General features: G+C 71.7%; 53 protein-coding genes (1 of these 53 only partly in view). 34 read left to right on the top strand and 19 right to left on the bottom strand.

Annotated features, from left to right (window positions below):
• Positions 1-1346, bottom strand: the start of a protein-coding gene (locus AB0L37_RS04105; RefSeq protein WP_365499746.1) for an AAA family ATPase. Its footprint begins 1450 nt before the window's first position; only the first 1346 of its 2796 coding nucleotides appear in the window; the start codon lies at positions 1344-1346; its stop codon lies beyond the left edge, outside the window.
• 317 nt (positions 1347-1663) lie between these two features.
• On the opposite strand from AB0L37_RS04105, the gene AB0L37_RS04100 reads away from it, so the two are divergent.
• Positions 1664-2557 (top strand): Bax inhibitor-1/YccA family protein, encoded by an 894-nt coding sequence (locus AB0L37_RS04100; RefSeq protein ID WP_365499743.1) that lies wholly within the window; start codon positions 1664-1666, stop codon positions 2555-2557.
• Positions 2558-2647: 90 nt separating this feature from the next.
• Here AB0L37_RS04100 and AB0L37_RS04095 read toward each other — a convergent pair whose 3' ends face one another.
• From AB0L37_RS04095 to AB0L37_RS04085, 3 genes are all read right to left on the bottom strand, one after another.
• Positions 2648-3493, bottom strand: a complete 846-nt coding sequence (locus tag AB0L37_RS04095; RefSeq protein WP_365500554.1) for an alpha/beta hydrolase — start codon at positions 3491-3493, stop codon at positions 2648-2650.
• 137 nt (positions 3494-3630) lie between these two features.
• The gene (locus AB0L37_RS04090) at positions 3631-4389 is read right to left on the bottom strand and encodes a creatininase family protein (protein WP_365499740.1); all 759 of its coding nucleotides are present in this window, start codon (positions 4387-4389) and stop codon (positions 3631-3633) included.
• Between the two features lie 28 nt (positions 4390-4417).
• Positions 4418-5485 (bottom strand): alpha/beta hydrolase, encoded by a 1068-nt coding sequence (locus tag AB0L37_RS04085; protein ID WP_365499737.1) that lies wholly within the window; start codon positions 5483-5485, stop codon positions 4418-4420.
• A gap of 221 nt (positions 5486-5706) precedes the next feature.
• On the opposite strand from AB0L37_RS04085, the gene AB0L37_RS04080 reads away from it, so the two are divergent.
• The gene (locus AB0L37_RS04080) at positions 5707-7149 is read left to right on the top strand and encodes an aldehyde dehydrogenase (protein ID WP_365499735.1); all 1443 of its coding nucleotides are present in this window, start codon (positions 5707-5709) and stop codon (positions 7147-7149) included.
• On the opposite strand, the gene AB0L37_RS04075 is transcribed toward AB0L37_RS04080, so the two are convergent.
• The 3 genes from AB0L37_RS04075 to AB0L37_RS04065 all read right to left on the bottom strand — a co-directional run bounded on the left by AB0L37_RS04075 (position 7139) and on the right by AB0L37_RS04065 (position 9829).
• Positions 7139-7981 (bottom strand): SDR family NAD(P)-dependent oxidoreductase, encoded by an 843-nt coding sequence (locus tag AB0L37_RS04075; RefSeq protein WP_365499732.1) that lies wholly within the window; start codon positions 7979-7981, stop codon positions 7139-7141. The genes AB0L37_RS04080 and AB0L37_RS04075 overlap by 11 nt on opposite strands.
• A gap of 82 nt (positions 7982-8063) precedes the next feature.
• The gene (locus tag AB0L37_RS04070; protein WP_365499728.1) at positions 8064-8921 is read right to left on the bottom strand and encodes an oxidoreductase; all 858 of its coding nucleotides are present in this window, start codon (positions 8919-8921) and stop codon (positions 8064-8066) included.
• Positions 8922-8995: 74 nt separating this feature from the next.
• Entirely contained in the window at positions 8996-9829 is an 834-nt protein-coding gene (locus AB0L37_RS04065) for an oxidoreductase (protein WP_365499725.1), read from the bottom strand.
• Positions 9830-10046: 217 nt separating this feature from the next.
• On the opposite strand from AB0L37_RS04065, the gene AB0L37_RS04060 reads away from it, so the two are divergent.
• The 5 genes from AB0L37_RS04060 to AB0L37_RS04040 all read left to right on the top strand — a co-directional run bounded on the left by AB0L37_RS04060 (position 10047) and on the right by AB0L37_RS04040 (position 14324).
• Positions 10047-10760, top strand: coding sequence for an alpha/beta hydrolase (locus tag AB0L37_RS04060; protein WP_365499722.1), 714 nt, complete (start codon positions 10047-10049; stop codon positions 10758-10760).
• Positions 10757-11698 (top strand): alpha/beta hydrolase, encoded by a 942-nt coding sequence (locus AB0L37_RS04055; protein ID WP_365499719.1) that lies wholly within the window; start codon positions 10757-10759, stop codon positions 11696-11698. The genes AB0L37_RS04060 and AB0L37_RS04055 overlap by 4 nt, the downstream gene beginning before the upstream one ends.
• Positions 11699-11762: 64 nt before the next feature.
• Positions 11763-11954, top strand: coding sequence for a hypothetical protein (locus tag AB0L37_RS04050; protein ID WP_365499716.1), 192 nt, complete (start codon positions 11763-11765; stop codon positions 11952-11954).
• 371 nt (positions 11955-12325) lie between these two features.
• Positions 12326-12859, top strand: a complete 534-nt coding sequence (locus tag AB0L37_RS04045; protein ID WP_365499713.1) for a hypothetical protein — start codon at positions 12326-12328, stop codon at positions 12857-12859.
• Between the two features lie 214 nt (positions 12860-13073).
• Positions 13074-14324, top strand: coding sequence for a cytochrome P450 (locus tag AB0L37_RS04040; RefSeq protein WP_365499710.1), 1251 nt, complete (start codon positions 13074-13076; stop codon positions 14322-14324).
• A gap of 342 nt (positions 14325-14666) precedes the next feature.
• Here the strand turns inward: AB0L37_RS04040 and AB0L37_RS04035 are convergent, their stop codons facing one another.
• Positions 14667-15143, bottom strand: a complete 477-nt coding sequence (locus AB0L37_RS04035) for a MarR family winged helix-turn-helix transcriptional regulator (protein ID WP_365499707.1) — start codon at positions 15141-15143, stop codon at positions 14667-14669.
• Positions 15144-15210: 67 nt separating this feature from the next.
• Here AB0L37_RS04035 and AB0L37_RS04030 point away from each other — a divergent pair, with 67 nt between their 5' ends.
• The 3 genes from AB0L37_RS04030 to AB0L37_RS04020 all read left to right on the top strand — a co-directional run bounded on the left by AB0L37_RS04030 (position 15211) and on the right by AB0L37_RS04020 (position 18728).
• A complete protein-coding gene (locus tag AB0L37_RS04030) occupies positions 15211-16134 on the top strand; it encodes an alpha/beta hydrolase (RefSeq protein WP_365499704.1) in 924 nt (307 codons plus the stop codon).
• A 1699-nt stretch (positions 16135-17833) separates the two neighbouring features.
• On the top strand, positions 17834-18064 hold the full coding sequence (locus AB0L37_RS04025) for a hypothetical protein (protein WP_365499701.1): 231 nt from the start codon (positions 17834-17836) through the stop codon (positions 18062-18064).
• Between the two features lie 295 nt (positions 18065-18359).
• Positions 18360-18728: a VOC family protein gene (locus AB0L37_RS04020; protein WP_365499699.1), complete on the top strand. Its 369-nt coding sequence runs from the start codon at positions 18360-18362 to the stop codon at positions 18726-18728.
• A gap of 643 nt (positions 18729-19371) precedes the next feature.
• Here the strand turns inward: AB0L37_RS04020 and AB0L37_RS04015 are convergent.
• A complete protein-coding gene (locus tag AB0L37_RS04015; protein ID WP_365499697.1) occupies positions 19372-20754 on the bottom strand; it encodes a protein kinase in 1383 nt (460 codons plus the stop codon).
• Between the two features lie 1064 nt (positions 20755-21818).
• Between AB0L37_RS04015 and AB0L37_RS04010 the strand changes: the two genes are divergently transcribed.
• The 5 genes from AB0L37_RS04010 to msrA all read left to right on the top strand — a co-directional run bounded on the left by AB0L37_RS04010 (position 21819) and on the right by msrA (position 26615).
• Positions 21819-22997, top strand: coding sequence for a S1 family peptidase (locus AB0L37_RS04010; RefSeq protein ID WP_365499694.1), 1179 nt, complete (start codon positions 21819-21821; stop codon positions 22995-22997).
• A 101-nt stretch (positions 22998-23098) separates the two neighbouring features.
• Positions 23099-23899: an NPP1 family protein gene (locus tag AB0L37_RS04005; protein WP_365499691.1), complete on the top strand. Its 801-nt coding sequence runs from the start codon at positions 23099-23101 to the stop codon at positions 23897-23899.
• Between the two features lie 139 nt (positions 23900-24038).
• Positions 24039-25049: an SPFH domain-containing protein gene (locus tag AB0L37_RS04000; protein ID WP_365499688.1), complete on the top strand. Its 1011-nt coding sequence runs from the start codon at positions 24039-24041 to the stop codon at positions 25047-25049.
• Positions 25046-25945, top strand: a complete 900-nt coding sequence (locus AB0L37_RS03995) for a hypothetical protein (protein WP_365499685.1) — start codon at positions 25046-25048, stop codon at positions 25943-25945. The genes AB0L37_RS04000 and AB0L37_RS03995 overlap by 4 nt, the downstream gene beginning before the upstream one ends.
• 151 nt (positions 25946-26096) lie before the next feature.
• Positions 26097-26615: a peptide-methionine (S)-S-oxide reductase MsrA gene (msrA, locus tag AB0L37_RS03990; protein WP_365499682.1), complete on the top strand. Its 519-nt coding sequence runs from the start codon at positions 26097-26099 to the stop codon at positions 26613-26615.
• 66 nt (positions 26616-26681) lie between these two features.
• On the opposite strand, the gene AB0L37_RS03985 is transcribed toward msrA, so the two are convergent.
• The gene (locus AB0L37_RS03985; RefSeq protein ID WP_365499679.1) at positions 26682-27245 is read right to left on the bottom strand and encodes an NAD(P)H-dependent oxidoreductase; all 564 of its coding nucleotides are present in this window, start codon (positions 27243-27245) and stop codon (positions 26682-26684) included.
• A 121-nt stretch (positions 27246-27366) separates the two neighbouring features.
• Here AB0L37_RS03985 and AB0L37_RS03980 point away from each other — a divergent pair, with 121 nt between their 5' ends.
• A complete protein-coding gene (locus AB0L37_RS03980; protein WP_365500551.1) occupies positions 27367-28053 on the top strand; it encodes a helix-turn-helix domain-containing protein in 687 nt (228 codons plus the stop codon).
• Positions 28054-28063: 10 nt separating this feature from the next.
• Here the strand turns inward: AB0L37_RS03980 and AB0L37_RS03975 are convergent, their stop codons facing one another.
• Positions 28064-29842 carry a serine/threonine-protein kinase gene (locus AB0L37_RS03975; RefSeq protein ID WP_365499676.1) on the bottom strand — a complete coding sequence of 593 codons (1779 nt, stop codon included), beginning with the start codon at positions 29840-29842 and terminating at the stop codon, positions 28064-28066.
• A 364-nt stretch (positions 29843-30206) separates the two neighbouring features.
• Here AB0L37_RS03975 and abc-f point away from each other — a divergent pair, with 364 nt between their 5' ends.
• The 6 genes from abc-f (at position 30207) to AB0L37_RS03945 (ending at position 37311) form a co-directional block, all read left to right on the top strand.
• On the top strand, positions 30207-31841 hold the full coding sequence (gene abc-f / locus AB0L37_RS03970) for a ribosomal protection-like ABC-F family protein (protein ID WP_365499673.1): 1635 nt from the start codon (positions 30207-30209) through the stop codon (positions 31839-31841).
• A gap of 79 nt (positions 31842-31920) precedes the next feature.
• Positions 31921-33552 carry an ABC-F family ATP-binding cassette domain-containing protein gene (locus tag AB0L37_RS03965; protein WP_365499670.1) on the top strand — a complete coding sequence of 544 codons (1632 nt, stop codon included), beginning with the start codon at positions 31921-31923 and terminating at the stop codon, positions 33550-33552.
• A 45-nt stretch (positions 33553-33597) separates the two neighbouring features.
• A complete protein-coding gene (locus AB0L37_RS03960; protein WP_365499667.1) occupies positions 33598-34227 on the top strand; it encodes a GNAT family N-acetyltransferase in 630 nt (209 codons plus the stop codon).
• A 68-nt stretch (positions 34228-34295) separates the two neighbouring features.
• Positions 34296-35780 carry an MFS transporter gene (locus AB0L37_RS03955; protein ID WP_365499664.1) on the top strand — a complete coding sequence of 495 codons (1485 nt, stop codon included), beginning with the start codon at positions 34296-34298 and terminating at the stop codon, positions 35778-35780.
• Positions 35777-36334: a TetR family transcriptional regulator gene (locus AB0L37_RS03950; RefSeq protein WP_365499661.1), complete on the top strand. Its 558-nt coding sequence runs from the start codon at positions 35777-35779 to the stop codon at positions 36332-36334. Before AB0L37_RS03955 ends, AB0L37_RS03950 begins: the two co-directional genes overlap by 4 nt.
• 47 nt (positions 36335-36381) lie before the next feature.
• Complete coding sequence (locus AB0L37_RS03945) at positions 36382-37311, top strand: aldo/keto reductase (RefSeq protein WP_365499659.1); 930 nt, start codon at positions 36382-36384, stop codon at positions 37309-37311.
• Between the two features lie 5 nt (positions 37312-37316).
• On the opposite strand, the gene AB0L37_RS03940 is transcribed toward AB0L37_RS03945, so the two are convergent.
• A complete protein-coding gene (locus AB0L37_RS03940; protein WP_365500548.1) occupies positions 37317-37691 on the bottom strand; it encodes a PPOX class F420-dependent oxidoreductase in 375 nt (124 codons plus the stop codon).
• A 108-nt stretch (positions 37692-37799) separates the two neighbouring features.
• On the opposite strand from AB0L37_RS03940, the gene AB0L37_RS03935 reads away from it, so the two are divergent.
• The 3 genes from AB0L37_RS03935 to AB0L37_RS03925 are packed head-to-tail and all read left to right on the top strand — an operon-like array spanning position 37800 to position 40244.
• The gene (locus AB0L37_RS03935; protein ID WP_365499656.1) at positions 37800-39020 is read left to right on the top strand and encodes a cysteine desulfurase-like protein; all 1221 of its coding nucleotides are present in this window, start codon (positions 37800-37802) and stop codon (positions 39018-39020) included.
• A gap of 28 nt (positions 39021-39048) precedes the next feature.
• Complete coding sequence (locus tag AB0L37_RS03930; RefSeq protein ID WP_365499653.1) at positions 39049-39306, top strand: hypothetical protein; 258 nt, start codon at positions 39049-39051, stop codon at positions 39304-39306.
• 41 nt (positions 39307-39347) lie between these two features.
• Positions 39348-40244 (top strand): NAD-dependent protein deacetylase, encoded by an 897-nt coding sequence (locus AB0L37_RS03925; RefSeq protein WP_365499650.1) that lies wholly within the window; start codon positions 39348-39350, stop codon positions 40242-40244.
• Positions 40245-40250: 6 nt separating this feature from the next.
• Here the strand turns inward: AB0L37_RS03925 and AB0L37_RS03920 are convergent, their stop codons facing one another.
• From AB0L37_RS03920 to AB0L37_RS03910, 3 genes are all read right to left on the bottom strand, one after another.
• Entirely contained in the window at positions 40251-40622 is a 372-nt protein-coding gene (locus AB0L37_RS03920) for a hypothetical protein (RefSeq protein ID WP_365499647.1), read from the bottom strand.
• 132 nt (positions 40623-40754) lie between these two features.
• On the bottom strand, positions 40755-41900 hold the full coding sequence (locus AB0L37_RS03915; RefSeq protein WP_365500545.1) for a DUF6596 domain-containing protein: 1146 nt from the start codon (positions 41898-41900) through the stop codon (positions 40755-40757).
• Positions 41901-41908: 8 nt separating this feature from the next.
• Entirely contained in the window at positions 41909-42316 is a 408-nt protein-coding gene (locus AB0L37_RS03910; RefSeq protein ID WP_365499644.1) for a YciI family protein, read from the bottom strand.
• Between the two features lie 188 nt (positions 42317-42504).
• On the opposite strand from AB0L37_RS03910, the gene AB0L37_RS03905 reads away from it, so the two are divergent.
• The 6 genes from AB0L37_RS03905 (at position 42505) to AB0L37_RS03880 (ending at position 48205) form a co-directional block, all read left to right on the top strand.
• The gene (locus tag AB0L37_RS03905) at positions 42505-44550 is read left to right on the top strand and encodes a SpoIIE family protein phosphatase (protein ID WP_365499641.1); all 2046 of its coding nucleotides are present in this window, start codon (positions 42505-42507) and stop codon (positions 44548-44550) included.
• Between the two features lie 303 nt (positions 44551-44853).
• Positions 44854-45249 carry a response regulator gene (locus AB0L37_RS03900; RefSeq protein WP_365499638.1) on the top strand — a complete coding sequence of 132 codons (396 nt, stop codon included), beginning with the start codon at positions 44854-44856 and terminating at the stop codon, positions 45247-45249.
• A gap of 19 nt (positions 45250-45268) precedes the next feature.
• Positions 45269-45871: a YdeI/OmpD-associated family protein gene (locus AB0L37_RS03895; protein ID WP_365499635.1), complete on the top strand. Its 603-nt coding sequence runs from the start codon at positions 45269-45271 to the stop codon at positions 45869-45871.
• A 50-nt stretch (positions 45872-45921) separates the two neighbouring features.
• Positions 45922-46473: a SigE family RNA polymerase sigma factor gene (locus AB0L37_RS03890; protein ID WP_365499632.1), complete on the top strand. Its 552-nt coding sequence runs from the start codon at positions 45922-45924 to the stop codon at positions 46471-46473.
• Complete coding sequence (locus tag AB0L37_RS03885; protein WP_365499629.1) at positions 46470-47825, top strand: PQQ-binding-like beta-propeller repeat protein; 1356 nt, start codon at positions 46470-46472, stop codon at positions 47823-47825. Before AB0L37_RS03890 ends, AB0L37_RS03885 begins: the two co-directional genes overlap by 4 nt.
• Positions 47826-47980: 155 nt before the next feature.
• Entirely contained in the window at positions 47981-48205 is a 225-nt protein-coding gene (locus AB0L37_RS03880; protein ID WP_365499626.1) for a hypothetical protein, read from the top strand.
• 28 nt (positions 48206-48233) lie between these two features.
• Here the strand turns inward: AB0L37_RS03880 and AB0L37_RS03875 are convergent, their stop codons facing one another.
• Positions 48234-48935 (bottom strand): ANTAR domain-containing protein, encoded by a 702-nt coding sequence (locus AB0L37_RS03875; RefSeq protein WP_365499623.1) that lies wholly within the window; start codon positions 48933-48935, stop codon positions 48234-48236.
• A gap of 136 nt (positions 48936-49071) precedes the next feature.
• Here AB0L37_RS03875 and AB0L37_RS03870 point away from each other — a divergent pair, with 136 nt between their 5' ends.
• Positions 49072-49410 (top strand): helix-turn-helix domain-containing protein, encoded by a 339-nt coding sequence (locus AB0L37_RS03870; protein WP_365499620.1) that lies wholly within the window; start codon positions 49072-49074, stop codon positions 49408-49410.
• A 41-nt stretch (positions 49411-49451) separates the two neighbouring features.
• Here the strand turns inward: AB0L37_RS03870 and AB0L37_RS03865 are convergent, their stop codons facing one another.
• Positions 49452-49700, bottom strand: coding sequence for an SCO4226 family nickel-binding protein (locus tag AB0L37_RS03865; RefSeq protein WP_365499617.1), 249 nt, complete (start codon positions 49698-49700; stop codon positions 49452-49454).
• A 241-nt stretch (positions 49701-49941) separates the two neighbouring features.
• Entirely contained in the window at positions 49942-51201 is a 1260-nt protein-coding gene (locus tag AB0L37_RS03860; RefSeq protein WP_365499614.1) for an amidohydrolase, read from the bottom strand.
• Between the two features lie 95 nt (positions 51202-51296).
• Here AB0L37_RS03860 and AB0L37_RS03855 point away from each other — a divergent pair, with 95 nt between their 5' ends.
• On the top strand, positions 51297-51440 hold the full coding sequence (locus tag AB0L37_RS03855; RefSeq protein ID WP_365499611.1) for a hypothetical protein: 144 nt from the start codon (positions 51297-51299) through the stop codon (positions 51438-51440).
• A 161-nt stretch (positions 51441-51601) separates the two neighbouring features.
• On the top strand, positions 51602-54187 hold the full coding sequence (locus AB0L37_RS03850) for a hypothetical protein (RefSeq protein ID WP_365499608.1): 2586 nt from the start codon (positions 51602-51604) through the stop codon (positions 54185-54187).
• Here the strand turns inward: AB0L37_RS03850 and AB0L37_RS03845 are convergent.
• Positions 54164-55617 (bottom strand): hypothetical protein (locus AB0L37_RS03845; protein WP_365499605.1); only part of this gene is annotated, 1454 nt, incomplete at its 5' end. The genes AB0L37_RS03850 and AB0L37_RS03845 overlap by 24 nt on opposite strands.

Raw genomic sequence — 55617 nt, 5'->3', positions numbered from 1 at the left:
TCCGGATGCACGAGCCTGGCCCCCGCCAACAGGCGGGTGGCGTCCGCCAGTTCACCGCTGGAGTCCACCCCGACGTACGCCGCCTCGGCGAGCCGTCGGCTCTCGTCCGCCGCGCTGGGGCTGAGCCCGGCGGCCCGGGTCAGCGCCGTGACCGCGCCGAGCGCGTCGCCGCGCCGCAGCCGGCGCCGCGCCGTCTCCTCCAGCAGGGACGCCACCTGCTCGTCCGGTCCGGTGGCCGCCTCGCCCAGGTGCCAGGCGCGGCGCTCCAACTGGTCGTCGAGCGCGTCGGCGAGCGCTCGGTGGGCCCGGCGGCGCTCGGCCGCGGTCGCGAGCTCCACCACCGCGGAACCGATCAGCGGATGCCGGAACGCGAGGCGCCGGTTTCCCGCGGAGACGGTGACCAGGCGGCCGCGCTCGGCGGGCGCGAGGTCGTCGACGACGGCCCTCCCGGCGGCGGCCGCCTCGATCGCGGCCAGGTCGCCCGTGCCGTCGAGCGCCGCGATCAGCAGCAACTCCCTGCTGCTGTCCGGCAGTTCGGCCACGCGGGAAGCGAACAGGGACTGGAGGCGCTCGGTGAGGGGCAGCACCGTGGGCAGCGCGGCCAGCGTCGCGCGCTGTTCGGCGGAGAGCGCCACCGGCAGCTCCATCAGCGCCAGCGGATTGCCGCGCGCCTCGGCCGCGATCCGCCGCCGCACGGCGGGGGAGACGTCCGGATGGGCCCGCGCCAGCAGCTCGGCGGACGCCGCGCCGTCCAGCGGCCCGAGCCGGTGCTCGGTCAGTCCTCCGGCCTCGAAGAAGCTGTCGGAGCCCGTCCGGGAGGCGGCGAGGAACCCGATCCGGCTGCCGACGAGACGCCGCGCCACGAACCCGAGCACGGAATTGGTCGCCCGGTCCAGCCACGGCAGATCGTCCACGACGACCAGCAACGGCGCCTCGGCGGACAGCAGCCGCAACAGCAGCAGCACCGCCGTGGAGGTCAGCAGCCGGTCGGGGGCCGGACCGCTCCCGATGCCGACGGCGACCCGCAGCGCGTCACGGTGCGGGTTGTCCAGGCGGTCGAAGTCGTCGAAGAGGGGCACGAGCAGCTGGTTGAGCCCCGCGTAACTGATGTCCGCCTCGAACTGCACACCGCCCGCGCGCAGCACCCGTACACCGTGCTCCGCGGCGTCGGCGGCCACCGCGTCGAGCACCGCGCTCTTGCCGACCCCGGCCTCCCCGGACAGCAGGAGCGCCGCGCCCTGGACGTCGGCGTTGCCGAGGAAGGCCTGGATGTACGCGAGGTCGTCGCCCCGGCCGAGCAGCCGCGCCGACGACTGAGGGATCTCAGGGCCCTGACCTTGCGTCACCCTGCCACGCCCCTCGCCCCGTCACCCTGCCGCCCCCGCATCCACCGGAGTGTAAGGCAAGCCCTGGTCCGGCCATCGCCGTCCCGACCACGGCGGGAAGCGGGCGCGTGTGCCGGAGCGGAAGGGTACGACCGGCTCGCCGCGGTGAAGCGGCGCTTCGACCCGGACATCACACCCGCGCGGCCGGAACACCGACGTCGACGGTGACCGTCAACTGACTGATGTACACCTTTTGTTCCTCGGTCAGGCTGGCCAGAAGGGGCCCCGGATCCCGGGGGCTGCGGGCGGCACGCCCGACACAGAGAAGAGGACCTGACGTGACACCGGTCGAGCAGCAGCGTTGGCTCAAGAGCAGCAACCCGGTCCTGTCGCGACCGCAGTTCACGCGGCGCGGAGGACAGAAGACGGCGATCCGTGACCCGCGGAGCGGGATCGCCGTCGTGCGCGACAGGATCGGGGCGGGCACCGACCGGGATCCCGGCGGCCCCGACGCGACGGGCCCGCTGCCCGCCCTCGTCGGCGACCTGCTGACGATGGACGACGTCCTGCCCCGTGCGGCGACGTCCCTCGGCGTCTGCACCCTCACGGCCGTGCTGTCCTGGACCGTGTTCCCGCTCGCCGGCCTCGCCACGGCCGTGTCGTACGCCGTCGCCGCCTGCGCAGCGGCCGTCGCCGCGGCACTCGTGGTGGCGCAGTGCCGCCGCAGCCGGTCCGGGGCCTGGCCGGCGCTGTCGTTCGCGGTGTGCGAGGGGCTGTTCCTGGGCGTGCTCTCCGCCACGGTCTCCAGTCACCTGTCGCCGGGCGTCCTCGTCCAGACCGTGCTCGCCACGATGGCGACCTCCGCCGCGGCGCTCTTCGCGCGGGCGATGCACTGGATACGTGTGACCCGCCGGTGGCACGGACACGCGGGTGTGGCCCTGCTCGGCCTGGCCGTTCTCGCCTGGGCCGACTGGTTCCTCGTCTCTCTCCTCGGGCCGGACCGGCTCGGCCTGCACCCCTTCGGTCTCGGCGCCTTCATGGGCGTCGTCGGCATCGTCCTCGCGGTGTCCTTCCTGCCCCTGCACTTCCGGCAGATCGAGGAGGGCATCACCCACGGCACACCCCGCGACCAGGCCTGGCCGGCGGCGTTCGGGCTCACCCTGACGCTGGTCTGGCTGTACGTGGAGACCGTACGGCTGCTCACGCTGTACCCGGCCGACGACGTGTACTGACGTCTCCCGGTCCGCGACCGCGGGACGCCGACGAAAGAGGCCGCCGGAACGATGGTTCCGGCGGCCTCGTCGTGCTCGACGGCGTGCGGGTCAGCGGGCGGTGGCGCGGGCGGCCCGCTCGATGACCTGGGCGACGAGGCGGGGGTGCGAGACCGCGACGGAGTGCGAGGCGGCGACCTCGGTGGTGCGGGAGTGGGCGCGCTCGGCCATGAACCGCTGGGCGGCCGGGGGGATGTTGAGGTCCTCGGTGGTGACGATGTCCCAGCTCGGAATGGCCTTCCAGGCGGCGGAGGTCGCCTTCTCCTCCAGCGCGGACTGGGCGACGGGGCGCTGCGCGGCGGCCATCAGGGCGGCCTGGGCCGCGGGCACGTCCGCCGCGAACTGGTGCCGGAACGCGGCCTGTCGGATGTACAGGTCGGTCGCCGTGGTGCCGTCGGCCTGCTGGTAGGTGACCGGGTCGAGGGCGTCGGGGAGCGTGGAGCCGGGGTACTTGTTCGTGAGCTCCAGGGCGGTCTCGCCCGGCGCGGGCAGGAAGGCGGCCACGTAGACGAGGGCCTTGACCTGCGGGTCACCGGTGGCGGCCTCGCTGATGACGTTGCCGCCGTAGGAGTGGCCGACGAGGACCTTGGGCCCCTTGATGTGGTCGAGGACGGTGCGCAGCGCGGCCGCGTCGGAGGCAGGGCCGCGCAGCGGGTTCGCGGCGGCGACGACCGGGTAGCCGCGCCCCCGCAGATCGGCGATGACACCGTTCCAGCTGGAGCCGTCGGCGAAGGCGCCGTGCTCCAGGACGATGGTCGGCTTCGGGCCGCGGGCGGCGCCCTCGACCTGGGTGTTCTCCGCGCTGGCGGTACCGCTGAGTGCGAAGGCGCCCAGGCCCAGGCCCGCGACGACCGCGGCGGCCACACCGGTCGCCACTCGCTTACGTCCACCATGCATAGCCACGACAAAACCTCTTTCAGGGGTTCGGGAAAAGGGAGTTGGAGCGATAAGGACAGAGGGAGAGATGGAGAGATGGGGGGAGTAGGAGAGGGAGGGGACAGCAGGGCACAGCAGGGCCGGGGGGGGGGTAGGGACTACTTGGCCCAGGGATCCCGTACGACGATCTCCGCGAGGGCCTTCGCGCAGCCCGCGAGCATCGCCTCGCCCTTCTGCGGGCTCGCCACGCGCGCGTCACCCGCGACGCCGGACCGGGTGATCCGGTCGAAGGGCACCGCCATGTACACCGGTTCGGTGGACTCCGCGGGCAGGGTGATGCGCGGGCCGTGCGCCTCGGACAGATGCTCGTCGCGGACCAGCCACGGAAGGGCGGCCATCATCATGGACGTCTCGCCCTCGCACGCGTGCATGAGCCCGTCCTGGGTCTCCAGGGTCGACCGGATCACCTCGCGGCCGGCGCCGAAGTAGCTGGCGACCGCGATCGGCGTCACCAACTCGGCGGTCAGCTCGGTGACCAGGGCGTTGAGGGCGGTCATGTTGCCGCCGTGCCCATTGACGATCAGGATGCGCGAGAAGCCCGCGCGCAGCACGGAGCGGCAGATGTCCCGCAGCAGGGCGTGCAGGGTCGGCAGCGTCAGGGTGAGGGTGCCGCCGAACGGCATGTGATGCTCGGACAGGCCGGTCGGGATCGACGGCGTCACGACCACGGGGGTCTGCTTCGAGGCCGTCACCGCCGCTCGTCTGCACACCTCGGCGGCGAGGAAGTCGTCGACTCCGGTCGGCAGATGGGGGCCGTGCTGCTCGGTGGCCCCGATGGGCAGCAGGACCACCGCGTCCCGCGCCGCGAGGGCACGCAGTTGGGCGGCGGTCAGATGGTTCCACAGGACTTCGCTCATCGGGGGCTCCTCCGGGAAGTGGCGGTGCTCAGAGGTGGTCGGCGTCGACGACGGCCTGGGCGAAGACGGTGGGGGCCTCCTGCGGCAGGTTGTGCCCGATGTTCGCGATGGTGCGGTGCTCGTAGGGGCCGGTGAAGTGCGTCCGGTAGGCGGAGCCGTCGCCGGGCGCGGTGAAGGGGTCGAGCGCCGCGTCCAGGGTGACGGTGGGGACGCCGATGGAGGGCTGGGCGGCGAGCTGCTTCTCGTAGCGGTCGTAGCGGGGCTCGCCCTCGATCAGACCGATGCGCCAGCGGTAGTTGAAGAGGACGATCGCCGCGTAGTCCGGGTTGAGGAAGGCCTGCGCGGTCCGCTCGAAGGTGGCGTCGTCGAAGTTCCAGTTCGGGGAGACGAGGGTCCACACGTAACGGCACAGCGCGAGGCGGTCCTTCTCCGTCTCCATGGCCGTCTTGCCGCGCTCGGTGGCGAAGTACCACTGGTACCACCAGTTGTGCTCGACGGCCGCGGCGGCGGGCTCCTGCTGCTTCTTGACGTCGGTGATGAGGTAGCCGCTCGTCGAGACCAGCGAGGTGACGCGCTCGGGCCACAGCGCGGCGATGATGTCGGCGGTGCGTGAACCCCAGTCGAAGCCGGCCAGCAGAGCCTTGCGGATCTTGAGCGCGTCCATCAGCGCGATGATGTCGAGGGCGATGGCCGACTGCTCGGCGGTGCGCGGGGTGTTGGCGGAGAGGAAGCGGGTGCTGCCGTGCCCGCGCAGATAGGGAACGATCACGCGGTAGCCGAGGTCGGCGAGGAGCGGGGCCACGTCCACGTAGCTGTGGATGTCGTACGGCCAGCCGTGCAGCAGGAGCACGACCGGGCCGCGGGCCGGCCCGAGTTCGGCGTATCCGATGTTCAGGACACCCGCCTTGACGTGCTTCAGCTTCGGGAACTCGGTGTGGGTGCCCGGGGTGACGGCCGGCACCGTGGGTGCGGTGGTTCCGCCCGGCCGGCCGGTGCCCGCCTGGGCGGACGCCGATGCCTGGAGGCCGGTCAGGGAGAGCGCCGCCGCGCCCGTGGTGAGGCCCACGGCCTTGCTGAACGTACGCCTGTCGATCATGTCGGTCCTTCCGTCGGGGTGTGTGTGACACACACTGTGTCCGGTCACGAACCCGGACACATCAGCCACATGACGGTCGGAGGCAAACCAGATACGTGTGAGTCATTCGACTGAGTGGGTCGAGGGCACCCGATGCTGGAATAAAAGTCATCACAGCGGGCGCTTCACATGCTAAGTGCTACGCTTTAGTGACATTTACTGAGTGCGAGAGAGGGAAGACCATGATCACCTACGACCGGCTCTTCATCGGAGGCACCTGGACCGAGCCGAGCTCCGCCCAGCTCCTCGACATCGCCTCGCCGCACGACCGCTCGCTGATCGGGCGGGCGGCCCAGGCGCAGCCCGCGGACATCGACCGGGCCGTCGCCGCGGCGCGGGCGTCGTTCGAGGCGGGGGAGTGGCGGCTGACGCCCCCGGCCGAGCGGATCGCGGTGCTGCGCAGGTTCAACGCGCTGCGCGAGGAGAGCGCGGAGCGGATCGCCCACGTGATCTCCCTGGAGAGCGGCTCGGCCGGCTGGTTCACCCGCGCCGGGCAGGCCGGGCTGACGCGGCAGGCGAACGCCTACCTGAAGGCGGCGGAGGAGTTCGCCTGGGAGGAGACCCTGACCCCCTCCGACCCCGCGTCCCCGGCGCGCAGTGTGGTGCGCCGCGAGGCGGTCGGGGTCGTGGCGGCCGTCATCCCGTGGAACTCGCCGTTCTCGTCGGCCACTTCGAAGATCATCCCGTCGCTGCTCGCGGGCAACTCCGTGGTCCTGAAGGTCTCCCCGGAGAACTCGCTGAGCATGGGCCTGCTGGCCGAGCTCCTGGAGCGCGTCGGCCTGCCCGAGGGCGTCGTCAGCGTGCTGCCCGCGGACCGCGAGACCAGCGAGTACCTGGTGTCGCACCGGGACGTCGACAAGATCGCCTTCACCGGTTCGACCCGGGCCGGACGCCGCATCGCCTCCATCGCCGGGGAACAGCTCAAGCGGGTCAGCCTGGAGCTGGGCGGCAAGTCCGCCGCCGTCATCCTGCCCGACGCCGACATCGAGAAGGCCGTCGCCGGCGTGCGGTTCGGCTCGCTGCTCAACAACGGCGAATCGTGCATCGCCCAGACCCGCATCCTCGCCCCGCGCAGCCGGTACGAAGAGGTCGTCACCGCGCTCAAGGACCTCGTGGAGTCGCTGAAGGTCGGCGACCCGAACGACCCGGACACCTTCATCGGGCCGATGATCCGCCCCGACCAGCAGCAGCGCGTGCGCGACTACATCCAGCTCGGCATCGAGGAGGGCGCCCGCCTCGTCACCGGCGGCCCGCAGATCCCCGAGGGCCTGGAGAAGGGCAACTACGTCACACCGACCGTCTTCGCGGACGTCGACAACGCGATGCGGATCGCCCAGGAGGAGATCTTCGGGCCGGTCCTGGTGGTCATCGCGTACGACGACGAGGACGACGCCGTCCGGATCGCCAACGACAGCGAGTACGGGCTCTCCGGCGGCGTCTGGTCCACCGACGAGGAGCACGCCCTGGCCGTCGCCCGCCGCATCCGCACAGGGACGATCACCGTCAACGGCGCCTCGGTCGGCTTCGACGGCCCCTTCGGCGGGTTCAAGGCCAGCGGCATCGGCCGCGAGTACGGCGCGGTCGGCCTCGGCACCTACACCGAGTACAAGACCATCACGGTGTGAGCGGCCCGCCCGCGGACGCGCTCACCCGCTGCCAGCGCGCGTCCTCGGCGGCCAGCCGCTGCGCCATCGACCGGGCCACGGCGACGGCGTCCTCGCCCAGCAGAAGCCGCAGCGGCGGCTCGTCCGCCTCGGCCACGTCCATCAGGATCCGCGCGATCCGCTCCGGGTCACCCGGCTGGAGCCCGTGCGCCCCGCGGATCTGTGCGACCGCGGCACCGACGACACCCTGGTACGGCGCGCTCACCGGCGGCGTCTGCATGGACGCGCCCGCCCACTCGGTGCGCATGCCACCCGGTTCGGCGACCGTGACCTTGATGCCGAGCGGGGCGACCTCCTGGGCGAGCACCTCGGAGAAGCCGCACACCGCCCACTTGGCCGTCTGATAGGCGCCGAGCCCCGGCACGCCCACCCGGTCGCCGACCGACGAGATCTGGATGATGTGCCCGGCCCCCTGGGCGCGCAGCACAGGCAGGGCGGCCCGCGTCACGTTCACGACTCCGAACAGGTTGGTGTCGATCTGATCGCGGAAGGTCTGGTCCGACATGTCCTCCAGGGCGGCCATGTCGGCGTACCCCGCGTTGTTGACGACCACGTCGAGACGCCCGTACGCGTCGACGGCGGCCCGCACCGCCCGCCGCGCGGCCTCGGCGTCGGTCACGTCCAGGGTCACCGGCCGGATCCTCGCGCCATACGTGTCGACGAGGTCGCCGAGGGACTCGATGCGCCGGGCGGTGGCGACCACGTGATGGCCCGCGGCGAGGACGGTCTCGGCGAGTGTGCGGCCCAGGCCGCGCGAACTGCCCGTGATCAGCCAGGTCTTGGTGGTGTTCATCTGAAAGCCTCCGGTTCGTGTGCGGGTGCGACGGCCGGAGTGGTGCAGGGACGGGCTCCGGCACCACTCCGGGGAGCCGGTGTCAGAGCACCGCGTTGTCGGCGGCGCCGGGGAAGTCCGTGCTGTACGCCAACTCGGCGCCGGCCTCGAACTCGGCGGTGAGCCGGTCGAGTTTGACGCCGATACGGCGCTGCGCGTCGCTGCCGAGGACCACCCAGTGCGGGGGCCGCTCGACGGTCACGGCCCGGTGGATCGCCTCAGCGGCGCGCCGCGGGTCACCGGGGAACATGTCGGGCGTCAGATTGCCCATCATCGCCCGGAAGGCGCCGGCCGTGGCGGCGTAGTCGTCGATGGCGTCGCCGGACGCCCGCGTCCGGTTCTCGATGCCGGTGCGGAACGAGCCCGGCTGAATGATCATCGCGCGCAGTCCGATCGGCTCGATCTCCTGCCACAGCGCCTCGGTGAAGCCTTCGAGGGCGAACTTGCTCGCCGAGTAGTAGCCGTTCGCGGGCAGGCTCGCCAGACCGTCCATGGACGAGACGTTGACAACCGTGCCGCTGCGGCGGGCCCGCATGCCGGGAAGCACGGCGCGGGTGAGGGCGACCGCCCCGAAGAAGTTGACCTCGAAGAGCCGCCGGTAGTCGGCCTCGTGCTGCTCCTCCAGGGCGCCGATGAAGTCGATCGCGGCGTTGTTGACCAGGACGTCGATGCCGCCGAAGCGTTCCTCGGCGGCGCGCACCGCGGCCTCGCGGTCCGCGGCGTCGGTGACGTCCAGCTTCACCGCGAGCGCGGTGTCCGGGTGGCGTGCGGCCAGTTCGGTGGTGGCCTGCGTCGAACTGGCCGTCGCGACCACCTGATCCCCGTGGGCCAGCAGGTGTTCGGCGAGGGCCTTGCCGAGGCCGCTGGACGCGCCGGTGATGAGCCAGGTCTTACGGGACATGAAAGTGCCCTTCTATGTGTGGAGCGGTGGGGGAAAGGTGTGAGGGTGAATCGAGGGCAGGAGAGTGCGTGCGGCTACGCGGGGAAATCGGCGGCGGCGCTCGCCCCGGCCCACTTCCGCGTCTCCGCGGCCCGCGCCTCACCCGCTTCGAGAGCCATCGCCACGGCCTGGGCGCCGAGTAGGAGCCGGCGCGGCGGGTCGTCGTGGCGGGCGACGTCGACCAGGACCCGGGCGGCACGCACCGGGTCGCCGGGCTGCGAGGCGCTGTTCGCCGCCCGGTAGGCGTTCATGGCGCCGACGGTGTCGGCGTAGTCGGGGCCCACCGGGTGCAGCTCCATCGACGCGCCCTGCCAGTCCGTGCGGAACGCGCCCGGCTCCACGATGACGACCCTGACCCCGAACGGGGCGACCTCGGTGGCGAGCACCTCGGAGAAGCCCTCCACGGCGAACTTCGCGCTCTGGTAGGCGCCCATGCCGGCGGTGCCGCCGACGCGGCCGCCGAGCGAGGAGAACTGCAGGAAGGTGCCGGAGCGCTGTCCGCGCAGCACGGGGAGCGCGGCCCGGGTGACGTTCACGACGCCGAAGAAGTTCGCCTCGAACTGGGCACGGAAGTCGTCCTCGGCCATCTCTTCGATCGGCGCGCTGTTGGCGTACCCGGCGTTGTTCACGACCACGTCGAGCCCGCCGAACGCGTCGACGGCGACGTCCACCGCATTCCGCGCGGCAGCCGGGTCGGTGACGTCCAGGGCGGCCGTGCGCACCCGGTCGCCGTGGCGCGTGACGAGATCCGCCAACTGCTCCGGGCGGCGGGCCGTCGCCACGAGCCGGTCCCCGCTGTCCAGCACCGCTTGCGCGAGGGCGCGCCCGAACCCCCGGGACGCACCGGTGATCAACCATGTACGAGTCATGCCGATTCCTTCGTTGATGCCGAACAGGGACGTGACACACACGTGTGAGCGGAGCGTCCCCGTACGGCTTGTGCAGGAACTCCCACTGTCGTCGTGAACCCCGGACGGGTCCTGAGTCGTTCTACTGCTGAATTCATACGTGTGCGCCGGTCCGTGGCGTCCGGAGTGAGTCATCGGACGGTGGGACACACGTCGTCGCGCAAGACGAAGGAACGAGATGGACAACGGTACGCACAGGCCCCAGTTCCTCCTGGTGCACGGTGCATGGCACGGCGCGTGGTGCTGGCGGGACGTGCAGGACGCACTCTCCGACCGGGGCTGGAACAGCCACGCGGTCACCCTGCCCAGCGTCGTCCCCGAAGGAGCAGGCGGCAGCCTCCCCGGTATGCACGCCGACGCCCGAGTGATCCGGGAACGAGTCGACTCCATCGACGCCCCTCTGGTGGTCGTCGGACACTCCTACGGCGGTGCGCCCGTCACCCAGGCGACCGCGGGGGCCGCACACGTGTCCCATCTGGTGTACGTGGCCGCCTTCGCCCTGGACGAGGGGGAGAGCCTGATGACGTGCTTCGGCGGCGAGCAGCCGGCCCTCGCCACCGTGCGGGGCGTCATCCCCGTACGGGAGGACCCGGCGGGGACCCTCTACCACGACGTACCCGACCACCAGCGGGACCCGGCCCTGGCGCGGCTGCTTCCGCAGTCCGCGCTGTCCTTCGCCGAGCCGGTCGACCGGGCCGGATGGAAGACGATCCCGTCGACGTACATCGTCTGCGACGACGACCGCAGTCTCCCGCCGTCGTACCAACTGCCGTTCGCCGAACGGGCCACGGTCACCCGTCACCTGCCCAGCGGGCACACCCCCTTGCTCTCCATGCCCGGCAAACTCGCCGATCTGCTGGACGAGATCGCCCACACCACGGAGGAACGATGAGCGTCATGCACCGCGGGAGCGACCTGGGCCCGGTGCGGCACACCCGCACCGACGTCCTGGACATCGCCTACCACGACGTCGGCCCGGCCCGCGGCAGGCCCGTCGTCCTGCTGCACGGCTGGCCCTTCAGCCCGGTCGGCTCCTACGCCGAGGTGGCCGAGACGCTCGCCCGGCGCGGCCACCGCTGCTACATCCCCTACCTGCGCGGCCACGGGGAGACCCGGTTCCGCTCCGCGGACACCGTCCGCTCCGGCCAGCAGGCGGCGCTCGGTGCGGACCTGCTGGCCTTCATGGACGCGCTGGACATCCCGCGGGCCATCCTCGCCGGCTACGACTGGGGCGGACGGGCCGCTGACATCGTGGCGGCCCTGCATCCCGAGCGCTGCACCGGACTCGTCTCCGTCAACGGCTACCTGATCCAGAACCTCGCGGTCGCCCGGAACCCCCTCACGCCCCGGCAGGAGGAGGGCTACTGGTACTTCTTCTACTTCGCCACCGAGCGCGGACGCAGGGGGCTGCGGAACAACCGCGAAGACCTCGCCCGAGTCGTCTGGCGACGCAACTCGCCCCAATGGCGCTTCACGGAAGCGGAGTTCGAGCAGGCCGCTCGGTTGTGGAGCAACCCCGACTACGTCGATGTCGTCATCCACGGCTACCGTCACCGCCTGGGCCTGGCCGCCGGCGACCCGCGCTACGCCGACCTGGAGCGCGGACTCCTCGACCAGCCGAAGGTCACCGTGCCCACCGTCACCCTCGACGGCGAACAGGACGGCGTCATCCCAGCCACCGACGGCAGCGCGTACGCCGCCCACTTCACCGGCCCCTGGGCACACCATGTCGTCCCGGACGCCGGCCACGACCTGCCCCAGGAGCAGCCCGAGGCCTTCGCCGCCGCGGTTCTGGAGGCCGACGCGATGCGTCACCGGCTTGACCGGTGACGCCTGGTGGTGCAAGCTGACACATATCCCGTCCACGCGCCAGGAACATGAAGGGGAGACCGCCATGAACGAGCGCCCCACCGACGAGACCGCAGCAGCGTCCCGGCACGCACGTTTCGGAGCACTTCCCGAGCGTGTCCGCTTCGAGGACATGACCGAGGAGGTGGAAGCCGAACCCGGCGCCACCGGCACCGCCTACAACCCCGAGGGCTCGTGGAAGTACTACTCGTGCCTGGCGCTCGACATGGGGTTGTGAGCACGGACACCACCGGCACGGGAACGGCCCGCTCCTCTGCGCCGTAAGCCGTACTCGGCCGGCCGTCCGAGCAGTTCTGGGCGTGCGGCACGCGCCAGGGATCCTCCGGTGAAGCGGACGTCGTCGGTCACCTCTGCCACACACCAGGCAGCGGGCTCGAATGACTCCGCTGCACCGTCGGAGGCGAACTCGGCCTCGGCGGGGACCAGCCCCTCCGGCCGGTGACGGGTACGTGTCGCTCCCTTCACACGGGTGCGCACAGTGCGCGTCACCCGCTTGGCGCCACACCCTGGCCCGTCCGACGCCGCGACTGAAGACTGAAGCTCCTCGCACCAGGATCTCCTGCCGTGCCCTACCCATGAGGGAGCGTCATGCGTGCTTTCGGTTCAGCGTTGGCGGGGGTCCTCGTTCTGGCCGGCGCCACGCTCTCCCACGTCACTCCGGCCCAGGCGGACACCGGCCTGCTGGCATGCACCGGGTCCGTCACGGTCGACTATTCCCCGCCCCTGGGCCCGCTGCTGCGGGACACCTCGCAGAGCGTCACCGAGAATCCGGGCAGCTCCGGCGGTGGCAATTGCATCGGTGGCGTCACGTCCGGCACCGCTCATACCGTGTTCGACCAGCAAGTCAGCTGCCTGGTGCAGGGCTTGGGAGACACGCTCGTCCAGAACGTGGTGACCTACCACTGGGACAACGGGCAGCAGAGCACCATCACCTACCCCGTCACCACGGTCGTCCACGCGGCCAACCAGGAGATCGTGACCTCCACGGGAACCGTCACGTCCGGCTACGGGCTGGGTGCCGTCTCCGAGCGCGTCGCGACCTACCCCAGCCTCGGCCTCCTGGACTGCCTCAACTCCACCGTCACCCGACAGACGGGGCGGCTGACCGTCACCCTCACCTGAGCAGAGGGCGGCGACCCCACGGGCTTCGGGGCGAGGGTTCACCATGCCTCGATCCGCTGAAGAGATCGCCGGACAGGCCCTTCATACGGCCGTAGTGTCACAAGTCGTGCGTCTGCACGGTCAGTTGTACGAGCCCGACGCAGAGGACGTCGGCTCACTGCTCTTGACCGATACGAGCTGCCGACACCCGGCCGTCCGCCTTGGAGGTACCTCCGTGCCCGAACAGGTCTCACCGCCGTTGCCGCCCCTTGTCCTGGACCCCGAAGCCTCCGATCACCATGCCGAGGACCAGGCGTTACGCGCCCGTGGCCCGGCCACCCGCGTGGACGTCCTGGGCCTGACCGTCTGGTCGGTCACGGACCCCGCCCTCCTGAAGCGGCTGCTCACCAGCCCGCAGGTCTCCAAGGACGGCCGTGCCCACTGGCCCGCATACGCCGAGACCGTGTCCACGTGGCCGCTCGCCCTGTGGATCGCGGTGGAGAGCATGTTCACGGCCTACGGGGGTGATCACCGCAGGCTGCGCCGGATGGTCGCGCCGGCGCTCAGTGCCCGCCGCATCCAGGACCTACGCCCGACGGTGGAGTCGATCGTCACCTCTCTCCTCGACGACCTCGACACACGTCCTTCGAACCAGAGCGTGGACCTGCGCGAACACTTCGCCTACCCCCTGCCCATCGCGGTCCTGGGCCGCCTCATGGGCATCCCCGACAGCCAACTGCAAGGCTTCCGCACCGTGGTGGACGGCGTCTTCGACACCACGGTCACCGCCGCGCGGGCCGCCGAGAACACGGCGTCCCTCTACAAAGCCCTCGACGATCTGATCGCCACCAAACGCGCCGAACCCGCCGACGACATGACCTCTCTCCTCATCGCGGCCCGCGACGACGAGGGCGACGGCGGCGGCTTCACCGACGGGGAGCTGCGCGACACGCTCCTGCTGATGATCAGCGCCGGTTACGAGACCACGGTGAACGTCATCGACCAGGCAGCCACCGCCCTGCTGACCGACCCCGGACAACTCGGCCATCTCCGCGCGGGCCGAGCGACCTGGGAGGACGTCGTCGAGGAGACCCTGCGCCACGAACCCGCCATCAAGCACCTGCCCCTGCGCTACGCCCTCACGGACATCCCCCTGCCCGACGGCCGGACGATCCCCCGCGGCGACGCGATCCTCGCCTCCTACGCCGCCGCCAACCGCCACCCCGACTGGCACGGGCCCACCGCCGACACCTTCGACGCCACCCGCCCGACAAAGGACCACCTGGCGTTCGGCCATGGCGTCCACTTCTGCCTGGGCGCCCCGCTGGCCCGTCTGGAAGTGGCCACGGCGCTCCGCCTGCTCTTCGCCCGCTTCCCCGACATCGAACTGGCCGTCCCCGCCGCCCAGTTGAAGCCGCTGCCCACCCTGATCAGCAACGGTCACCGAGCCCTGCCGGTCCATCTTCGCCGCAGGACGGCCGGGTGACCGGCTGAGGTCAGGTGAGGCTCGGCGCTCAGGCCGCCGAGCGGGCGGCCCGGTCCGTGGTCGGGTGCGGGCCCAGAAACTGTTGATCCGCCAGCGGCGGAACACCGCGTACGAGGTCGAGAGGGCGCTCCCCTTCGTCAGCGAAACCCCCGGAGAACGGCGGTCGCAGCCGAGGGGGAGCGAGAAGTGTTCCGGCCCGAGTCCCATGAGGGGTTGCATCGGCTCCCCAGGACCTTGCGCGGGAATCCCAGCCACGCGATCGCGCCACCCACTCACCGCGAACCCCGCTCTGTCTGTCATCCGGCTCCCGCTCCGGGCGGTCGCACGGGCTGCGCCTGCCCGTCAGCCTGTGGGCAGGCCGATCTGGTCGCGTTCGAGCGCTGAGCGCAACTCGGAGAAGACCTGTGCGGCGGCCGCCCCCGAGGGACCGCTGAGGACGTCCGCGGTCAGCTCGGCCAGTGTTCTGGTGAAGGTCGCCTCCGCTGCCTCGACGAGTCGCAGGCCTTCGGGGGTCAGATCCAGCAGTGATGACCGGCGATCCGCCGGATTGGTTCGCCGTACGACCCATGCCTGCTTGTCCAGGCGGTCGATGCCCTTGCTGGTCGCACCGATCCCGATGGCGAATTCGGTGGCGAGGTCCGCGACTCGCGACCCGGGGTGGTCGCGCAGGAAGCGCAGGAACTCGAACTGCGAGGTGACGATCCCGTGCTGCTCACGAAGACGGTCGTTCAGCGCGTTGTAGAGACGCGTCTCGCACCGGACGAGGTCGGCGAAGAAACCCGGGAGGTCGACCGGGCCGCGGCTTGACTTAGATGCCATGGCATGTACTTTAACCTACATGCCTAGGCATATAGTGCCTCGGCATGCACTCGCGATGGAGGCGACAATGAGCAGGCAGCAGCGCGCGGAGATCGACGCGATGGTCCGACAGCCTCAGCCGCAGGCTCCCCGTTCGGTGGAGGAGATGCGCGCCGGGTTCAGGGCGATGATGGGGAAAATGATCGTCCCGGCCGGGATCCGCACTCGGACCGCGAGGCTCGGTGATCGCCCCGCCGTGCGCGTCGAGCCGGTCGGCACTTCGAAGGCCGGAACGATCCTCTACTTTCACGGCGGTTCCTACGTGGTCGGCTCACCGGAGACGGCGATGTCGCTGACGGGGAACCTGGTGACCAGAACAGGGTTCAGGGCGTTCTCCCTGGACTACCGGCTCGCCCCTGAGTGCCCCTTCCCGGCCGCGATCGAGGATGGAGTGAGCGCCTACCGCGCACTCCTCGACAGCGGCGAGGACCCTTCGGCGATCGCGTTCGCCGGGGACTCCGCCGGCGGTGGACTCGCCGTCACCACCTGTCTCGCCGCCCGCGACGCCGGCCTGCCTGTGCCCGCCGCGATCGTGGCGTTCTCACCCGGACTCGACATGACCCGGACGGGCGAGAGCATGGACACCAAGGCGGGCGTCGACCCGTTCTTCACGCGCGAGGGCCTGGCCCCCACCGGCGCCATGTACCTTGCGGGGCAGGACCCGCATCAGCCCCTGCTCAGCCCCGCCGTCCTCGCGGACCTGGCCGGCTTCCCTCCGATGCTTCTGCAGGTGGGCACCAACGAAATACTCCTCGACGACTCCACACGCATGGCCACGCGCGCGAGGGAAGCCGGAGTGGACGTCATCCTGGACGTCACCGCTGACGTTCCCCATGTCTTCCAGGCGTTCGCCGGGGCCCTGGACGAAGCCGACGAGGCGCTGGACCGCGCCGCTCTCTTTCTCGCCCAGCGCATTCGCACCAGGGGCGCGGCACGCATGTCGGCAGGCTGAAGCCTTGCGTGACGCGAGGGCAACTGACCGACAGCGAAGGGGAGTTCGTCGACCCGCACCTGTCGACCGGCGAGCAGGCCCGTACCCGGAGCGGCTGCGGCAGCAGTCCGAGGGCGCGATCCGGCCGTACTGACGCCAGAAGCTCAGCAGCGGGTCCGGGGCGATGAATGAGGCCTCGTCGTCAGGATCTTCGTCGAGGGGGCGCGGGTCTGACCTTCACGAGAGACGAAGTCACCGCCGGGCCGCGATCTGCGATGACTGCCGCCCGCCCCGGCGCAGTCGCCCAGTGGCTCGATCGCCCCCCCGTATCCTTCCTCCGTGGCGAACTGGCGGCGGTCTCTGGGGAGCGCGTTCTGGGCTGTGGATCGGGCCCTGGGTGGGCAACGTCGTCCGACTCGGACTCAGAAGTGGACGGCTCGACATCCAATCATCACTGGTCTGTGCACGGCCGTTCCTTGCACGCTCTTCTTCATCGCGCTGTCGGGTGGGGACCGGCTCGACGATTTCCTGGCGCCCGTGTTCTCGGGGTTGCTCCTGGGTGCTGTCTTTGGGCTCACGGCTGCCTCGGAGCGGCTGCGGCAGCGTCGGCTCAAGCGTCTGGGGATCTGGGACGGATCCTGAGAAGGCTGTGGGGGGAGAGAGCCGGCTTCCGATCCTGCGCAGGCCGGGTACGTTGTCCCGCCGTACCGGACGGTTCCTGCGTTCGGCTCGTCGGGCTCGCCAAGTGCCGGAGGCGACACGGGGGTTGAGAGGGCCGACGGCCGCGGCGCTCGGCCGGGCCGGTGCGGTCGACGGGGCGGGCGAAGTCGTCTTGGCCGAAGCCGTACGCCGTGCAGAGTGACGTGACGAGCCAATGCGGGATCTTCTCGTGCTCCGGCGTCGGGGCGCCGTTGTCCTCTCTGCGTGCAACGCAAGGAGGGGCCCGGGTGCGTGTGGCACCCGGGCCCCGAAGGAACAGCTACACCATCTGTCGGCCCTGATCCTGCGCCGACCTTCTGTTTCCGCCTGCCCGACCTGAGCTTCGTCGGGGTCGCGGGGATCGCGGTTGCCTGACCGGAGACCACCTCACTATCGATGTCCTGCGGTACCCGGACTCGCGTGGCGTCCGGGCGATCCTGATGGCGTCGAGCTCCTCCGTTCTTCCCTCTGTGGGTCAATCACTTACTGACCGGGGATTGCGTACTACTGATCCTGCGAACCACTGGTACTGCGCATGGCCTGTCCCAGCGCCATGATTCCGGCAGCCAGCCCCGTCGCCCATCGTGCGTCTGCTCTGGCTTGGAACCCCACTGCCGAACCTCCCGGTGCGCGCGCCCGCAGCCAACGCCTTCACCGAGGTACTGCTCACTCTCCACTGCGGTTTCTGCTGTGGCCGCCCTGAACTACTACTGGCCGCCCGGTGCGGTGACCAGTCCCGTCGCCGTCCTGACACTGCTCTGGCTTCGGTACTCCGTCACCGCACCGTCCTGCAACTGCGGGTACTGCGTTACTACTTGCCCGGCAGTTCGTCTCTGCCAGGCCCTGCGGTCCTTCGTGGTTACGAGAGAAACCATAGCCAGACCAGCAACCAATGTCTACTTCGGCCACGATAGATTTTCATCGGTGATGTTAAGAGGTAATCGGCGCCGGCGAGGGGGTGCGCGACGGACTCCGTGCGCGGACCCTTTGCCTGGTCGCCGAGATCGGCCGGTGCCGGCACATGGGCAACGGATCGCGGGAAGGCCTGATCCAGGTCGCCGAGGAGCCGCTCATGATCGAGGGCAGCACGATGTGTCCGGTGGACTGGACGATCCAGGCGGCCCGCCAGGCCGTCACGGACGACCTTCACCTTGTGCAACGGCTGCTCTACGACCCTGCCCCCGAGGTCCGCTCAGCGTACGTTCTGGCGGCGACCACTGACGGATATTCACACGTCTCCTCTGCTCTGTAGTCGTCCGCGTGAGCCTGATCCTGGCCATCGCCCAACTCGCCCAACTCGCCCGCGAACACCAGGATGAACATGCTCCCGAGTGGGCACGCGGCCTGTGGTCGGATCCCGGACGTCCGCCCGAGGCGACCGGGCCGAGGCGAGCCAATAGGAGCGTGGCACCGCACTGAGGCCGCACCATCTTGCAGTGGCTGGCCGGAACGGGTGGGGGCCCGTGCTTGGTGCGGCGGTTATGCCGATGAGTTCACCGTTCTCGGACGGTCTACCCAGCGACACGACCGTTCTCGACAGGAGTGCCATGTCCACCATCCAGCCAGTGATCCTGACGGCCGACCACGACGTCCTGGTCGGCTTCTATACGAAATTGTTCGGCGCCGAGGAGATCTTCCGGGTACCGGAGAAGGGGCGGGTCTTCTACCTCGGTTTGCGCATCGGCGACACCGACCTCGGGCTGGTGGCCAAGGCGGACCCGGGGGGCCGGGAGGCGCCCCGCATCCTGCTCAGCATCGGTGTCGATGACGTCGATGAGACGCTGCGCCGGGTGACGACGCTGGGCGGCTCGGTCCACGGAGGCCCCAACGACATGCCGTGGGGACAGCGCGTCGCCCACATCCAGGACCCCGACGGCAACCCGGTGAACCTCACCCAGCCGATCCCGACTCAGTGACGCTGCTGCCTGAAAGCGGCCATCGCCCCCTCGAACGGCCCCCCACTCGCCCACCAGACAGTCGCCGCTCTCCAGGAGGTGGCCTGACGGGTGAACGAGTGTCTCGTCGTCTCTGTCTTCTTCAGGGGGGGGCAGGAGAAGCGCGGCAGCGCACCGGATGTCTTGCCAAGTTTCTACGTCTCGGATCGAGCAGCGGGAGATTCGGTCGGATCGCATGCCCTGAGTTCGCCTCTCGTCCAGGAGGGCGGTCCGTCGCCGCCATTGCCCGCAGCTGGGCCGTGGATGACCGGCGAGGGCACAAGGGCGAGACGACGCACTACATCTGCACGATGGGCACTGTTTCGGTCGTCGGGGAGGCATGTGTCGGAGGGGACGACGGGGTCGACCAAGACCGCGCCTGGGTGGCGGGCGACGAAGTCGGCTCCCCGGCGGCCTTCTCGATGAGCTGCACCGGTACGGTCGTGCCACTCGCCTGAGTCATCAGGCGACATCCATGTGCCGAGCGGGCGGGGTTCGCATCCAGCCAGGCAAGGAGACGCCGCTGGCGCGAGACCCCCCGAGTGGCATGACTTCGAGACTCATATCGCGGACACCGCGTCGGGAGTTCTCACGCCTGCTACCGGGTGTGGTGGTCGAGCAGGATCTAGCAGGGGCGAGCGATGGCCGTACGACACTTCGCCGCCTTCCTCGCCTGGCCGGGCGGAGTGAGTGACTTCGTGGCCGCGGACCGGTCGCGGGCTGCCGGGGCAGGCGCTCCAGCGGGACCTGGCGTCGTGCGCGCCGATGCTGTTTCGTCGCCGGGCGGCTGGCTCAGGCCGGCGGGGGCAGAGGGACTCCTTCGAGCCGTTGCGTCGCGGCGATGGTCCGCGTCGTCACCGCTGATGGGCGTCTTCCTCGGAGCGGCCGTCCCGTCCCTCTCAGGCGCTGTGCTGGGGACGCTGGTGGGCTTGGCACCACTGGGATCTCCGCTGTGTGCGGTCAAGTTGGCGGAGACGGCCAGGGTGACGGCCGAGATGGCGACGAGCGCGATGCCGGCCCCGACAGCTCTCGGGCGGCGGCGGCCGGTCTGGGCAGGGGCGGCCAACCGTACGTCGCTCCGTAGCGGCGTACGGTGCGTGGGTTCGTCCGCTCTTGGCTCCTGTTCGGGCTCTCGCGCGGTGACGACGGCGTGGGAGGACGGCCGAGCGGCGGTCGGTGCCTCCTCGACGGCCTTCGCCAACAGGTGGGCGCAGTCAAGGGCTGTGGGACGCTCCTTCTCGTCCATAGCGGTCATCGCCCCTAAGACATCGCTGAGTCGCCGGGGCAGGTCGTCGGGCATCGTCGGCTGTCGGTGCAGCCGGGCGATCGCGGCTTCCAGGGGCGTGCCGTCGTACTCGAGGTGGCCGGTGAGACATTCCAGGAGTACCAGGCCCAGAGCGTAGACATCAGCGGGCCGGCCGACGGGCTGTCCGAGGACCTGCTCAGGGGAGAGGTAGGCGGCCGTTCCGATGAGGGCACCGGTGGCGGTGCGCGTGGTGGTGTCGAGCAGTCGGGAGATGCCGAAGTCGGTCAGGTAGGGGCGTGCGGTCGGATCGATGAGGATGTTGGACGGTTTGACGTCCCGGTGGACGATGTTCGCGCCGTGCGCGTGCGTCAGAGCTTCAGCCACGTCTGCACCCAGAGCGGCGGTCTCCGCTACGGAAAGAGGCCCCTTGGCGATCCGGTGCTTCAGCGTGGTGCCTTCGATCAGCTGCATGACCAGGAAGGGGCGGTCCTCGTGCTGTCCGGCGTCGAAGGCGGTGACGAGGCGTGGATGATTCAACCGGGCCAGGACGACGGCCTCACCATGAGAGTTCCCCTCGACCTGGAAGCCGGAATCGGGCCGGAAGACCTTGATCGCGACGGAGCGCTTCAGCCGCAGATCGAACCCGCGGTAGACATGCGCGGTCCCACCTGACCCGAGAAGTCCGCCCAGACGGTACCGCCCGCCGAGTACGTCTGCCGAACACCGGGACGCAGATGCCCCGGCTGAATGGCGATGACCCATCTACTTCTCCCCGCATTGCCCACAGAACGCCGGCGAGCCCCGTCCGCTGCGCCGCCCCGGGCAAGTACCCGCAGCGGACGCGAGTACCCGTCTGAACAGGACGGGCGACGGGGCGGTGCCCGGAGGGCAGTTGCGCTACGGCAGGACGGGATGTCAACCACGTTGGGCCGTCAACGCGTTCACCGTGGGTGCCCGCGTGCCGCACGACACGTGCACGATGCGTGGACCCGCACCTGCGCTGACGCTTGGGCCGACCCGAACCGAAGCTGCGCTGATGGCTGGCGCGACGGATCCTGTCGCTCTGGGGGAGAGGGTGCGCCGCAAACCTGAGCGGCTGGGGGAGCGGCAGACGGAGGGTGCTGCGGCAGCCTGGAAGGCTATCGACCGATGAGGCGCTGCCAAGCCATCGAACGGCAAACGACGAGCGACCGCGCGGGCTGTTGGTTCGAGTCACGATCCCGGCCGCTCCCGCGTCGACCGCCGTACTGAGCACTGGTTTGGTGGGGGGATCGCTTCTCGCCGGGAGCGCCGTGCCGCCCGGCTCCACCGTGGGTCGGCCACTGGTAGTCCTCACTCTCGGGTCCATGGCTCATGACCTGGGCATCCGGGCCCTCCAGTGAAGGGGGGACTGATCCGCCTCGGATACCCCGGTGGGATCCGAGGCGACCAACCTTGGCGGGACTGGTCCGACGGCTGTCGGCCGCCCACCGGACCGGCCGGGCGCGGGAATGGTCCCTCACGCCCACGTCCACCTCGTCCCGCGCGCCGCCGACCTCCCGCAGGGCCGCCGACGTGACACCGGCGTCTTCGCGTTCCTCGACCGCCTGGAAGCAGAGCAGGTGACCGCCTGGCGCACGCTCTGCGCGCCGGGCTCTGCGCGTCGATCGCTCGGGCCCTGCCGGAGACGCCGCGCACGGGACACCGTACGAGCATGTCCGGATCACGTCGCTCCATTGGCATGGACCTGTCCATGATCTCTCGCTAGGCTCCCGACCGGCACCTGCCGGGAGCGCTCCCAGATTGCTGTTCCACCCCCACCGCAAGGGAACAACGAAGGGACGTCCATGAGACGTGCACGAAGCACCAGTCGTACGAGAACCGCGTCGCGCGCCGTGACCCTGCGCACCGCGCTGACCGCCCTGCTGCTCGGCGCGGCCTGCGCCACCGGCGGCGTGCTGCCCACCGCTGCGGCCGACACCCCCGCCGAGGCCCCCGCCTCCGACGGCGTACTCGCCGCCATGCAGAGGGACTTCGGACTCACCCGCGATCAGGCCGAGGCCCGGCTCGCAGCGGAGGAGAAGGCCGCCGGTGTCGAGAAGAAGGCGCGAGCGGCCGCGGGCGGCGCCTACGCCGGATCGTGGTACACCCCGAGCAGCGACCGGCTGACCGTCGCCGTCGCCGATCCCGCCAGGGTCGCGGCCGTACGGGCCACCGGTGCGCGGGCCGAGGTGGTGGCCCGCAGCGCGCGGAGTCTCGACACCGCGAAGAAGCGCGTCGACGCCCTCAAGGCGCCCCGGGGTGTGACCAGTTGGCGCGTGGACTGGCCGTCCAACCGGGTTGTCGTCGAGGTCCTCGCCGACGCGCGACGCGACAACGATGTCAAGGCCTTCCTGGCCCAGGCCCGCAAGGCTGCCCCGGTGGCGGTCGAGACCGCCGACCACGCCCCGGCCACCCTGGCCGCGGGCACGGTCGGCGGTGACCCGTACTACACGGGCAACGTCCGCTGCTCCATAGGCTTCTCGGTCCACGGCGGCTTCGTCACGGCCGGCCACTGCGGCGGCGCGGGTCAGGGCGTCAACGGCTGGGACGGCTCGTACGTCGGAAACTTCCAGGGTTCGTCGTTCCCCGACAACGACTACGCGTGGGTCAACGTCGGCAGCGGCTGGTGGACCGTGCCGGTCGTGCTCGGCTGGGGCACCGTCTCCGACCAGTTGGTGCGCGGCTCGGCGGAGGCCCCGGTCGGCGCGTCCATCTGCCGCTCGGGCTCGACCTCGCACTGGCACTGCGGGACCGTCCTCGCCAAGAACGAGACGGTCAACTACAGCCAGGGCGCGGTCCATCAGATGACGAAGACCAGTGTGTGCGCCGAACCCGGCGACTCCGGCGGCTCGTTCATCAGCGGTGACCAGGCCCAGGGTGTCACCTCCGGCGGCTGGGGCAACTGCGCGAGTGGCGGTGAGACCTGGTACCAGCCGATCAACGAGATTCTGAGCCGGTACGGGCTGACCCTGCACACCGCCTGACCTGCGGCGTGAGCGCGGGGGAGTGACCACCCGTCAATTCCCCTGCGCTTCACGTGAGTTGTCCTGTCGCGTCACCTGTGGCTGGTCCGGGCATGACAAAAATGTCAGCCCCCGCAGTGACGCAGGAGACCACAGTGACGTCGAAGAGACTCATCCGCAGGACCTCCGTTCCCCTCGGCGGAGCCCTCGCCCTGGTGATCGCGTTCGCGGGCGCCGCCGTCGCGGCGCCGCCGACCGCCCTGCCGGCCGCCGCCGACGGGACGGAGCAGACGTTCCAGCCCGCGTACGACTACGACACCGACGGCTGCTACCCCACCCCGGCCATCGGCCCGGACGGCGCGATCAACGGAGGGCTCGCGCCGAGCGGCGCCCTCAACGGTCAGTGTCATGACGCCGCCGACCTCGACAACACCAACGGCTATGCGCGCGCGAAGTGCAACAATGGCTGGTGCGCCGTGCTGTACGGCCTCTACTTCGAGAAGGACCAGGCCGTGGCGGGCAGTGGTCTCGGCGGACACCGCCACGACTGGGAACACGTCGTGGTCTGGGTCAAGGACGGTCAGGCGCAGTACGTCGCCACCTCCGCCCACGGCGACTTCAACGTCTACCCCCGTGACCAGATCCGCTGGGACGGCACCCACCCGAAGATCGTCTACCACAAGGACGGCATCGGTACCCACTGCTTCCGCCCCGCGAGCGCGGGTGACGAGCCGCCCGAGAACCACCGGGGCGCCTGGCAGTTCCCGGCGCTCGTCGGCTGGGAGGGCTATCCGGCGGGCCTGCGGGACAAGTTGAGCGCCTACGACTTCGGCAGTGCCACCTTCGGCCTGAAGGACGCGAGCTTCGCGAGCCATCTGGCCGCGGCGCTGCCGTCGGGCGTCCCGTTCGACCCACGGGCCTGAATCCGCTCCCTCGCGCGCTCCCGCGACACCCTCATTCTCGTCTTCTTGACGACAAGGCGAGAGCGGACTTAGAGTCAATATGACTTGAAAGATGGTCCGCGTCACGCTTCACGCGTCACGCTTCATGAGGGGGTTCGTCATGGCCGACATCACCAAGCGTCTCGGTCTGCGTCATCTGCGCTCCGCGCCGACGGCGCACGTGCGCCACCACCGCTCCGGCCGGCTCGCGCACGACGGTCCCGGGGTGAGCTTCTGGTTCCGCCCGCTCGTCGCGGCGCTGTCCGAAGTCCCGGTCGACGACCGGGAGTTGGCCATGACGTTCCACACCCGCACCGCCGACTTCCAGGACGTCGCGGTGCAGGCGACCGTCACCTACCGGATCGCCGACCCGGCGGCCGCCGCCCAGCACCTGGACTTCTCGATCGACCCCGACACCGGTGCCTGGCGCGGCGCGCCGCTCGAACAGCTCGCGACCCTGCTCACCGAGTCGGCCCAGCAGCACGCGCTCGACGTCCTCGCGCGCACCCCGCTCGCCGCCGCGCTGACCGACGGTGTGCCCGCGGTACGTGAACGGATCGCGTCGGGGCTCGGCGAGGACCCCCGGCTGCCCGCCACCGGCCTGGACGTGATGGCCGTACGGATCATGGCGCTGCGCCCCGAACCCGAGGTCGAGCGCGCGCTGCGCACTCCGGCCCGCGAGCGGATCCAGCAGGAGGCCGACCGCGCCACGTACGAGCGCCGGGCCGTCGCCGTGGAGCGCGAACGCACCATCGCCGAGAACGAACTCGCCAGCCGTATCGAACTCGCCCGCAGAGAAGAGCAGTTGGTCGAACAGCGCGGTGCCAACGCCCGCCGCGAGGCCGACGAGCAGGCCGCCGCCGACGCGATCAGGGCCCGCGCCGAGGCGGAGCGCACCGTCCGTATCGCCCGCGCCGACGCGGAGGCCGCACGGGAGGCCGGCGAGGCGCGCGCCCAGGCGCAGGCGGCCTGGCTGCGCGTCCACGCCGACACCGACGCGGCGACGCTGCACGCGCTGGCCGGTACCCGGCTCGCCGAGAATCTGCCGCGCATCGAGAGCGTGACCGTCTCCCCGGACGTGCTGACCGGACTGCTCGCACGGCTCGGCACCGACCGGGGGAGCCGGGCGTGAGCCTCGCGCCGCGCGCCGTCGTGGTCCACCGCACCACGGAGTACGAGGAGTTGCTGGCCCGGCACGGCACCCACGGTCAGGCCGCCTTCTTCCTCGCCGCACGGGGCCGCGCCGTCGACGAGGTCGCCGAACGCCACCACCGCGCCCGCCGCGCCCTCGCCGAGACGGCCGCCGCCATCCCGCTGAGCTGGCGCCGGGCGCAGGTGGAGCGCGCGGACCTGGACCGGTTCCTCTTCGCCGAACAGGACGTCGTGGTGGTCGTCGGGCAGGACGGGCTCGTCGCCAACGCCGCGAAGTACGTCGGGGACCAGCCGGTCGTGGGCGTCGACGCGGACCCCGGCCGCAACCCGGGCGTCCTCGTCCGCCACCGCACCGCGGACCTGCCCCGGCTGCTGCCCGCCGCGCTCGCGCCGGGCGCCCCGGTCGACGCGCTGACCATGGTCGAGGCGGTCACGGACGACGCCCAGCGCCTCGTGGCCCTCAACGAGATCTATGTCGGCGCCGCCGGCCACCAGACCGCCCGCTACCGCCTGGGCCTCGACGGCGACGGGGGTGCCGTCGAGGCCCAGGCCTCCTCCGGGGTCCTGGTCGGCACCGGCACCGGCGCCTCGGGCTGGATCCGCTCGGTGTGGCAGGAGCGCGGCGCGGCCGGCCGGCTCCCCGGGCCCACGGACCCGCGCCTGGTCTGGTTCGTCCGCGAACCCTGGCCGTCCCCGGTCACCGGCACCCGGCTGAGCGCCGGCGACCTGACGACCGGGGCGCGCCTCACGCTCACCGCCGAGTCCGAGCGCCTGGTCGCCTTCGGTGACGGCATGGAGACCGACTCCCTCGAACTGACCTGGGGGCAGAGCGTCCGCGTCGGAGCCTGTGCCCGACGGCTGCGCCTGCTGTCCTGAGCGGGTGGGTCGGTGGGGTCCCGGTCGCGGCCGGGGCGGGCCTGGGAGAATGTGGGGCGAGCCGCCCCACCAGCTGAAATGTTCCGCCCCCGGCGAGCGTTGGGAGTGGTGGCGAGTACTCGTCGTTACACCGGTGTGCAGGGAGCGTCGTATGACACAGACAACCGAGAAGGCCGTCCTGGCAGGAGGCTGCTTCTGGGGAATGCAGGACCTGATCCGCAAGCAGCCCGGCGTGCTCTCCACGCGCGTCGGCTACTCGGGCGGTGACACCCCGAACGCGACCTACCGCGACCACGGGGATCATGCCGAGGCGATCGAGATCGTCTTCGACCCCTCGGTCACGAGCTACCGGGACCTGCTGGAGTTCTTCTTCCAGATCCACGACCCGAGCACCCGCGACCGCCAGGGCAACGACATCGGGCGCAGCTACCGCTCCGCGATCTACTACGCGGACGAGGCGCAGCGCGCGATCGCCCTCGACACGATCGCGGACGTCGACGCGAGCGGCCTGTGGCCCGGCAAGGCGGTCACCGAGGTCGAGCCGCTCGGCGACTTCTGGCAGGCCGAGCCCGAGCACCAGGACTACCTGGAGCGTTACCCCGAGGGCTACACCTGCCACTTCCCGCGCCCGAACTGGAAGCTGCCGAAGCGGGCGGCCCAGGCCGGCTGACGCAGGTCGCACATGAGGAGGGGCCCGAGCCGTCCACGGCTCGGGCCCCTCCTCATGCATGACAGGTCAGGCGGCCTGCGCCTCGCCCACGGTGCCGTGCAGGCGGGCGACGACCTCGGTGAGCTGCGCGGCGACCTCGGCGTCGTCGACCGGGTGGGTCTCGGCGAAGCGCGTCACGGAGCCCGGGATGGACAGCTTGACGTCCTCGAGGACCTTGCCGCCGGCGATGCCCACGGACTTGCGGGTCTCGTCCTGCGCCCATACGCCGCCGAACTGGCCGAACGCGGTGCCGACCACGGCGACCGGCTTGCCGCCGAAGGCGCCGGCGCCGTACGGACGCGACAGCCAGTCGATGGCGTTCTTCAGGACGGCCGGGATCGTGCCGTTGTACTCGGGCGAGAAGAGCAGGAACGCGTCGGAGCCCTGCGCGGCGGCACGCAGGCGCGCGGCCGGCGCCGGGACGCTGCCCTCGACGTCGATGTCCTCGTTGTAGAAGGGGATGTCGGCAAGTCCCTCGAACAGCTCGACCTCGGCACCTTCCGGAGCGAGCTTCACGGCCGCCTCGGCGAGCTGACGGTTGTGCGAACCGGCGCGGAGGCTGCCGACGAGCGCGAGGATACGGACAGACATGGGAACTCCAAAGACTGAGACGCGGGCGTCACACGGACTGGCACGAACCTACGGCGATGCGGACCGAGGTCCGTTTAAAGTTCTATCAGGTTAACCGGACCGCGGTCCAGTTATTCCCGTGATGCTTTACGCTGGGTTCATGTCCCGCGCCCTGCCGCCTTTCCCGGCGCCGCAAGAACCCGCAGCCCAGCCCCAGCTGCTCGACGTCGGCGGGCCGGCGGACGACGAGCGGGGCCTGCGGGCCGACGCCGTCCGCAACCGCGCACGCCTGCTGGAGGCGGCGGCCCGGCTCATCGCCGAGCACGGAGCGGCCGGCGTCACCATGGAGGCCGTCGCCGCGGCGGCCTCGGTGGGCAAGGGCACCGTCTTCCGCCGCTTCGGCGACCGCACCGGGCTGCTCATGGCGCTCCTCGACCACTCCGTGCAGCAGCTCCAGGCCGACTTCATGACCGGCCCCGCGCCGATCGGTCCCGGAGCCCCGCCCCTGGACCGGCTGCACGCCTTCGGCGTGGCGGTGCTGCGCCGCTTCGCCGAGCAGCTCGACCTCTTCCTGGCCGCGCAGCCCGACCCGACGCGCCGCTACGCGCACCCGACGAACCGGCTGTACGTCACCCACCTCACGCATCTGCTGCGGCAGATCGACCCGGACGCCGACTGCGAACTGCGCGCCCAGGCACTCATGGGGTACCTCGACCCCGCGCTGATCCACTATCTGACGCAGCAGCGCGGGATGCCGCTGGAGCGCCTCGAGGCGGGCTGGACCGACCTCGTCGAGCGGGTCACGGGTACGACCGGCCGCGACCGGTGACGTCCGCCGCTCACCCCCGCCGGTAGTAGTAGCCGTCCCCGCTGGCCGGACCGACGTTGTGCTGGATGCCGCTCCCGTTGAGCGTGTAGTACGAGGCGTCGAGCGTCGCGCGGCAGTAGCCCGGATTGGCGCCGACGAGCCGTGAGGCGCCCACGTCGATCCGGCTGCCGCCGTTCGACGTGGCGGTGACCCGACCCTCGTACGAGCAGGAGAGGTTCGGGACGTCGGAGAGCCGCACCGTGCCGGACGACGTGATGCCGATGGTCCCCGGCTGGCCGGTGTTGTACGCCTCGCCGTACACCCAGCTCCCCACGAACGACGCCGGAACCGCGGCGTCGCCCGCCGTGCCGCCGCCCGAACCCCCGCCGTCCGACGACCCGGACCCGGCGCTGCCCGACGCCGAACCACCACCTCCGGACGCCGAGCCGCCGCCCTCGCTCGCCGAGCCGCCGCCCCCTGCCGAAGGCCCCGAACTCCCTTCCGCGTCGGCGCCGTCGCGGCCGTCCTTCCCGTCCGAACCGTCCTTCCCCGCGTCGCTCTTCTTGTTCGTACGGGAAGGGGAGGGGGAGGGGGAGGGGGAGTGCTTGTCGCCCTTGGCGGGGGAGCCCGACGGGGAGGAACTCGCCGACGGGGAAGCCGAGTTGGTGGCCGACTGCGGCGGGGGAGTGGCGTGGGTGCCGCCGTCGTCGCCGAACGGTTGCAGCAGTGCGACCGTCCCGCCGCCCGTCGCCAGGACCAGGACCACCGGCACGGACACCACCAACACCCGTCGCCTGCGCCGACGTTGAGGCTGAGCCGCGGGTGCCGCCGCCCGTGGTCGCAGGTCGACCGTGCCGCGGTCGACGGTCTCCTCCCGTACCGGCGCCGCCTCCGCTTCCAGGATGCGCGCCGACTGCCGGGCGAGACGGCCCATCACCTCCGCCGGAAGCCACGCTCCATCGTCCCGTGACGTGCCTTCCAGGTCTCCCAGCAGGGCTGCGACGGACGGGCGTTCGTCCGGCGACTTGATCAGGCAGCGGCCGATCAGATCCCGTAGGCCCGCGTCCTCCACCGCGTCGAGATCGGGCTCCGCCTCGACGATCCGGTACATCACCGCATGCTGGTTGCTCACCCCCTGGCCGAAGGGAAGCGTCCCCGTCGCCGCGTACGTCAGGACGCAGCCGAGCGTGAACACATCGCACGCGGGGCCCGCGGCCTGCCCGCGGATCTGCTCCGGAGCCATGAAGCCCGGCGAACCGATCACCATGCCCGTGCTCGTGAGCAGCGACTCCACGGACGTCTCGATCGCGCGGGCGATCCCGAAGTCGATCACCTTCGGCCCCTCGGCCGTCAGCATCACGTTCGACGGCTTCAGGTCACGGTGCACGATGCCCGCCGCGTGGATGTCCTGAAGCGCGTGCAACAGCCCCTGTGCGAGGACGAGAACGGACGCGGCCGGCAGCGCGCCATGACCCCGTACGACCTGCTCCAGGGAGAGTCCGGGCACGTACCCGGTCGCCACCCACGGGAACTCGCCGTCCGGCGCCGCGTCGATGACCGGTGCCGTGAAGCGCTCGCCGACCCGCCGCGCTGCCGCGATCTCGCGCTTGAAGCGGGCCCTGAACCGCGGCTCCGCGACGTGCTCCTCGTGCACCACCTTGACCGCGACCGTGCGCCCCGCCTCGGAACGGGCGAGGTAGACCCGCCCCATCCCGCCGGCGCCGAGCCGGCCGAGGAGCAGGTACGGGCCGATACGGGCCGGGTCGGTGGCGGTCAGCGGCGCGATGCCGCCGTCGTGCTCGCCGGTCATGAGTGTCGTCCCCCGCAGTGATCGTCAGCACCCGCAGTCTGCGGCACGATCAGCGCCGAAGGGATCGGATTTCGAAATTCTTTCTAGAATCTTCTTCCACTCTCGTCGGGTGAGGGGGCGGAGCGTCGCAGGGGGCCGTCGGAAACGCCGCGACGGCTGTTAGGGTGGAGGGGACGTTGATCGTGTATCGAGGAGTGACAGACATGGTGGGTGACGACGACATCAGCGGGTGATACCCGCTTCGGTCGGCCACCGGCAGGCGCAGAAGAGCGTCGCCGCAGTGGCCCCGTCGTCGAACCCTTTTCCCTGTCTGCCCGGGCAGAGGTCTCTTCCCTGCCCCCTCCTCGCGCGAGGTCCCACTTTCATGTCCGACGCCGCCGTCGTCTGCTCGAACCTGTCCTTCACCTGGCCCGACGACACCCCCGTCTTCGACGACCTGTCGTTCACCGTGGGCACGGGCCGCACCGGCCTGGTGGCCCCCAACGGCTCCGGCAAGAGCACCCTGCTCAAGCTGATCGCCGGTGAACTCACGCCGCGCAGCGGCTCGTTGACCGTCACCGGCACCCTCGGCTACCTGCCGCAGACGCTGCCTCTGACCGGCGACCTCACCGTGGCCCAGGTGCTCGGCGTCGCCGACATCGTCCGCGCCATCGACGCCGTCGAGTCCGGCGACGTCGACGAACGCCACTTCACCACCATCGGCGACGACTGGGACATCGAGGAGCGCACCCGCGCCCAGCTCGACCGCCTCGGCCTCGCCGACCTCTCCATGGACCGCACCCTGAACACGCTCAGCGGCGGTCAGATCGTCTCCCTGGGCCTCGCGGCGCAGCTCATGAAGCGCCCCGACGTCCTGCTCCTCGACGAACCCACCAACAACCTCGACCTGGAAGCCCGCCACAAGCTCTACGACGTCCTCGACGCCTTCCACGGCTCCCTCCTGCTCGTCAGCCACGACCGCGCGCTGCTCGACCGCATGGAGCGCATCGCCGAACTCGACCGCGGTGAACTGCGCCTGTACGGCGGCAACTTCACGGCCTACGAGGAAGCCGTACGCGCCGAGCAGGAGGTCGCCGAGAAGAACGTCCGCAACGCCGAACAGGAACTCAAGCGCGAGAAGCGCGAGATGCAGCAGGCCCGCGAACGAGCCGAGCGGCGGCAGAGCAACGCCGCCAAGAACCTCAAGAGCGCGGGCCTGCCCCGCATCTTCGCCGGGAACATGAAGCGCGGCGCCCAGGAATCCGCAGGCCGCGCGGGCCAGATGCACGCCACCCGCGTCGGTGAGGCCAAGGCCCGCCTCGACGAGGCCGGACGTTCCCTGCGCGACGAGCAGCGTCTCACCCTCGACCTGCCCGAGACGAAGGTCCCCGCGGGCCGCACCCTCTTTCTCGGCGAGGGGCTGCGGGTCCGGCTCGGCGACCGGGACGTCTTCGCGGGCGACGGCGTCGACCTGACGATCCGCGGACCCGAGCGCATCGCCCTCACCGGCCCCAACGGAGCCGGAAAGAGCACCCTGTTGAGGCTCGTGAACGGCGACCTCACCGCCGACAGCGGCGCGATCAAGAGGGGCGACGGGCGGATCGCGTACCTCTCGCAGCGCCTCGACATCCTGGACGTGGACCGCACCGTCGCCGAGAACTTCGCCGCCTACGCACCGCACCGCACCGAGGCCGAGCGGATGAACCTGCTCGCCCGCTTCCTGTTCCGCGGGGACCGCGCCCACCTGCCCGTCCACGTCCTGTCCGGCGGCGAGCGGCTGCGCGCCACCCTCGCCTGCATCCTGTGCGCCGAACCCGCCCCGCACCTGCTGCTCCTCGACGAACCGACGAACAACCTGGACCTGGTCAGCGCGGGCCAGTTGGAGAGCGCCCTGGACTCCTACCAGGGGGCGTTCGTCGTCGTCAGCCACGACGAGCGGTTCCTGCGCGAGATCGGCGTCAACCGGTGGCTGCGCCTGGCCGACGGCCGGCTCGCGGAGACGGGGGCCCCCGAGGTGTGAGCCGCCGACGTGTCGAAGGCCCGCGTCCGAGGCACACCGCCCGGCGGGCCGCCCACCGATCACGTCAGGCGGAACCCCCATGCCCCCAGCACCCCTCATCGCCCACGACCTCGTCCGCACCCTCGGGGACCGGCGGATCGTCGACGGCTTCTCGCTCACCGCGGCCCCCGGCCGGCGCATCGGCCTGATCGGCGAGAACGGCGTCGGCAAGTCGACCCTGCTGCGCCTGCTCGCCGGCGTGGACCGGCCCGACTCCGGCCACGTCACCCGCCCCGCCGACCTGGGCCTGCTCCACCAGGAGATGCCCTTCGACGCGGCGGCCACCCTCGCCGACATCCTCGACGACGCCCTGCGCGAGACGCGCGAGGACCTCGCCGAGCTGGAGCGCCTCGCCGCTCGACTCGCCGACACCGCACAGGAGTCGGCCGACCACCGGGCGCTGCTCGACGCCTACGCCGAGCGGCTTCAGCAGGCCGAGGACCGGCAGGCCTGGGACGCCGACCGGCGCGCCGCCCTCGTCCTCGACGGGCTCGGCCTCGCCGCCCTCGGGCACGAGCGCACCCTCGGCTCCCTCTCCGGCGGCCAGCGCGGCCGCCTCGCCCTGGCCGCGCTCCTCATCCGGCGCCCCGCGGCGCTCCTCCTCGACGAGCCCACGAACCACCTCGACGACGAGGCCGCCGCCTTTCTGGAGGCGCAGCTGCGCGCGCTGCCCGGGGTCGTGGTGCTCGCCAGCCACGACCGGGCCTTCCTCGACGCCGTCTGCACGGACCTCGTCGACCTCGACCCGGCGGCCGAAGGCCCGGTGCGCTACGGCGGCAACTACAGCGCCTACCTCGCCGAGAAGCGCGCCGAACGCGAACGCTGGGAACGCCGCTACGCCCAGGAACAGGAGGAGTTGGAGGCGCTGCGGTACTCGGCGGGCACCACCGCCCACGCCGTCGCCCCGAACCGCGAACGACGCGACAACGAGAAGATGGGCTACGGGCACCGCGGCGGCCGCGTCCAGCAGCAGATCTCCCGCCGGGTCCGCAACGCCACCCGCAGGCTCGACGACCTGGAGCGCACCCAGGTCGGGCGGCCGCCGAGCCCCCTGCGCTTCCGCGCCGCCGCACTGGCCCGTACAGGACCGGAGGCCGACGGCCCGCTGGTCGCGCTGCGCGACGTCCACGTCCCGGGCCGGCTCGCCCTGGACCGCCTCGACATCGACCCGACGGATCGCCTCCTGGTCACCGGCGGCAACGGCAGCGGCAAGTCCACCCTGCTGTCCGTCCTCGCCGGACGGCTCCCGGCCGGGGGAGAAGTGCGGCGGCGACCCGGCCTGACGGTGGCGCTCCTCGACCAGGACACCGTGTTCGACCGGCCCGACCGCACCGTCCGCGACATCTACGTACGGCAGTTGGGAGCACGACGCGCGGAGGCCGTGCCGCTCGCCTCCCTCGGCCTGCTGCATGAAGCCGACCTCGACAAGGAGGTCGGGCGGCTGTCGGTGGGGCAGCGGCGCAGGCTCGCCCTCGCGCTCCTGGTCGCGCGGCCGCCCCGGCTGCTGCTCCTCGACGAGCCCACGAACCACCTCTCGCCACGGCTGTGCGACGAGTTGGAGGATGCCCTCGGCCCCGGCCCGGGCGCCATCGTCGTCGCCAGCCACGACCGGTGGCTCCGAAGGCGCTGGCACGGGCGGGAGGTCGCTCTGACGAAGGGCCGTTCGCTTTGACGAAGGACCGTACGGGAGCGCTCCCACGCTGAGATCGTGGGGCGTATGACGACCACACCCTTCATCCGCCCTTACGAGGACTCCGACCGCGCGGCGCTCGCCGACATCTGCGTGAAGACCGCCCTCGACGGCCAGGACTCGTCCGCGGTCCACCCCGACCTGGAACTGATGCCCACGATCTTCGCCTACCCCTATGTGGAGCTGGAGCCGGACTTCGCGTTCGTCCTCGACGACGGACACGGCGCCGCCGTCGGCTACGTCCTCGGCGCCGCGGACACCGCGACCTTCGCCGCGCGCTTCCGCGGCGAATGGATCCCGCGGGTGTCCGCGCGCTACCCCGCCCCCACCCGCGAGGCCCGGACGCCCAGCGAGGAGATGATCGGGCTCCTGCACGACCCGGAACGCATGGTGCGCGACGAACTGGCCGCGTTCCCCGCCCACTTGCACATCGACCTGCTGCCCCCGTGGCAGGGCCAGGGGTACGGCCGCGCCCTGATGGACACCCTGCTGGACGCGCTGCACCAGAAGGGCGTGCCCGCCGTCCATCTGTGCATGGTGCGGGCGAACACCCCGGCCCGGGCCTTCTACGACCGCCTGGGGTTCGAGCAGTTGGACGTGCCCGACCCGGGACCCGTGTGGTACCTCGGCCGCCCGACCCATGTCATCATGCAATGACATCGCTTGATGACATGCAGCTCGACGACATGCCCTGACGGCATGACCGGGAATGAACGGGACCCCCTTTGCAGCCCTCCATATCGGCGCCCGCGCTCCGCCACCCGCGGGCCCTCGTGCCCGTCCTCGTCTCGCTGGGCATGCTCGTCGCCGTCGTCAGCAGCCTCGGGGCCCCGCTCATCCCGACCATCGCCGTGCAGGACCACGTCTCCGTCTCCACCGCCCAGTGGGCGCTGACGGTGACGATGCTGGTGGGGGCCGTCGCCACGCCCGTCATGGGCCGCCTCGGCGACGGCCCCCACCGCAAGAACGTGATCCTGGCCGGCCTCGTCAGCGTTCTCGCGGGCAGTCTCCTCGCGGCCCTTCCGCTCGGCTTCGCCTGCCTCCTCGTGGGGCGGGCGCTCCAGGGCGTCGGCATGGGTCTCGTCCCGCTCGCCATCGCGACCGCCCGCGACGCGCTGCCGCCCGCGCGGGCGAAGGCCGCCGTGGCCACGCTCTCCCTGACCACCGCCGCGGGCATCGGCCTCGGCTACCCGATCACCGGCCTGTTCGCCGAGTACCTCGGCATGTCCGCCGGCTTCTGGTTCGCCGCCGCCACGGCCGCCGCCGCACTCGCCGCCACCGCGCTCGTCGTGCCCGTACCGCCGCACCGCCCGGCCGCCCCGATGGACGTCCCCGGCGGACTGCTCCTCGCCGGCGGCATGGCGGCGCTCCTCATGGCGCTCGCGGAGGGGGAGCGCTGGGGCTGGAACTCCCTGCCGCTGCTCGCCCTGGCCGCGGCGACCGTCGTCCTGCTCGCCGGATGGATCGTGCACTCGCTGCACGCCGCGCACCCCCTGGTGCGGATCCGGCTCGTCAAGGACCGGGGCGTCCTCGTCGCCAACCTGACCACCATGGTCGGCGGCGTCGGCACGTACCTGCTCATCTCGCTGGTCACCCGGTACGTCCAGACGCCCACCTCCGCCGGGTACGGCTTCGGCGCGTCCATCGTCGTCACGGGGCTGCTCCTGGTCCCGTTCTCCGCGGCCAGCCTGATCACCGGCCGTCTGGTCAGGGGGCTGGGCCGCGCCGCCACCCCCGCCCGGATGCTGCCCCTCGGCTGCCTGCTCTCGCTCGGCGCCCTCGTCTGCTTCCTGCTCGGCCGCTCCAGCCTCTGGGGGATCGGCGCGATGATGGCCCTCGCCGGGCTCGGCGTCGGGGTGACCTTCGCCGTCACGCCCGGCCTGATCGTCGGCGGTGTGCCCGCGGAGGAGACGGGCAGCGCCATGAGTTTCAATCAGGTCGTGAAGTACATCGGATACTCGACCGGCAGCGCGCTCAGCGCCGTCATCCTCCAGGCCGCCACCGCACCCGGCGACGCCCTCCCCTCGAACGACGGCTACCGCACCGCGGGGCTCGCGGGCTGCACCGCGTTCGTCCTCACCGGCATCCTCGCCGTCGTCCTCACCCGCGTCGGCACGCGTGCCCGGTCGGCCGTCGTCGCGGCCGGCCCCGGCACCCTCGCCGTCCGCGTCGCAGGAGACGAGACGCACCCCGAGCCGAGCCGCCCGTGAGCGCCAAAAGCCCCGCCCCGCGCCGCAACTCGGCCCGCAGCCGCGAAGAGCTGCTGCGCGCCGCCACCGAACTCTTCACCGAACGCGGCTACGACCGCACCACGATCCGCGAGATCGGCGAGCGCGCCGGCGTCGACCCGGCCCTGATCGCCCGCTACTTCGGCAGCAAACCCCTCCTGTACGTGGAGGTCCTCAAGGCCGAGCACGGTGACACCCAGCCCGACGACCTGCTGAGCGCGCCCCGGCTGCGCGAGGTCGCCGCCCGCGCGGAACGGCGCGGCCCCGTGCCGCTGCTGCGCGTCGCCGTCCAGCCGCTGAGCGACCCGGCCGCGCAGGACGCGACCCGCGCGGCCCTGCGGGCCCGCCTCGTCGAACCGCTGCGCGCCCGCTTCGCCCGCGAGGGCCGCGACCGTCCAGGGCTGCGCGCCGACGTGCTCGTCGCGGCGGTCGCCGGTGTCCTGCTGGCCCGCCACTCCGGTGCCTTCGACGACCTCGCCGACGCCGAGGTCGACGAGGTCGTCGACGTACTCCTCGACACCCTCGACGGCGCCTGACCCTTCTTCACTGGCGCACTCTCCGCGCCCTCGGACAGGATGGACCCATGAAAACGATCTCTTTCCCCGGCACCGAACTGCGATCCTCGAACGTCGTCCTCGGCCTGATGCGCATCGCGGAACTCCCCGACAAGGACATCCGCGCCCTCTACGACAGCGCCCGGGACGCCGGGATCAACGTCTTCGACCACGCGGACATCTACGGCCCCGAGCGCCACGCCTGCGAAGAACGCTTCGGGCAGGCCGTCGAACTCTCCGCCGCCGAGCGCGAGTCGATCGTCATCCAGAGCAAGGTCGGCATCCGCGACGGCTACTTCGACTTCTCCCGCGAGCACATCGTGCGCACCGTCGACGAGTCCCTGGCCGCCCTGCGCACCGACTACCTCGACCTGCTCCTGCTGCACCGGCCCGACACGCTCGTCGAGCCGGAGGAGGTGGCCGCGGCGTTCGACGCGCTCCACGCGGCGGGCAAGGTCGTCAACTTCGGTGTCTCGAACCACACCCCGGGCCAGGTCGAGCTGCTCAAGACCGCGGTGCGTCAGCCGCTCGTCGCGAACCAGGTCCAACTGTCCATCACGCACTGCCCGTTGATCGCCTCGGGCGTCGCCGCCAACATGGCCGGACTCGACCAGTCCGTCGACCGTGACAACGGCCTCCTGGACTACTCCCGCCTCAAGGGCATGACCCTCCAGGCGTGGTCGCCGTTCCAGAAGGGCTTCTTCGACGGCGTCTTCATCGGCGACCTCGACCATCACGGGGAACTGAACGCCGTATTGGACGAGTTGGCCGCCAAGTACGACGTGACGCCGACCGGGATCGCCGTCGCCTGGATCACCCGCCACCCGGCGAACATGCAGGTCGTCCTCGGCACCACCAACCCCGGCCGGGTCGCCGAGTCCGCCGCGGGATCGGACCTGCCGCTCACCCGCGAGGAGTGGTACCGCCTCTTCCGCGCGGCGGGCCACACCCTCCCGTAGGTGATTCAGACGGTGACGGAGATGCCGATGACCGGCTTCTTCGGCAGGTGCAGGACGCGGGCGAACCAGTTCCCGACGCGCGACGTGAGATAGCGCTTCGCGATCAGGGTGCGGACGGTCTCGGTGCCGGCCTCGTCGAGCAGCCGGGCCGTGCCCGGGACCGTGGCCGCGTCCGGGGCCGTCCGGCCGCGCAGGTCGCAGGCGGTGACCGTCACCGCGCCGTTGGCGCGGATGCGCCGCACCTTCCAGGAGTCGGCGTTCGTCACGACCAGGAGTTCGTGCTCGTCGCGCACCACGTGCCAGACGGGCGTCGCGACCGCGGTGCCGTTCTTGCGGTAGGTGGTGAGGCTGATGTATTTGCTGCGGCGGATCTCATCCATGGCTGACACGCGCGGAGTCTATCGGCGGGGCCCCGCCCTTCTCGGCGGGGTCCGGCGCCGCGATCATGTTCCGAAGCCCACCGCCGTCCCCGCACAGGAGTGGAACCCATGCCGTACGACGTCGCAGCGATCCGCGCCCAGATACCCGCCCTGGCCTCCGGCTCGGTCCGGTTCGACTCGCCGGGCGGGACGCAGACCCCGCGCCCGGTCATCGATGCGATCGCCGGGGCGCTGGCCGAGCCGCTGGCCAACCGGGGAGGGACGAACGAGGGCGAGCGCAACGCGGAGCGCATCGTGACCGAGGCCCGCGCCGCGCTCGGCGACCTCCTCGGCACCCCGCCCGACACCGTCGTCTTCGGCCGCAGCGCCACCCAGCTCACCTACGACCTGTCCCGCACGCTGGCCGGGACCTGGCGGCCCGGCGACGAGATCGTCGTGACCCGCCTCGACCACGACGCCAACATCCGGCCCTGGACGCAGGCCGCCGAATCGGCCGGCGCTGTGGTCCGGTGGGCCGACTTCGACCCGGACACCGGCGAGCTGCGCCCCGAACACGTCGCCGCGCAGCTGTCCGCGCGCACCCGCCTCGTCGCCGTCACCGCCGCGTCGAACCTCGTCGGCACCCGCCCGGACCTGCCGTCGATCGCCGCCCTGACGCACGACGCAGGAGCGCTGTTCCACGTCGACGCGGTCGGCTACGCGGCGCACGCCCTGGTCGACCTCGCCGCGCTCGGCGCCGACACCCTCGTCTGTTCGCCGTACAAGTTCCTCGGCCCGCACCTGGGCGTGCTCACCGGACGCGCCGCGCTCCTGGACACCCTGCGGCCGGACAAGCTCCTGCCGTCCAGCGACGCGGTGCCCGAGCGCTTCGAACTGGGCACCCTGCCCTACGAGTTGCTGGCCGGAGCCCGCGCCGCCGTGGACGTCCTCGCCGGACTCGACCCCGACGCGCGAGGCAGCCGACGCGAGCGCCTGACCGCGTCGTTCGCCGCGCTGGAGGAACACGAGCACGCCCTCGCCGAGCGCCTCGACCACGGCCTCGCCGACCTGGACGGCATCACGGTGCACGGCCGTCCCGCCAGCCCGTCCCCGGTCCAGCTCTTCACCGTGGCGGGTCACCGGCCGGCCGACGTCACCCGGCACCTGGCCGCCCACGACGTCGCCGCGCCCGCCGGATCGTTCTACGCCGTCGAGGCCGCCCAGCGCCTGGGACTCGGCGCCGACGGCGGCGTGCGCGTGGGCCTCGCGCCCTACAGCACCGCCGACGACGTCGACCGGCTGCTCACGGCCCTGTCCACGCTCCGCCGCATGCGAGACTCACGGGCATGAACACGCCCGTTCCGGAAGCAGCGCGCCCATGATGGCCCGCTCCAAACTCATCCAGGAGCTGCGCCGCGGCGAGTCGGGCCACAGCAGCGCCGACGCCGCTCAGCTCGTCGAGAACTACACGCACCAGCTCGCCATGCAGCTGCGCGAGGCCGGGCACCGCGCGGCGGCCGACCTCATCGACCCCTGGGCCGGCCGCTGCACCTGCGGAGCGCCCGCCGGCGACGACGAGGAGAGCCGGCAGGTGCGCGCGTACTGGGACCACTCCCGCGCCTGCTCGCTCGCCTGACCGCCACCCACCGCGGTCGCGAGCTACGTAAGCTGGCAGGCATGCGTACGCGACCCACGCTGACCTGGGAACCGACCGGCGACCCGCTGCCGGCCTCGACCGACGTGACAGCCGTCGTCGAGGCCGTGCGCGCGGGCGGCGTCGCCGTGCTGAGCGGCGCGGGCCTGTCCACCGAGTCGGGGATCCCCGACTACCGCGGCGAGCACGGCTCCCTGCGCCGCCGGCACACACCCATGACGTTCCAGGAGTTCACCGGCGATCCGCAGGCCCGGCAGCGCTACTGGGCCCGCAGCCAGCTCGGCTGGCGCGCCATGACCCAGGCCGGTCCGAACGCCGGACACCGCGCCGTCGCCGCCCTCGCCGAGGCCGGCCGCGTCACCGGCGTCATCACCCAGAACGTCGACGGGCTGCACCAGGCCGCCGGCTCGCGCGACGTGATCGAACTCCACGGCAGCCTCGGCCGCGTGATCTGCCTCGCCTGCGGCGACCTCAGCGACCGCGCGGACCTCGACCGGCGCCTTCGCGAGGCGAACCCGGAGTTCGAGGCCACCGCCGCCCGCCACCGCGCCGCCCGCGTCAATCCGGACGGAGACGTGGAACTGCCCGCCGAAGCCGTACGGGAGTTCCGCACCGTCGCGTGCACGGTCTGCGGCACCGGTGTGCTCAAGCCCGACGTCGTCTTCTTCGGCGAGAACGTGCCGCCCCAGCGGGTGGAGCGCTGCCGCCGCCTGGTGGCAGGCGCCGCCACCCTCCTCGTCCTCGGCTCGTCCCTCACGGTCATGTCCGGGCTGCGCTTCGTACGCCAGGCGGCACAGGACGGAGCCCAGGTCCTGATCATCAACCAGGGTCCGACCCGCGGAGACCGCTGGGCCGCCCAGCGCGTCGAACGGCCCCTCGGCGCGGCCCTCTCCGAGATCGTGACCCGCGCCGGCGCCTGATCCGGCTCAGCGCCCCGCGTCGCGCGCCACCTGCCGCGCCCACAGCACCAGCGGCACCTGGAGCGGAACCCGCGCCTGTGCCGCACGCCGCAGCGGGGCCGGACGGTCGCGCCAGTCCACCGCCATCTTCACGTTCGCGGGCGCGACGGCGACGAAGAACGCGGCGGCGGCCGAGGCCGCGCGGGCCCGCGTGTACGGCAGGGCGACCCCCGCGGCGAGCGCCAGCTCCACGACACCGCTGGCCTGCGTCCACGTACGCGGCGAACCGGGCAGCGCGCGCGGCACGATCGCGTCGAACGGCTTCGGCATCAGGAAGTGCGCGGCCCCCGCCCCGGCCAGGAGACCGGCGAGAAGGTGCGCGGAACGGACGCGGGACACAAGGTCCTCCCGGGGGACGAGGATGGGTGCCGCGCGATCTTACTCACGAGTAAGTCGAGGTGTCGAGGCAGGAGCCTCTGCCCGTACGCCGATGAGGTCCTGGCCGGTGCACGGACGGCCCCCGGCCGAACGTCAGCCGCGCAGGCGGGAGTTGAGCCGGGCGGCCTGCCGCGTCAGATGGTCGCGCTCGGCGAGGTTGGACGCCGCGCGGGCCGCTTCCGCGTACAGCCGCGCGGCCGTCTCCACGTCTCCGTCGCGCTCATGGAGATGGGCGGCCACCGCGGCCCGGCGGGGCAGGGACGCGTCGAGGTCCGCGAGCGCCGCGAGGCCGGCGCGCGGACCGTCCGCCTCGCCGACGGCGACCGCCCGGTTGAGCCGGACGACCGGGCTGTCGGCGAGCCGGAGCAGCTCGTCGTACCACTCGACGATCTGCACCCAGTCCGTCTCCTCGGCGGTGGGCGCGTCGGCGTGCAGTGCCGCGATGGCGGCCTGCGCCTGGAAAGGGCCCAGGCGGTCACGGGCGAGCGCCGCCTGAAGGATCTCCACCCCCTCGGCGATCGCCGCCGTGTCCCACCGGCCGCGGTCCTGCTCCGCGAGCGGCACGAGAGAGCCGTCGGGCGCCGTCCGCCCTGCCCTGCGGGCGTGGTGCAGCAGCATGAGGGCGAGCAGCCCGCTCACCTCGGGGTGGTCGACGACGGCGGCGAGCTGCCGGGTCAGCCGGATCGCCTCGGCGGCCAGGTCCACATCGCCGGAGTAGCCCTCGTTGAAGACCAGGTAGAGGACGCGCAGCACCGTGGCGACGTCGCCCGGACGGTCGAAGCGGACACCGGACACCGTGCGTTTGGCCCGGCTGATGCGCTGCGCCATCGTCGCCTCGGGCACCAGGTAGGCCTCGGCGATCTGCCGGGTGGTGAGCCCGCCGACGGCGCGCAGGGTCAGCGCGACCGCCGACGACGGCGTCAGCGACGAGTGGGCGCACAGGAAGTACAGCCCGAGCGTGTCGTCGGCCGACGACACGGGCCCGGGCGGCGGCTCCTCGTCGACGCGGTCCTCGCGCCGCCGCCGGGAGGCGTCCGCGCGCGCCGTGTCGAGGAACCGCCGCCAGGCCACGGTGACCAGCCACCCCTTCGCGTCGCGCGGGGGATCGGACGGCCACACGCGCACCGCCTCCACCAGCGCGTCCTGCACGGCGTCCTCGGCCGCCGCGAAATCGGCTCCGCGGCGGACGAGAATGCCGAGCACGTCCGGCGTGAGGCTCCGCACCAGGGCCTCGTCCATGGCAGGGGTCACTCCGTGATCGTGGGCCGTACGCCGTAGAACGGGCGCAGCTCCAGCCACTCGTGGATCGGCTTGCCGCCCGCGCCGGGGGCCGCCGACAGCTCCCCGGCGAGCTCGACGGCCCGCTCGTAGCTGTCGACGTCGATCACCATCCAGCCGGCGATGAGGTCCTTCGTCTCGGCGAACGGCCCGTCGGTGACCGGCGTACGCCCCTCGCCGCCGTACTGGACCCACGTTCCCTCGGGGGCCAGCGCCTGGCTGTCGACGAACTCACCGGACTTCTCCAGGCGGGCCGCGAAGTCGTTCATGTACTGCAGATGCGCCGAGATCTCCTCGGGCGTCCACTGATCCATGGGGGTGCAGTTGACCGCGGCCGGAGCGCCTCGGTAGTGCTTCAGAAGCAGGTACTTCGCCATGACGGTTCTCCTAGGTGCCGGCGCGGCCTTCGTGGCCGCGTTCATCCCTGGGACGGAGCCGGATACGGGTTCTCGACATCATCGCCGAACTTTTCCTCGGGAGATTTTTCCGCATCCACGGGGACGCCGTCGCCGAGCGTCGCCGACCTGCGGCGGTTAGCGTGGCGAGCGGTACATCGGAGAGTCATATGGCGCCTAAGGACAAGCCTGACATCGGTCTGGAAGAGCGGCTGCGCCTCAACGGCGTGGGCAGCTTCGACTGGGACCTCGAGGACGGGACGCTCGACCTCGACGCGAACTGCCTCGCCGTCCTGGAGCTGTCCGTGCAGGAGTTCGACGGCACGGTCGCGTCGCTGCGTGCGCGCATCCCGTCCGAGGAGGCCGCCCGCATCACGGGCGCCGTGCACGGCGCCGTCTCCTCCCGGGCCGACACGTACGACGTCCACTTCCAGCTGCGCCTGCCCGACGGCACCACCCGGCTCCGCCACGTCCGTGGCCGCGTCCTGCGCGACGGCGACGGCCGGGCCGTGCGCGTCGTCGGCGTCCTGCGAACGGCTCCGGACGAGACCGCCGAGCCGGCCGCCCTCGACGCGGTGGACGCCAAGCGGCGCCGGGTCGCCCTCATGGTCCAGGGCACCACCGAGGCCCTGTCACGGGCGGTCACCGTCGACGACGTCGTGGCCGTCCTCTCCGGAGCCGGCGGCCTCGACCGGTTCGCCGCCGACGGACTCGTCCTCGGGCTCGTCGAGGGGGAGTCCCTGAAGCTGATCGCCTTGGTGGGACAGTCCATGGAAGCTCTCACGGAACTCAAGCTCCACCAGAGCGACGACTCCCTGCCGCTCGCCGAAGTCGTCAGGCACCGCAGACCCCGCTTCGTGGGCTCCCTCGCCGAGCTCGCCCCCCGCCCGAGCCGCCTCGGCCGCTACATCGACCAGCTCAATCTCGACGCCGCCGCGTTCCTGCCGCTCGTCGCCCAGGACCGCGCCATCGGTGGCCTCGCCCTGTTCTACCGGGGCCGCCGCGAGTTCACCGAGGCCGACCGCAACCTCTGCATCGGCCTGTCCGGCATCGTCGCCCAGTCACTCCAGCGCGCCATCCTCTTCGACGAGGAACGCGACCTGGCCACCAACCTCCAGGCCACGATGCTGCCCCGCGACATCCCCGCCGTGCCCGACACCGAGGTCGCCGTGCGCTACCACGCGGCCTGGGGCGGGCGCGAAGTGGGCGGCGACTTCTACGACGTCATCCAGCTGCCGCGCGGCCGCTTCGGCATCGTCGTGGGAGACGTCGAGGGCCACGACACCCACGCCGCCGCGATCATGGGCCAACTGCGCATCGCCCTGCGGGCGTTCGCGGGGGAGGGGCACCCGCCCGCGACCGTGCTCGCCCGTGCCTCACGGTTCCTCGCCGAGCTGGACACGGAACGGTTCGCGACCTGTACGTACGCCCAGTTCGACCCCACCACGGGCATCGTCCGCGCCGTCCGCGCCGGACACCTGCCGCCCCTCGTACGCCACGTCGACGGCCGCGTCGGCATCCCCCGCCTGCCCGGCGGGCTGCCCCTGGGGATCGCCACCGAGTTCGGCCTCGAGGACTTCCCCGAGGTCCGCATCGACCTCGTACCGGGCGAGACGCTGGTGCTGTGCACCGACGGGCTCGTCGAGGAACCCGGACTCGACCTGGACGCCGGACTCGACGCCCTCGCCTGCGCACTCGGCGCGGCGCCCGAACGCGCGGACGACGTCGCCGACCACCTCTCCCGCTCCCTGTGGGAGAAGTGGGACAGCGGCGACGACGTGGCCCTGCTGGTGCTGCGCCGGGTCCCCGATCCGGGCACCCCGCAGGCGCCACGCATCCACCGGTACGTCCATCAGGCGGACCCGGAAGGCCTCGCCGATGCCCGCCGAGCCCTGCGCGAACACCTTGAGGCGTGGGGCATGGCCGCGGTGGCCGACGACGTCGAGGTCGCCGCCGGGGAACTCCTCGTCAACGCCCTCGTGCACACCGACGGCGGCGCCGTCCTCACCCTCGAGGTCCTCACCGGTTCGCCGCGCCGGGTCCGCCTCTGGGTCAAGGACCGCTCCAGCACCCCGCCCCGCCGCCGCACCCCGGGCGAGACCGCGACCTCGGGCCGCGGGATGCTCCTCGTCGAAGCGACCGCGACGCGCTGGGGCGTCGAACCGCGCGGCGAGGGCAAAGCGATCTGGTGCGACTTCCTGGTCCCCGACGACTGACCGGTCGGGCATTGACCGGTCGGGCATTGACCGGTCCGGCATTGACCGGTCCGGCATTGACCGGTCCGGCATTGACCGGTCGGGCATTGACCGGTCCGGCACCGACCGATCGGGCACTGACGGGTCGGGCCCCACGAGATCGGGACGCTTGTCCGCTTGGATTGCACCGATCGGCCCCTTACTGTGCGCTCAAGCCGGGCGAAGCTTGATTCCGCACGATGTGACCTCAGTGAACGGCGGGTTCCTGGCTGCCCGGTTCGGACAGGTCGGGCGCGCGGTGTGCGCGAGGGGGAGGACCCGGTCATGGCGGATGTGCCGCGCATCTTGTTGGTCGACGACCACGAGGCCACGCTGCTCGCCCTCGAAGGGGCCCTGGCCCCGCTGGGGCACCCGGTGGAACGCGCCACCGGAGGCGCGCACGCCCTCAAGTCCGCGCTGCGAGGCGGCGTCGGCCTCGTCGTGATGGACGTGCGCATGCCCGCCCTCAGCGGCCTGGAGGTCGCCCGCTACCTGCGTCGCCTCGACCAGACCTTCGAGATTCCGATCCTTCTGATCACCGGCATGCCCCTGGACGACGAACTCGCCGTCGAAGCCCTGGAGATCGGGGTCGCCGACGTGATCACCAAACCCGTCGACCTCAACGCGCTGCGGATCAAGGTGAGTTACCTGATGCGCCGGCAGGAGGACTACCTCGACTGACCTGTCGTACGGTGCGCCCATGGACGAGATCGACGGGGTGCAGATCGTCGCGTTCCCCGACGCGACGGCGTTCGAGGAGTGGCTGACCGAACACCACACGCGCACCGAGGGGGTGTGGATCCGGGTGGCCAAGAAGCGCTCCGGCATCCCCTCGGTCACCGACGACGAGATGGTCGACATCGGCCTGTGCTTCGGCTGGATCTCCGGGCAGCGCCGCTCGCTCGACGACACGCACTACCTCCAGAAGTACCTGCCGCGCAGGCCGCGCAGCGTGTGGTCGCGGGTGAACGTCGACAAGGTCGCCCGGCTCACCGCGGCGGGCCGGATGCGCGAACCCGGCCTCGCCGAGGTGCGCCGGGCGCAGGCCGACGGGCGCTGGGAAGCGGCCTACGCGTCCCAGCGGACGGCCGAGACACCCGACGACCTGGCGGCGGCGCTCGCCGAGAACCCCGACGCGGCGCGGGCGTTCGCGGCACTCGACCGGTCCCGGCGCTACCAGGTGATCCTGCCCCTCCTCCAGGCACGCACGCCCCGCACCCGGCAGGCGCGGGTGCGCAAGGCCGTGGACAGCCTGGGCCGCGCCCCGGGAACCCGTGACGAAAAGCCGGAACGGCAGGCATAGATTGCCGGGGGTCCGCGCGTCCTGGTGGGCGTCAGGAAACGGGAGGACGTATGGACCCGCAGGACCAGGAGAGATTCCGGGAGTTCGTCGACGCCCGGTGGGGGGCCTTGCTACGGCTGGCCAACCTGCTCACCGGGGGTGACCGGCACGAGGCAGAGGACCTGGTGCAGACGGCGCTGATGAAGGCGCTGGGCCGCTGGCGTCATGTCGAGGACCCGGAAGGCTACGTACGCAAGGTGATGTACCGGCACCAGATCAGCCGCTGGCGGCTGCGCCGGCCGCACCGCGAGGCGACGTTCGCCGCACCGCCGCCGCACCTCGGCGTGCCCGACGGAACGGCCACCGCCGACCTCAGGATCGCCGTGGGCCAGGCGCTCGCCCGGCTGACCTCGCGCCAGCGGACGATGCTCGTGCTGCGCTACTTCGAGGACCTGTCCGAGACGGAGGTGGCCGGAGTCCTGGGCTGCTCGGTGGGCACCGTACGCAGCACCACGCACCGGTCCCTGGCCCGACTGCGCACGCTCGCCCCGGAGTTGGGCGGCCCCGCGGAGATGACCACCACCACCGTCACCGGATCTGCTCCGAAGGGAGCCCACACGTGAACGCCGACCAGCTGGACAGCACGATCAGAGACGTCCTCACCCACTGGACGCCGGACAACCCCGCGGCCCCGGCCGGCCTCGCCGACCGCATCGTGCGCCGCCGTCGGCGCCGCAACCGCGCCCGGGTGAGCGGTGCGGCTCTCGCGCTCGCCGGGATCACCGTCGGCGCGGTCCTGGTGACGGGCGGGGGAGACCACAGCGGTCAGCCCCGTCCGGCCGGACAGGTGAGCAAGGAGAGCAAGCTCTGGTGGCACACGAAGCTGCCCACATCGTCCTTGGACGCGTGCACGCTCGGCCCCGGCGCCGTGTACTGCAGGGGAACCGCGTACGACGCCGTCAGCCTGGACGTCCGTACGGGAAAGGTCGCGTGGCAGCGGAAGGCCGCGCACCCCAACGACGGTTCCACCCCGTCGGGTTCGGTGCCGGGAGCCCGTGACGGCGTGCTCTACACCTTTGCCGATCACGCCCCGAACACGCCGCGGGCGGGGACCGACCTGGTCGCCCTCGACATGGACAGCCGGCGTGTCCTGTGGCGCCACGAACTGGCCGACGACAGCCGCGGGCCGATCTCCGCGATCATGTTCGACGGCGGGGTCCTCGCCAACACGCCCACCTTCAAGAAGGTCGCCGCGCTCGACGACAAGACCGGCCGCACGCTGTGGACCCATGCGTGGAAGCAGGCCGACTGCGACCGGGCGGTGATCCGCGGAGTTCCGTATCTGACGTGCTCGCCGGACAGCGCGAAGGCGCCGCAGCAGAGCAGCGTCGTCCGCCTCGACCCGGCGACCGGCGAGGCGCGGACCGTCGCGACCGTCAAGGGCGCGACCGCCCTGCTGGGCACCGACGGGGACACCGTGCTCCTGGCCGGCCCGGCAGGAGGCCGGAAGACGTTCAGCCGGCCGGGACCCGTCATCCTGACGCGGGTCGACACCGGCTCGGGGAAGGTCACGCAGCATCGCGCCGATCGCCTGCCATGGGGCACTGTCGCGGACGGCGTCATCGTCGGGGCCGACGGCAAGGGACGTGCTGTCGCCTACTCCGCCGCCGACGGCACCCGGCTGTGGGCACGCGACCTCGGCCTGAAACTGCGCGAGGACCATCGGTTCGACGATCGGGAACTGCCCTCGGCCGCCGCCGTCGATCTCGGCACGCGGGTGGCGTACTTCATGGACCCCTCCGGGAATCTCGTCGGCGTCGACCTCGACAACGGCGCGGTGCGCTGGCGCGGACGGGCCCCGGTGGCGAAGGGCCCGGCGAACGGGGGCGTCGCGCCCGAGCTGATGGTCCACGACCACGGACTCGTCGGCCAGACCGGCGGTGAGCTGTTCAGGATCGAGCCGAAGCTGAAGTAGCTGACGCAGCAGGATGGGTTGCTCAGTTCTTGCTCAACTCTGTTCGTTTCGGGCCACGACCGGGGCATGGTCAGGGCACCACCGGACGATCACACGTGGCAGGGCGGCGGACGCCGGCCCTGCCACCCGGTGGGTGCGACGAGAGAGGGGTGACCATGGCCAAGGCGGTAAAGGCCTCGCTGGGGGAGATGTGGATCAGCTGCCAGGTCTGTCAGTCGGACCTGTTCCGCGAGCGGGGCGTCAAGCTCAACAGCACCGGCGGCGAGCTGTTCAACCTGGCGTGGGCGGACGAGACCGCGACGGGCCTGATCTGCTGGCGCTGCGGCTTCGTGCACCTCTTCGTCAACCGGGAGATCACCCTGCACCGCGTCAAGGTCTGACGCGCTCTCGCCGGCGCCACCGGCCTGATCACTCCGTGCGCAGACCCGAGGCGGCGACGTCCAGGGTCTCGCCGGCCGAGGGGGCTCCGACCGTGCCGGAGGAGCCTCCGTCGCGGGCGGCGCAGCGGGCCACGGCGGCGGCCAGTTCATTCTTGATGTCGTCGGGCAGCGGTTGACCGCCCACGGTCGAGTCCATGAGGGCGCGGGCCACCGTGTGCAGCTTGATGTTGGTGTGCTGGGAGATCGTGACCAGGGTCTCCCAGGCGTCCTCGGGGTCGAGTCCCAAGGCGGCGACGAGGATGCCGCGCGCCAGATCGATCATCCCGCGACTGCGCATCGCCTGACGCAGCTGCGCGACCTCCAGGCGCAGCGCGTCCACGTCCTCGCTGTCCTCGTCCCCCGGGAGCAGGTCACCGTCGGTCGGGGGCGCCAGAGAGGACGGGGCGACGCTCAGCAGGATGTCGACCGACGCGTGCCCGTTCGACCGGATGTCGTCGAGGGCCAGCTCGACCCCGCTCTCCGCGCTCATGACGGCGGCACGCAAGGTGTCCCGTACGCGCTCGTCGACCTCGCTCTCGAGATCCAGGTCCCCGCGCACGCTGACGAGCGTCCGCTCGCCGTCGGGCCTGAGAAAGAGTGTCAGCCCGGACAGCCGCCGTGCGCCGTTCGCCGACGGTGCGACGCCGGTGGCGGACACGGCCCCCTCAGCGGACCATGCGGACTCTGGCATCGCCGTCTCCCCTGGTGCTCTGGCGGACCCGTCTCCTTGCCTCAAGGGTCGCGCTCGGACTTAATACACGTCAAGAGATACAGGAAGTCAAGTTCAGGTATTTCCTGACGTGAATGACAGGGCCTACGATTCGGGCATGGGTGGAGCGCCGGAATCACACACAGGGTGGACGTTCATCACGAATCACGCGCGCGTGCTCGCTGCGATCGCCGAGGACCAGAACGCGCGGATCCGGGACATCGCCGCGCACTGCCGGCTCACGGAGCGCGCGGTGCAGAAGATCATCTCCGATCTGGAGCGGAGCGGTTTCCTGTCGCACACGCGGGAAGGGCGCGGGAACACGTACAGCATCGAGCCGAGCAAGGTCCTGCGGCACCCGGCCGAGGCCGAGGCGGGCCTCACGGTGGCGTCGCTGCTCGCGATGCTCGTCCGGGACGAGGCGCATCGCGCGGACGAGGTCCACGCGAGTCGGTGACGCCGCGCGGACCACGCGTGAAGGGGGATCGCCGGCGGACTCTATGCCGTCAGGGGAACCGGGTGGATCTCGTCGGCCTTGTGCCCGGCCCGCTCGTGGATGCGCTGGACCGCTTCCGCCGAGGGGGCGTCGGACAAGCAGTACACCGTGCCCGACTGCGGATCCGCCCACGCCTGCTCGAAGTGCACGCCTTCTTCCTTCTCGATCGCCAGATCCGCCTGGTGCGCCTTCATCAGATCGTCGGCCGTGAGGCCCTTCATTCCGCGGTGGACGTCCATGAACTTCGACATGACGTCACACCTCCTTCTCTCGCTCCGTCCTTCCATCCTCCTCCCGTACTGCCCTGACAGCGAGAAAAGTCGGGGCGCCGCATGACGTTCACGGGGCGCGGCTCCTTCGCGCACGCCGCTGTGGCTGCCCCCGTGCTGAGCCCCGCCGCCGGGGGTTGTGTCGGTGGGCCGGGACAGCGTCCTACCGGGCCTGGGGGCAGCGCCTGAAGGGTCGGGGCCGCGTCATCGACGGTCGGGAGTCTCAGCCGGCGGCCACCGGCTCCAGGTAACACATCGCCGCCGTCACCATCGCCTGCACGGCGGTGGTCAGGCTCGGCTCGACGACCGGGGCGAAGAGCGGGGAGTGGTTGGCGGGGATGTCCTGGTTGACGGTGCCGGCGTCGACGGCCTTCTTGAAGGCGGCGGGGTCGATGCCGCCGAAGTTCCAGTAGAAGTGGGGGCACTTGAAGGCGGTGCCGAACTCGCCGAAGTCCTCGCTGGCGGTGGCCGGTTCCATGGTGTGGACCTTGTCGGCGCCGAGCCGGTCGGCCAGCGCGGCGGTGACCGTCGCCGCCGTCGCCGCGTCGTTCACCAGCATCGGGAAGGCCGCGAGCGTCTCGTACTCGGGGGCCTTCGGGGCGCGCGAGGCGTGGGCCTCGTCGTCGGCGATGCGGTGTACGGCGTCGAGGACCTGGGTGCGGACAGCGGGGTCGAACGTGCGGATGTTCAGCTGGAGTTCGGCCGTGTCCGGGATGATGTTGGGCCCGGTTCCGGCGTTGAGCGCGCCGACCGTGACGACCGCGGTCGCGGACGGAGGCAGCTCGCGCGCCACGATCGTCTGGTACCGCATCACGGTCGCCGCGGCCATCACCACCGGGTCGATCGCCGCCTCGGGCCGTGAGCCGTGCGCGCCCTGGCCGTACAAGGTGATGCGGAGACTGTCGGCGGCGGACATCGCGGTCGGGCAGGCGTACACGATGTGGCCGGCCGGGGCGGGGGCCACGTGCTGGGCGAGGCACACGTCCGGGTGCGGAATCTTGTCGGCGAGCCCATCGGCGAGCATCGCGCGGGCCCCCGATCCGTCCTCCTCCGACGGCTGGAAGACCAGGACCAGGGTGCCCTTCCAGGCTGCCTTCGCCTCGGCGCGCGCGAACAGGTCGGCGACGGTCAGCAGCGAGGCCACGTGGGTGTCGTGGCCGCAGGCGTGCATCACGCCGGCCGTCTTCGAGGCGTACGGAAGTCCGGTCTCCTCGGTGACGGGCAGCGCGTCCATGTCGGCGCGGCACAGCACGACGGGCCCGTCGCCGTTGCGCAGCACACCGGTGACGCCGGTGGTGCCGACACCGGTGGTGACCTCGTAGCCCAGCACCCGCAGCCGGTCGGCGACGATGCCCGCGGTGCGGGTCTCCTGGTAGCCGACTTCGGGGTGCTCGTGCAGGTCGCGGTAGCAGTCCGCCAGGGCGGACCGGATGGAGTCCAGCGGGGCGAGGACGCGGTCGGCGGCGGAGCTGGCGGCGGTCATGAGGAGGGTCCCCTTCGATGTGGCGCGGTGGGGCGCGCGGAGCGGACAGCGATAGAAGTGACATTAACGGCATAAAGCCACGTAACGGATATGAAGTGCGCGGCACCGCCGGCAGGCTCGCCGACCTCGTCGCCTTGGACGAGAACCTCCACGGCATCCCCGCCGAGGTGTCCGGCAGGATCGAGGACCTCGCGCCGCGCTCCGCCTGGCTGGACGGCCGGGCGGTCTTCGAGCGCTGACGGCGCCCCCGGAAGCCGGCCCCGCCGGTGTGCCCGCTGGCCCGTAAGCAGGTCAACTGCCGTGTCATATCCGGCCGAAGAGCCGGTGAACCCCTGCGGGGCGGGCCGGTGATCCCTACGATGGCGCGCACGGATCACCGACGACGGGGAGCGTTGCGCGGATGGAGTTCGCAAGTCTCGCGGGCACGGGAGCGAGCAGTTTCGTCGCTCTGCTCGCCTCTGATCTGTGGCGGTGGGCCAAGGGGCAGGGGGCGGAACTGCTGCGCGGCGCCGGGGGACAGGGGCAGGGCGGGGACGAGGACCCGGCCGTGGACGACGTCGACCGGTTGCGGCGGCGGCTGTTGGACGCCGATGCCGCCGGCGACGCGGAGACGGTCGCACATCTGACGGCGGATCTGGCGCAGGTGCTTCAGGAGGCATTGAACGTGCGCCCGGAACTCGCTGACGCCGTGCGGGAGTTGATCCGGGCCGACCTCGTCAGGCGGCCGGCGCGGCCGGTGTTCGCCGCGGTGCTCCACTACGTCAACAACAAGCCCCTCCTGGAGCGGATGGACGCCCACCTGGTCAGGTGCGCCAAGGCGGGGGCCGCGACCGTGACGGTGCTGCGCGGCATGCCAGGGGTCGGCAAGAAGGCGCTGCTCCAGCAGTGGGTGGCGTCCCGCGCGGACGGACTGCCCGGCGCGGGCGGTGCGGACGGAACGGTCCTGGAGGCCGACTTGAGCCCCGAAGGCCCGGGCCGTCCCGCCGACCCGGCGGCGGTCCTGGAACGGTGGCTGGGCGAACTCGGCGTACCGAAACAGGAACGACCGCGCGACCTCGCCGGGCTCGGGCACGTCTTCCGGCGGGCGGCTGCCGAGCGGCCGGTCCTCGTCGTGCTGCGCGACGCGGTGACCCTGTCCCAGATCACCCAGCTGCTGCCGCGTGCCGCCGACAGCGTCACCCTCGTCACCTGTCTCGAAGTGCCGCCACGACTGGCGTCCGTGACCGACTTCGAGGAGGTGGCGGTCGCGCCGCTCGCGCCCGGCCACGCGGTGGACCTGCTCGCCGCCGTCAGCCGCAGCGCCGCGTCACCGGATCAGTTGCGCCCCGTCGCCGAGGCGCTCGGCGGCCTGCCCCTCGCCCTGCGGATCATCGCCGACGAACTGAGAGCGGCGGACGCCGCGGTCCTGCGGGACGTCACGGCGCGGCTCGCGCGACGCGACACCCGGCAGGGCCTGCTCCTCGTGGACGGAGAAGATCCGCTGCACCTGGCGCTCGACGCCAAGTACCGCACCTTGCCCGCCGATTCGGCCGCGCTCTACCGGGCGCTGGGAGTCCTTCCCGTACGGGACGTGCGCCTGGACGAGGTGTACGCGCTGTTCCCGCAGTGGGACGCGGGCACCACGCTGCGCGCACTGCGCTCCCTGGTGTCCGCCTCGCTCCTCGACTCATCGGGAGGCACCGGGGGCGACGCCGACGGCTATCGGATGCAGCCGCTCGTCCACGACCATGCGGTGCACTGCGCGGAGCGCGACGCCGAGGCGGAGCAGCGCGCGGGGTTCGAGGACCGGTACGTCGCGTTCCTGACCGCGCTCGCCGAGCGCGCCGAGTGCGTCCTGTCGCCGCGCCACCGCCACGACCCGATGCGCGTGTACGCGAACCGTCCGGTGCCGACGCGCGAGCAAGTGGCCGAGGCGGTAAGGGAGTTCGAGCGTCGCGGGCCCGCCCTCCTCGCCGCCCAGCGGCTGGCGTCCGCGAACGGCAGGCACGCGTGCGCGTGGCGGCTCGGACAGGCGCAGCACAGCTTCCACCTGCGCACCCGACGGCACAGCGACTGGATCGACTCGCATCGGATCGCCCTGGAGGCGGCTCTGGCCGACGGCGACCTGATGGCGGTGGCCCGGATGCACTTCGAGCTGGGGATGGCCCACCTGGACCGGTGGAGCGCGGCCGACCACGACGACGTACGGGCCACGGAACACTTCGGGGAGGCGCTGCACCTCGTACGACCCGAGGGCCAGGACCCTCGGCAACGCGGGGAGGGGGAGCGGCGTACCGAGTCGAGCGTGCTCGAAGGTCTGGGGATCCTGGCACGGAAGCAGGGCCGCGCGCAGGAGGCGCTCGGCCTCTTCGCCCAGGCCGGGGCCGCCCTCGACGGCATCGACCACCCGCGCGGCCTGGCGCTCCTCGCCCTGCATGCGGGGGTCACCCTCACCGCCCTCGAACAGCACAACGACGCAGCCCGCGCACTGCGGGACGCGCGCGCCCGGTTCGCCGCGCTGGACGGCGGTGACCTCTTCAACGAGACCAAGTGCCGACTGCGGTACGCGGAGGACCGCCGGGCCTGCGGTCAACTCGGTGCGGCAATCGAGGAGTTGACGCAGGCACTGACCGCGCTGAGGGGGCCGGACGCCGCGCCGTCCCCGGGGCCCGATCCGGAGCGGCTGCGGGATCTGCGCTACCTGGAGGCCGAGGCGCACCTGCTTCTCGGCGATCTGCACCACGAGGCAGGACACCACGGGCCGGCCGTCGACGCGTGGCTGGAGGCGTTGCGACTGTTCGAGGCGGAGCGCAGTGTCCGCGCGGCCGAGGTGCAGGAGCGCCTTGACGGACTGCTGCCGTCGGACGGTACGGACTCCGCGGACGGTTCCGACTCCGCGGACGGCACCGGCTCCGCGGACGGCACCGGCTCCGCGGACGGCACCGGCTCCTCGCACGGATCGAGCGACGGACCGGGCGGCGCTTCAGACGACGGCGATGTCGAGTAGACCGCCGGGGAGGCTGCCGCCCGCTCGTACCCGGATCGCCGGTGCGGGCATGGCCGCGGAGCCCTCGGCCGCGCATCCGTGGACGGCGGACGCGGCCGCCGCGAAGTCGGCCCACTGAGGCCGGTCGCGCCAGCGGGCCCGCAGGCGTCGGCCGTCCGGGAGCAGGAGCAGACAGCCGTGACCGGGTTCCTCGACCGCCACCATCAGGCAGCCCGGGAAGCGGCCGGCGAGGTCGGCGTACGCGAGGGGGGCCGGGTCCCCCGCGCCAGGGGAGGGGAACCGCCCCAGCGGGACGAGGAGGACGTCGGCGGCGCGCGGCCAGCGGACGTCGGGCATGTCGGGATCGGCGCAGAGGTGGGCCCCGGCGAGATGGTGCGGGGTGCCGTGCTGGAGCGCGGCGGGGTAGCGGCGCAGGAGGACCTCGGGCTGTGACGGCGACGCGTCCCGGCCGGGAGTCACCGTCTCGACCGTCACGAACGCCGGGAGAACGTAGGGCAGTTGACGGTCGGCGCGGACACCGGACGGCACGGGCACGGCCCGGGTGGTTGCAGGGCAGGCCGGTTCGGGCAGCTCCATGCGGGCGTAGAACAGGCGGCGCAGCAACGCGGCCGCCTCTCCGGGGCGCGAGGTCACGGTCCGGCCCAACGCCGCGATGTCCGCGTCGCCGGGCTGCTCGGCGGCGACCGTCTCCAGTTGCGCACGGAGCGGGCGCGAGGCGGAGACGCGGGGGAGTGCCTCTCCCAGTCGCTCCATCGGCGAGGGCGCCGCGACTTTGGCGTCGGCGAATGCGCCGAGGAGGGTAGGTATTCCGAGATGGACGGCATACATGGTGAGGGAGCCGTGGTCGCCGATCACGGCATCGGCGGCGCACAGAGCGGCTTTCCAGACCTCGGTTTCCGGCGCGGGCAGAATGAGTCCGCTGTCGAGATAGGGGCCGAGCCAGTTCTCCCACTGCCAGGGGCTGTGCCCGAACCAGGCATTCGGGTGCAGGGCGACGAGTACTTTCCATTCGTCGGCCGGGAGCTCGGAGAATATTCGGCGCAGAAGGCCGGAATCCGGGGCGCCGAGGGTCGATTCCGTCCCCCAGGTGGAGGAGACGACGAGCAGCCGCTGGCCGGGCAGGAGTCCGAGCGCCGTCCGGTACGTCTCCCGGAACGGGGCGGCGGCGACAAGCTGGTCGGCGACCGGGTCGCCGACCACGATCGCGGCGGGAAGGGCCTCGGGGCAGTCCTCGCGCAGCCGTGCCAGCTGTTCGTCATGGGACAGGGCGATGACGGAAGGAATCACCTTCCCGTCATGTACCAGCCATTCCCCACTCAGCCCGAAAGCCGGTTTCCGGTTTCCGGTTTCCGGTTTCCGGTTTCCGGTTTCCGGTTTCCGGTTTCCGGTTTCCGGTTTCCGGTTTCCGGTTTCCGGTTTCCGGTTTCCGG

Origin of the sequence: Streptomyces sp. NPDC052225 (genome assembly GCF_040679615.1) — a bacterium.
Lineage (GTDB): Bacteria > Actinomycetota > Actinomycetes > Streptomycetales > Streptomycetaceae > Streptomyces.
This window is presented reverse-complemented; position numbering and strand designations above follow the sequence as displayed.

What these genes read in the sequence shown, in the direction of transcription:
- AB0L37_RS03965 (WP_365499670.1), top strand. Translation starts at nt 31,921, where the DNA reads ATGCCCCCAGCACCCCTCATCGCCCACGACCTCGTCCGCACCCTCGGG.
- AB0L37_RS03930 (WP_365499653.1), top strand. Translation starts at nt 39,049, where the DNA reads ATGATGGCCCGCTCCAAACTCATCCAGGAGCTGCGCCGCGGCGAGTCG.
- AB0L37_RS04050 (WP_365499716.1), top strand. Translation starts at nt 11,763, where the DNA reads ATGAACGAGCGCCCCACCGACGAGACCGCAGCAGCGTCCCGGCACGCA.
- AB0L37_RS03865 (WP_365499617.1), bottom strand. Translation starts at nt 49,700, where the DNA reads ATGTCGAAGTTCATGGACGTCCACCGCGGAATGAAGGGCCTCACGGCC.
- AB0L37_RS03960 (WP_365499667.1), top strand. Translation starts at nt 33,598, where the DNA reads ATGACGACCACACCCTTCATCCGCCCTTACGAGGACTCCGACCGCGCG.
- AB0L37_RS03880 (WP_365499626.1), top strand. Translation starts at nt 47,981, where the DNA reads ATGGCCAAGGCGGTAAAGGCCTCGCTGGGGGAGATGTGGATCAGCTGC.
- AB0L37_RS04025 (WP_365499701.1), top strand. Translation starts at nt 17,834, where the DNA reads ATGGGCAACGGATCGCGGGAAGGCCTGATCCAGGTCGCCGAGGAGCCG.
- AB0L37_RS03975 (WP_365499676.1), bottom strand. Translation starts at nt 29,842, where the DNA reads ATGACCGGCGAGCACGACGGCGGCATCGCGCCGCTGACCGCCACCGAC.
- AB0L37_RS04090 (WP_365499740.1), bottom strand. Translation starts at nt 4,389, where the DNA reads ATGAGCGAAGTCCTGTGGAACCATCTGACCGCCGCCCAACTGCGTGCC.
- AB0L37_RS03860 (WP_365499614.1), bottom strand. Translation starts at nt 51,201, where the DNA reads ATGACCGCCGCCAGCTCCGCCGCCGACCGCGTCCTCGCCCCGCTGGAC.
- AB0L37_RS04095 (WP_365500554.1), bottom strand. Translation starts at nt 3,493, where the DNA reads ATGCATGGTGGACGTAAGCGAGTGGCGACCGGTGTGGCCGCCGCGGTC.
- AB0L37_RS04075 (WP_365499732.1), bottom strand. Translation starts at nt 7,981, where the DNA reads ATGAACACCACCAAGACCTGGCTGATCACGGGCAGTTCGCGCGGCCTG.
- AB0L37_RS04045 (WP_365499713.1), top strand. Translation starts at nt 12,326, where the DNA reads ATGCGTGCTTTCGGTTCAGCGTTGGCGGGGGTCCTCGTTCTGGCCGGC.
- AB0L37_RS04000 (WP_365499688.1), top strand. Translation starts at nt 24,039, where the DNA reads ATGGCCGACATCACCAAGCGTCTCGGTCTGCGTCATCTGCGCTCCGCG.
- AB0L37_RS04030 (WP_365499704.1), top strand. Translation starts at nt 15,211, where the DNA reads ATGAGCAGGCAGCAGCGCGCGGAGATCGACGCGATGGTCCGACAGCCT.
- AB0L37_RS03895 (WP_365499635.1), top strand. Translation starts at nt 45,269, where the DNA reads ATGGACGAGATCGACGGGGTGCAGATCGTCGCGTTCCCCGACGCGACG.
- AB0L37_RS03890 (WP_365499632.1), top strand. Translation starts at nt 45,922, where the DNA reads ATGGACCCGCAGGACCAGGAGAGATTCCGGGAGTTCGTCGACGCCCGG.
- AB0L37_RS03985 (WP_365499679.1), bottom strand. Translation starts at nt 27,245, where the DNA reads ATGTCTGTCCGTATCCTCGCGCTCGTCGGCAGCCTCCGCGCCGGTTCG.
- AB0L37_RS04060 (WP_365499722.1), top strand. Translation starts at nt 10,047, where the DNA reads ATGGACAACGGTACGCACAGGCCCCAGTTCCTCCTGGTGCACGGTGCA.
- AB0L37_RS03925 (WP_365499650.1), top strand. Translation starts at nt 39,348, where the DNA reads ATGCGTACGCGACCCACGCTGACCTGGGAACCGACCGGCGACCCGCTG.
- abc-f (WP_365499673.1), top strand. Translation starts at nt 30,207, where the DNA reads ATGTCCGACGCCGCCGTCGTCTGCTCGAACCTGTCCTTCACCTGGCCC.
- AB0L37_RS04080 (WP_365499735.1), top strand. Translation starts at nt 5,707, where the DNA reads ATGATCACCTACGACCGGCTCTTCATCGGAGGCACCTGGACCGAGCCG.
- AB0L37_RS03935 (WP_365499656.1), top strand. Translation starts at nt 37,800, where the DNA reads ATGCCGTACGACGTCGCAGCGATCCGCGCCCAGATACCCGCCCTGGCC.
- AB0L37_RS04010 (WP_365499694.1), top strand. Translation starts at nt 21,819, where the DNA reads ATGAGACGTGCACGAAGCACCAGTCGTACGAGAACCGCGTCGCGCGCC.
- AB0L37_RS04065 (WP_365499725.1), bottom strand. Translation starts at nt 9,829, where the DNA reads ATGACTCGTACATGGTTGATCACCGGTGCGTCCCGGGGGTTCGGGCGC.
- AB0L37_RS04070 (WP_365499728.1), bottom strand. Translation starts at nt 8,921, where the DNA reads ATGTCCCGTAAGACCTGGCTCATCACCGGCGCGTCCAGCGGCCTCGGC.
- AB0L37_RS03940 (WP_365500548.1), bottom strand. Translation starts at nt 37,691, where the DNA reads ATGGATGAGATCCGCCGCAGCAAATACATCAGCCTCACCACCTACCGC.
- AB0L37_RS03850 (WP_365499608.1), top strand. Translation starts at nt 51,602, where the DNA reads ATGGAGTTCGCAAGTCTCGCGGGCACGGGAGCGAGCAGTTTCGTCGCT.
- AB0L37_RS03945 (WP_365499659.1), top strand. Translation starts at nt 36,382, where the DNA reads ATGAAAACGATCTCTTTCCCCGGCACCGAACTGCGATCCTCGAACGTC.
- AB0L37_RS03875 (WP_365499623.1), bottom strand. Translation starts at nt 48,935, where the DNA reads ATGCCAGAGTCCGCATGGTCCGCTGAGGGGGCCGTGTCCGCCACCGGC.
- AB0L37_RS04085 (WP_365499737.1), bottom strand. Translation starts at nt 5,485, where the DNA reads ATGATCGACAGGCGTACGTTCAGCAAGGCCGTGGGCCTCACCACGGGC.
- AB0L37_RS03915 (WP_365500545.1), bottom strand. Translation starts at nt 41,900, where the DNA reads ATGGACGAGGCCCTGGTGCGGAGCCTCACGCCGGACGTGCTCGGCATT.
- AB0L37_RS03905 (WP_365499641.1), top strand. Translation starts at nt 42,505, where the DNA reads ATGGCGCCTAAGGACAAGCCTGACATCGGTCTGGAAGAGCGGCTGCGC.
- AB0L37_RS04055 (WP_365499719.1), top strand. Translation starts at nt 10,757, where the DNA reads ATGAGCGTCATGCACCGCGGGAGCGACCTGGGCCCGGTGCGGCACACC.
- AB0L37_RS04005 (WP_365499691.1), top strand. Translation starts at nt 23,099, where the DNA reads ATGTCAGCCCCCGCAGTGACGCAGGAGACCACAGTGACGTCGAAGAGA.
- AB0L37_RS03910 (WP_365499644.1), bottom strand. Translation starts at nt 42,316, where the DNA reads ATGGCGAAGTACCTGCTTCTGAAGCACTACCGAGGCGCTCCGGCCGCG.
- AB0L37_RS04015 (WP_365499697.1), bottom strand. Translation starts at nt 20,754, where the DNA reads ATGGGTCATCGCCATTCAGCCGGGGCATCTGCGTCCCGGTGTTCGGCA.
- AB0L37_RS04020 (WP_365499699.1), top strand. Translation starts at nt 18,360, where the DNA reads ATGTCCACCATCCAGCCAGTGATCCTGACGGCCGACCACGACGTCCTG.
- msrA (WP_365499682.1), top strand. Translation starts at nt 26,097, where the DNA reads ATGACACAGACAACCGAGAAGGCCGTCCTGGCAGGAGGCTGCTTCTGG.
- AB0L37_RS04035 (WP_365499707.1), bottom strand. Translation starts at nt 15,143, where the DNA reads ATGGCATCTAAGTCAAGCCGCGGCCCGGTCGACCTCCCGGGTTTCTTC.
- AB0L37_RS03900 (WP_365499638.1), top strand. Translation starts at nt 44,854, where the DNA reads ATGGCGGATGTGCCGCGCATCTTGTTGGTCGACGACCACGAGGCCACG.
- AB0L37_RS03980 (WP_365500551.1), top strand. Translation starts at nt 27,367, where the DNA reads ATGCTTTACGCTGGGTTCATGTCCCGCGCCCTGCCGCCTTTCCCGGCG.
- AB0L37_RS03870 (WP_365499620.1), top strand. Translation starts at nt 49,072, where the DNA reads ATGGGTGGAGCGCCGGAATCACACACAGGGTGGACGTTCATCACGAAT.